General features: G+C 36.3%; 51 protein-coding genes and 4 tRNA genes. 19 read left to right on the top strand and 36 right to left on the bottom strand.

The window, feature by feature from the left end; translation table 11 throughout:
• Positions 1-43: 43 nt before the first annotated feature.
• The 19 genes from DBR39_RS01425 to DBR39_RS01515 all read right to left on the bottom strand — a co-directional run bounded on the left by DBR39_RS01425 (position 44) and on the right by DBR39_RS01515 (position 17,348).
• Positions 44-117: transfer RNA gene (locus tag DBR39_RS01425), tRNA-Asp, on the bottom strand.
• Positions 118-243: 126 nt separating this feature from the next.
• Positions 244-561: a thioredoxin gene (gene trxA, locus DBR39_RS01430; RefSeq protein WP_103231720.1), complete on the bottom strand. Its 318-nt coding sequence runs from the start codon at positions 559-561 to the stop codon at positions 244-246.
• Positions 562-645: 84 nt separating this feature from the next.
• Entirely contained in the window at positions 646-1,821 is a 1,176-nt protein-coding gene (locus DBR39_RS01435; protein ID WP_124530533.1) for a cysteine desulfurase family protein, read from the bottom strand.
• Between the two features lie 2 nt (positions 1,822-1,823).
• On the bottom strand, positions 1,824-2,294 hold the full coding sequence (locus DBR39_RS01440) for a hypothetical protein (RefSeq protein WP_124530534.1): 471 nt from the start codon (positions 2,292-2,294) through the stop codon (positions 1,824-1,826).
• A gap of 24 nt (positions 2,295-2,318) precedes the next feature.
• Entirely contained in the window at positions 2,319-2,906 is a 588-nt protein-coding gene (locus tag DBR39_RS01445; RefSeq protein WP_124530535.1) for an HAD family hydrolase, read from the bottom strand.
• A gap of 5 nt (positions 2,907-2,911) precedes the next feature.
• Positions 2,912-3,637 carry an SDR family NAD(P)-dependent oxidoreductase gene (locus tag DBR39_RS01450; RefSeq protein ID WP_124530536.1) on the bottom strand — a complete coding sequence of 242 codons (726 nt, stop codon included), beginning with the start codon at positions 3,635-3,637 and terminating at the stop codon, positions 2,912-2,914.
• Positions 3,637-4,956 carry an FAD-binding oxidoreductase gene (locus DBR39_RS01455; RefSeq protein ID WP_124530537.1) on the bottom strand — a complete coding sequence of 440 codons (1,320 nt, stop codon included), beginning with the start codon at positions 4,954-4,956 and terminating at the stop codon, positions 3,637-3,639. Before DBR39_RS01455 ends, DBR39_RS01450 begins: the two co-directional genes overlap by 1 nt.
• Positions 4,953-5,840, bottom strand: coding sequence for a decaprenyl-phosphate phosphoribosyltransferase (locus DBR39_RS01460; protein WP_103231725.1), 888 nt, complete (start codon positions 5,838-5,840; stop codon positions 4,953-4,955). Before DBR39_RS01460 ends, DBR39_RS01455 begins: the two co-directional genes overlap by 4 nt.
• 107 nt (positions 5,841-5,947) lie before the next feature.
• Positions 5,948-6,637, bottom strand: a complete 690-nt coding sequence (locus DBR39_RS01465; protein ID WP_124530538.1) for an OmpA family protein — start codon at positions 6,635-6,637, stop codon at positions 5,948-5,950.
• A gap of 26 nt (positions 6,638-6,663) precedes the next feature.
• Positions 6,664-7,155 (bottom strand): lipocalin family protein, encoded by a 492-nt coding sequence (locus DBR39_RS01470; RefSeq protein ID WP_103231727.1) that lies wholly within the window; start codon positions 7,153-7,155, stop codon positions 6,664-6,666.
• A gap of 125 nt (positions 7,156-7,280) precedes the next feature.
• Positions 7,281-8,963, bottom strand: coding sequence for a S8 family serine peptidase (locus DBR39_RS01475; RefSeq protein ID WP_124530539.1), 1,683 nt, complete (start codon positions 8,961-8,963; stop codon positions 7,281-7,283).
• A gap of 87 nt (positions 8,964-9,050) precedes the next feature.
• Complete coding sequence (locus DBR39_RS01480) at positions 9,051-9,674, bottom strand: WbqC family protein (protein WP_410494244.1); 624 nt, start codon at positions 9,672-9,674, stop codon at positions 9,051-9,053.
• A gap of 59 nt (positions 9,675-9,733) precedes the next feature.
• On the bottom strand, positions 9,734-11,377 hold the full coding sequence (lepB, locus tag DBR39_RS01485; RefSeq protein ID WP_124530541.1) for a signal peptidase I: 1,644 nt from the start codon (positions 11,375-11,377) through the stop codon (positions 9,734-9,736).
• Positions 11,378-11,511: 134 nt separating this feature from the next.
• Entirely contained in the window at positions 11,512-12,213 is a 702-nt protein-coding gene (gene dapB / locus DBR39_RS01490; RefSeq protein ID WP_109738788.1) for a 4-hydroxy-tetrahydrodipicolinate reductase, read from the bottom strand.
• A gap of 64 nt (positions 12,214-12,277) precedes the next feature.
• Positions 12,278-12,916 carry a DUF5683 domain-containing protein gene (locus DBR39_RS01495; RefSeq protein ID WP_103231731.1) on the bottom strand — a complete coding sequence of 213 codons (639 nt, stop codon included), beginning with the start codon at positions 12,914-12,916 and terminating at the stop codon, positions 12,278-12,280.
• The gene (locus tag DBR39_RS01500; RefSeq protein WP_105704329.1) at positions 12,917-13,807 is read right to left on the bottom strand and encodes a ParB/RepB/Spo0J family partition protein; all 891 of its coding nucleotides are present in this window, start codon (positions 13,805-13,807) and stop codon (positions 12,917-12,919) included.
• A 69-nt stretch (positions 13,808-13,876) separates the two neighbouring features.
• Positions 13,877-14,650 (bottom strand): ParA family protein, encoded by a 774-nt coding sequence (locus DBR39_RS01505; protein WP_124530542.1) that lies wholly within the window; start codon positions 14,648-14,650, stop codon positions 13,877-13,879.
• A gap of 164 nt (positions 14,651-14,814) precedes the next feature.
• Positions 14,815-15,657, bottom strand: a complete 843-nt coding sequence (locus DBR39_RS01510; RefSeq protein WP_124530543.1) for an energy transducer TonB — start codon at positions 15,655-15,657, stop codon at positions 14,815-14,817.
• Between the two features lie 404 nt (positions 15,658-16,061).
• A complete protein-coding gene (locus DBR39_RS01515; protein WP_124530544.1) occupies positions 16,062-17,348 on the bottom strand; it encodes an adenylosuccinate synthase in 1,287 nt (428 codons plus the stop codon).
• 182 nt (positions 17,349-17,530) lie between these two features.
• Here DBR39_RS01515 and DBR39_RS01520 point away from each other — a divergent pair, with 182 nt between their 5' ends.
• The 4 genes from DBR39_RS01520 to DBR39_RS01535 all read left to right on the top strand — a co-directional run bounded on the left by DBR39_RS01520 (position 17,531) and on the right by DBR39_RS01535 (position 20,287).
• The gene (locus DBR39_RS01520) at positions 17,531-18,115 is read left to right on the top strand and encodes a hypothetical protein (RefSeq protein WP_124530545.1); all 585 of its coding nucleotides are present in this window, start codon (positions 17,531-17,533) and stop codon (positions 18,113-18,115) included.
• An 18-nt stretch (positions 18,116-18,133) separates the two neighbouring features.
• Positions 18,134-19,060 (top strand): alpha/beta fold hydrolase, encoded by a 927-nt coding sequence (locus DBR39_RS01525; protein ID WP_124530546.1) that lies wholly within the window; start codon positions 18,134-18,136, stop codon positions 19,058-19,060.
• A gap of 40 nt (positions 19,061-19,100) precedes the next feature.
• A complete protein-coding gene (locus DBR39_RS01530) occupies positions 19,101-19,658 on the top strand; it encodes an AAA family ATPase (RefSeq protein WP_124530547.1) in 558 nt (185 codons plus the stop codon).
• A 110-nt stretch (positions 19,659-19,768) separates the two neighbouring features.
• Positions 19,769-20,287, top strand: a complete 519-nt coding sequence (locus DBR39_RS01535) for a HEAT repeat domain-containing protein (RefSeq protein WP_124530548.1) — start codon at positions 19,769-19,771, stop codon at positions 20,285-20,287.
• 221 nt (positions 20,288-20,508) lie between these two features.
• Here DBR39_RS01535 and DBR39_RS01540 read toward each other — a convergent pair whose 3' ends face one another.
• Positions 20,509-22,098: an ABC-F family ATP-binding cassette domain-containing protein gene (locus DBR39_RS01540; protein WP_124530549.1), complete on the bottom strand. Its 1,590-nt coding sequence runs from the start codon at positions 22,096-22,098 to the stop codon at positions 20,509-20,511.
• Between the two features lie 195 nt (positions 22,099-22,293).
• On the opposite strand from DBR39_RS01540, the gene DBR39_RS01545 reads away from it, so the two are divergent.
• From DBR39_RS01545 to DBR39_RS01565, 5 genes are all read left to right on the top strand, one after another.
• Positions 22,294-22,848, top strand: coding sequence for a phosphoribosyltransferase (locus DBR39_RS01545; RefSeq protein ID WP_103231740.1), 555 nt, complete (start codon positions 22,294-22,296; stop codon positions 22,846-22,848).
• A gap of 148 nt (positions 22,849-22,996) precedes the next feature.
• Positions 22,997-23,575 (top strand): adenylate kinase, encoded by a 579-nt coding sequence (locus DBR39_RS01550; protein ID WP_124530550.1) that lies wholly within the window; start codon positions 22,997-22,999, stop codon positions 23,573-23,575.
• Between the two features lie 63 nt (positions 23,576-23,638).
• Positions 23,639-24,622, top strand: coding sequence for a GTPase ObgE (gene obgE, locus DBR39_RS01555; protein WP_103231742.1), 984 nt, complete (start codon positions 23,639-23,641; stop codon positions 24,620-24,622).
• 343 nt (positions 24,623-24,965) lie between these two features.
• Positions 24,966-25,457: a DUF6438 domain-containing protein gene (locus tag DBR39_RS01560; protein ID WP_109738879.1), complete on the top strand. Its 492-nt coding sequence runs from the start codon at positions 24,966-24,968 to the stop codon at positions 25,455-25,457.
• A 182-nt stretch (positions 25,458-25,639) separates the two neighbouring features.
• A complete protein-coding gene (locus tag DBR39_RS01565) occupies positions 25,640-26,944 on the top strand; it encodes a DEAD/DEAH box helicase (protein ID WP_109738787.1) in 1,305 nt (434 codons plus the stop codon).
• A gap of 64 nt (positions 26,945-27,008) precedes the next feature.
• Here DBR39_RS01565 and DBR39_RS01570 read toward each other — a convergent pair whose 3' ends face one another.
• The 12 genes from DBR39_RS01570 to DBR39_RS01625 all read right to left on the bottom strand — a co-directional run bounded on the left by DBR39_RS01570 (position 27,009) and on the right by DBR39_RS01625 (position 44,209).
• Positions 27,009-27,770 carry a TatD family hydrolase gene (locus DBR39_RS01570; RefSeq protein WP_124530551.1) on the bottom strand — a complete coding sequence of 254 codons (762 nt, stop codon included), beginning with the start codon at positions 27,768-27,770 and terminating at the stop codon, positions 27,009-27,011.
• A 5-nt stretch (positions 27,771-27,775) separates the two neighbouring features.
• Positions 27,776-28,297: a DUF4269 domain-containing protein gene (locus DBR39_RS01575; protein WP_124530552.1), complete on the bottom strand. Its 522-nt coding sequence runs from the start codon at positions 28,295-28,297 to the stop codon at positions 27,776-27,778.
• Positions 28,298-29,248 carry a GSCFA domain-containing protein gene (locus tag DBR39_RS01580; RefSeq protein ID WP_124530553.1) on the bottom strand — a complete coding sequence of 317 codons (951 nt, stop codon included), beginning with the start codon at positions 29,246-29,248 and terminating at the stop codon, positions 28,298-28,300.
• 76 nt (positions 29,249-29,324) lie between these two features.
• Positions 29,325-30,296 (bottom strand): polyprenyl synthetase family protein, encoded by a 972-nt coding sequence (locus tag DBR39_RS01585; protein ID WP_124530554.1) that lies wholly within the window; start codon positions 30,294-30,296, stop codon positions 29,325-29,327.
• Between the two features lie 174 nt (positions 30,297-30,470).
• A complete protein-coding gene (locus DBR39_RS01590; RefSeq protein ID WP_124530555.1) occupies positions 30,471-31,037 on the bottom strand; it encodes a hypothetical protein in 567 nt (188 codons plus the stop codon).
• Positions 31,037-37,804: an FG-GAP-like repeat-containing protein gene (locus tag DBR39_RS01595; protein ID WP_124530556.1), complete on the bottom strand. Its 6,768-nt coding sequence runs from the start codon at positions 37,802-37,804 to the stop codon at positions 31,037-31,039. Before DBR39_RS01595 ends, DBR39_RS01590 begins: the two co-directional genes overlap by 1 nt.
• A 127-nt stretch (positions 37,805-37,931) precedes the next feature.
• Positions 37,932-38,405, bottom strand: coding sequence for a hypothetical protein (locus tag DBR39_RS01600; RefSeq protein ID WP_124530557.1), 474 nt, complete (start codon positions 38,403-38,405; stop codon positions 37,932-37,934).
• A gap of 6 nt (positions 38,406-38,411) precedes the next feature.
• The gene (locus tag DBR39_RS01605) at positions 38,412-39,506 is read right to left on the bottom strand and encodes a hypothetical protein (RefSeq protein WP_124530558.1); all 1,095 of its coding nucleotides are present in this window, start codon (positions 39,504-39,506) and stop codon (positions 38,412-38,414) included.
• A 6-nt stretch (positions 39,507-39,512) separates the two neighbouring features.
• Complete coding sequence (locus DBR39_RS01610) at positions 39,513-40,340, bottom strand: cell wall anchor protein (protein ID WP_124530559.1); 828 nt, start codon at positions 40,338-40,340, stop codon at positions 39,513-39,515.
• Positions 40,341-40,554: 214 nt separating this feature from the next.
• Positions 40,555-41,697, bottom strand: a complete 1,143-nt coding sequence (locus tag DBR39_RS01615) for an inorganic phosphate transporter (RefSeq protein ID WP_103235181.1) — start codon at positions 41,695-41,697, stop codon at positions 40,555-40,557.
• Between the two features lie 13 nt (positions 41,698-41,710).
• Positions 41,711-42,349 (bottom strand): DUF47 domain-containing protein, encoded by a 639-nt coding sequence (locus tag DBR39_RS01620; protein ID WP_109738784.1) that lies wholly within the window; start codon positions 42,347-42,349, stop codon positions 41,711-41,713.
• 150 nt (positions 42,350-42,499) lie between these two features.
• Positions 42,500-44,209, bottom strand: coding sequence for a DEAD/DEAH box helicase (locus DBR39_RS01625; protein WP_103234411.1), 1,710 nt, complete (start codon positions 44,207-44,209; stop codon positions 42,500-42,502).
• A 227-nt stretch (positions 44,210-44,436) separates the two neighbouring features.
• Here DBR39_RS01625 and DBR39_RS01630 point away from each other — a divergent pair, with 227 nt between their 5' ends.
• The 7 genes from DBR39_RS01630 (at position 44,437) to DBR39_RS01660 (ending at position 52,458) form a co-directional block, all read left to right on the top strand.
• Positions 44,437-45,747: a TolC family protein gene (locus DBR39_RS01630; protein ID WP_124530560.1), complete on the top strand. Its 1,311-nt coding sequence runs from the start codon at positions 44,437-44,439 to the stop codon at positions 45,745-45,747.
• A gap of 3 nt (positions 45,748-45,750) precedes the next feature.
• Positions 45,751-47,019: an efflux RND transporter periplasmic adaptor subunit gene (locus DBR39_RS01635; RefSeq protein WP_124530561.1), complete on the top strand. Its 1,269-nt coding sequence runs from the start codon at positions 45,751-45,753 to the stop codon at positions 47,017-47,019.
• 85 nt (positions 47,020-47,104) lie between these two features.
• Entirely contained in the window at positions 47,105-47,851 is a 747-nt protein-coding gene (locus tag DBR39_RS01640; protein WP_124530562.1) for an ABC transporter ATP-binding protein, read from the top strand.
• Between the two features lie 26 nt (positions 47,852-47,877).
• Positions 47,878-49,107, top strand: coding sequence for an ABC transporter permease (locus tag DBR39_RS01645; protein ID WP_124530563.1), 1,230 nt, complete (start codon positions 47,878-47,880; stop codon positions 49,105-49,107).
• Positions 49,108-49,223: 116 nt separating this feature from the next.
• Positions 49,224-49,889 carry a DUF2461 domain-containing protein gene (locus DBR39_RS01650; protein ID WP_124530564.1) on the top strand — a complete coding sequence of 222 codons (666 nt, stop codon included), beginning with the start codon at positions 49,224-49,226 and terminating at the stop codon, positions 49,887-49,889.
• Between the two features lie 265 nt (positions 49,890-50,154).
• Positions 50,155-50,949, top strand: a complete 795-nt coding sequence (locus DBR39_RS01655; RefSeq protein WP_124530565.1) for an FkbM family methyltransferase — start codon at positions 50,155-50,157, stop codon at positions 50,947-50,949.
• A 9-nt stretch (positions 50,950-50,958) separates the two neighbouring features.
• Entirely contained in the window at positions 50,959-52,458 is a 1,500-nt protein-coding gene (locus tag DBR39_RS01660; protein WP_124530566.1) for a lipopolysaccharide biosynthesis protein, read from the top strand.
• A gap of 55 nt (positions 52,459-52,513) precedes the next feature.
• Here the strand turns inward: DBR39_RS01660 and DBR39_RS01665 are convergent, their stop codons facing one another.
• From DBR39_RS01665 to DBR39_RS01680, 4 genes are all read right to left on the bottom strand, one after another.
• Complete coding sequence (locus DBR39_RS01665) at positions 52,514-53,554, bottom strand: hypothetical protein (protein WP_124530567.1); 1,041 nt, start codon at positions 53,552-53,554, stop codon at positions 52,514-52,516.
• A 133-nt stretch (positions 53,555-53,687) separates the two neighbouring features.
• Positions 53,688-54,542, bottom strand: coding sequence for a glycosyltransferase (locus tag DBR39_RS01670; protein WP_124530568.1), 855 nt, complete (start codon positions 54,540-54,542; stop codon positions 53,688-53,690).
• Between the two features lie 77 nt (positions 54,543-54,619).
• Positions 54,620-56,020 (bottom strand): aspartate ammonia-lyase, encoded by a 1,401-nt coding sequence (gene aspA / locus DBR39_RS01675; RefSeq protein WP_103232476.1) that lies wholly within the window; start codon positions 56,018-56,020, stop codon positions 54,620-54,622.
• 72 nt (positions 56,021-56,092) lie between these two features.
• Positions 56,093-57,118, bottom strand: a complete 1,026-nt coding sequence (locus tag DBR39_RS01680) for an N-acetylmuramoyl-L-alanine amidase (protein ID WP_124530569.1) — start codon at positions 57,116-57,118, stop codon at positions 56,093-56,095.
• A 135-nt stretch (positions 57,119-57,253) separates the two neighbouring features.
• Here DBR39_RS01680 and DBR39_RS01685 point away from each other — a divergent pair.
• The 3 genes from DBR39_RS01685 to DBR39_RS01695 all read left to right on the top strand — a co-directional run bounded on the left by DBR39_RS01685 (position 57,254) and on the right by DBR39_RS01695 (position 57,533).
• Positions 57,254-57,338, top strand: a tRNA-Ser gene (locus tag DBR39_RS01685).
• A 14-nt stretch (positions 57,339-57,352) separates the two neighbouring features.
• A tRNA-Pro gene (locus DBR39_RS01690) sits at positions 57,353-57,427 on the top strand.
• Positions 57,428-57,459: 32 nt separating this feature from the next.
• Positions 57,460-57,533: transfer RNA gene (locus DBR39_RS01695), tRNA-Arg, on the top strand.
• The last annotated feature ends 138 nt before the right edge of the window (positions 57,534-57,671 follow it).

Here is a 57,671-nt window from a genome sequence, read left to right on the forward strand (position 1 = left end):
ACTACCGGATCAATTTTTTTTAAAAGTAAATTGAAAACTTTTGCGATCCGGACGGGACTCGAACCCGCGACCTCCGCCGTGACAGGGCGGCATTCTAACCAACTGAACTACCGGATCTAATTTGTAAAGAACTTCCTTTCTTTTTCGTGGTTGCAAAATTACACCTTTTTTCGGTACCTGCAAATTATTTTCAAAAAAAATGCCTCCCAATCATGGAAGGCATTCATTATCAAACTTTATTTTTTATAAGTGAGCGCTTAATTTTTCAGCGATTACCTCTTTTGGAGCCACACCTACTAATTTGTCTACTACTTCTCCGTTCTTAAAAATAAGAACTGTAGGAATATTTCTGATCCCATACTGCATAGAGATTTCCTGGTTGTTGTCTACATCCACTTTCCCAACTACTGCTTTCCCTTCAAAATCTGAAGCTACTTCTTCGATGATTGGTCCTAAAGTTCTGCATGGTCCACACCATACTGCCCAGAAGTCTACTAATACTGGTTTATCTGATTTTAAAACCATATCCTGAAATGAGCTGTCTGTAATTTCTAAAGCCATTTTGTTTCTTTTATTTTAATTAATATTATTTTTCTTTTTTATCCTCTATTGGATGTTCAAAATTACGATTTTTAGAGCATAAGACTATCTATGCTCAACATTAGTTTTTTCTATAGTGTAATCGCTTGAAATTTCCTTTAGAGCCTTCGCCAATGCGTCAATTTCTGCCTTTGTAGTCATATGGCTGAAAGAAATACGTAATGGAGTACAGTGATCCATTTCATCTTCAGAAAGAACCATCATCATAACCATTGAAGGTTTAGATGCACCGGAAGAACATGCACTTCCTTGAGAAATTGCAATTCCTTTCATATCCAGCTGAAGTCCGATCAAAGGATTTTTGTAGGGAAGCAATGCACTTAAAACACTGTCAACACTATTATCCATTTCTCCACTTCTTCCATTAAATTTAATGTTGGGAACCTCTGCAGATAATTTTTCGATAGCGTATTCTTTAATTTCTCTGATATGACCAGCATAAGCCTCCATATTGTTGATGCAAAGCTCTAAAGCCTTACCTAATCCTACGATACCGGCAACATTTTCGGTTCCGGCTCTCAGGCTTCTTTCCTGAGGTCCACCTGTAATAATTCCTTTCAAGCCAGTAGCTTTTCTAATAAAAGCAAAGCCTACTCCTTTTGGACCATGGAATTTATGAGCACTGCAAGAAGCAAAATCTACAAGAATATCTGAAAAATCAAATTTCATGTGAGCCATTGTCTTAACTGTATCGGAATGGTAAAGAGCATTATTTGCTTTGCATATTGCTGCAATTTTTTTAATATCAACGATATTTCCGATTTCATTATTGGCATGCATTAAGCTTACCAATGTTTTTTTATCTGAAGCTTTTAACAGCTCCTCTAATTTATTCAGGTCAATATCCCCTTTCTCATTAGGGCGGATATAGTTTACTTCTACCCCTTTTCTGCTTTTCATATCCAGAATGCTTTCAGAAACACATTTATGTTCCAGAGGAGAGCTTATGATTCTTTCTACACCAAGGTGTTCTACCGAGGATTTGATAATCATATTGTTGGATTCTGTTCCACAGGAAGTGAAAATGATTTCTGCAGGACTTACATGAAGATAGTCTGCAACCTGTCTTCTCACATTTTCAATAAGGATTTTTGCTTCCTGGCCAAAGCTGTGCGTTGAAGATGGGTTTCCGAAATTCATCTTCATAGTGCCAACCATTGCATCTATAACTTCTTCTGCAAGCGGTGTGGTTGCGGCATTATCTAAATATATTTTATCCATTATTATTTTGAATATTTTAATTCTACGGAGGTAAATTGGTAGTCTGCAGGAACAGTGAAAATAAACCATGGGTTGGAAAGCACCTGAATTTCCATTCCGCCGGAAGGTTCTCCCGCCGGAACTTCTACATAGAGAATGTTATTTTTCACGGAGATCCCTTTGATTTCTGAGATGCTGTGGCTTCCTGATCTGAAACTACCTAAATTGTAGAGAACAACCTTCTTATCTTTAGGAAATTGCGGGTACTTGACATAAGATCCATCATCTCCTGTCCCTATAACGCCAAAACTTCCTTTGATTGTATTGCGAAAATCTTTTTCTTCTTTAATGATTCTAAAGCCTGCCTTTTCTGTGCCTCCCTGTGACTGGGAAACAATAAGTTCTGTATTTTTCTGCATATCAGGGGATTTCTGAGATGATGTGCTTGCACAACTCATAAAAGTGAGTGCAGATGCAATTAACAAGCTTTTCATTTTCTACAATTTTATCTCCCAAAATTAATGAAAAAATTGGTAATGTCCCTCATTTGCCCACTTCAACATTGGACGATCTCCTGAAGTATCCCCAAAAGCAATAATTTTATCGTACTTAGAATCGTTGATTTCTTCTTTAATTCGTACCAGTTTTTCTTTTCCGTTGCAGTTTTTTCCCACAAAATTTCCTGTGAAAACTCCGTTCTTAAACTCTGCCCGCGTAGAAACAAGCTCCATTTTCAGTTCTTCGGCAAAAGGTTTTACCCAGATATCCAATGAAGCGGTTACCAATAAACTCTGTATATTATTCCTATCGATATTTTTTATAAAGTCTAATGCATTTTCCCTCACAATTTTAGGATAATGCTGCTCAAAAAATTGTTTAGACTTCAATTCGATCTTTTCCTGAGTCTGTCCTTTCAAAATAGAACCGATAAAGCTTTTTTTCACTTTTTCCGTTTCAGCGAGTTTCAGCTTCAACAGAATAAAGAGCGGTACGTGTCTTAAAAATTGTATCCGGTATTTTGTAGAATCGTAGAATTTAAGATACATAAACATGGTATCTTTATACGTCAGGGTTCCGTCAAAATCAAAACAATACAATTTTTTCATTTTTCTTAAAGCTTTAATTTTTTGAATATAAACTCAGGGATATTCCTGATAATCATCATGATAATACTCCAAACCGGCAAAACATATGCCACATTTTTCTCCTTTTTGAAGGCTTTATAAATACAGGCAGCTGCTTGTTTCGGTGTTGCTGCCAGTTTTGGATTTAAAGGCAGACCTTCTGTCATCTTAGTCGCCATAAACCCTGGTTTTATCGTAAGAACATGTACTTTTTTATCAAAAAGATAGTTTCTCAAGCCACTCAAATAAGCTGTAAAAGCAGCTTTTGCACTTCCGTAGATGAAATTACTCTGTCTTCCCCTGTCCCCTGCCACTGAAGAAAGTCCGATAATTGTTCCTGATCTTCTGTTTTCAAATTTATGGGCAAAATAATTCATCACCGGAACCAGTTTTGAGTAATTGATATCTATGATACGTTCTGTATTTCTGTTATCATACAACCCTTCTTCTGTTCCTTCTCCCAAATATCCTACGGCACAAAATAATACATTTGAGTTGATATTATCAAATCTATTATAATCTATTTCTTTTGTCAGGTCAAGTTCGATGACTTCCGCCTGCTGCAGAAACTTCACATCAATATGCCTTGCAAATCGTTCTGTAGTTTCTTTATTTGAGGTAAAAAGATAGATCTTTTCAAATTTTTCTCCTTCCTGAAGTGCTTTTTCCACAAAAGCCTGTGCCACTTCAGATGTGCTTCCCAGAACTATCATTATGAATTGTTGTTTATGATTCTTTTGTGCTGTAAAGACACAAATTTAGGATTTTGAATATTTTTCAGATAATTGGTCAATGATGATCTGCTCATGCTGTCTTTGGTAAGATAAATTCTCCCTCCGAATTCCTGAACAATACTATCAAGCTGATCTACCAGTTTTTTCAGTTTTGAATTGACCTTAAAATCCAGGGCCAGTGTATACCCTTCTACAGGAAATGAATTATACGCCTGGGGGTTGTCCTTTCCAAAGAGTTTTAAAACAGCTAAGAATGATCCGTTTCCACTATTGGCGATCGTTTCCAGGATTCTTTTCATCCCTTCTTTTCCTGCTTCTTTAGGAATTACCATCTGATATTGTATAAAACCGGATTTCCCATAGATCTTATTCCAGTCATTAATGGCATCCAGAGGATAGAAAAACGTTTCGTAATCAATGAAGTTTTTCACTTCTTTTTTAGATTGTTTTTTATAGTACAGCCAGTTGAAAATTTTCACGGTAAGTGCATTCAATACAAATCCCGGAAAATAAAAAGGAACGGTAGGCTGTAATTTTTTCTTTAATCTTAAAGGAGTCTTTGCAAAATTCTGGGGAAGCTCATGTTGAAAAGCATGCTCTCCTCTCATCAGAATACTTCTTCCGATATCTTTTCCTTTCTGAAGACAATCGATCCAGGCAACCGTGTAGGTCCAGCTTTCACTTTCTTCAAACAGTTTAAAGATTTCATCCAGGTTTTCCGCTTTAATGCTTTCCTGACGAATGTATGCGGATTCTATATTTTTAAGCTTAAATTTTGCTGTAAGAATGATTCCTGTAAGTCCCATACCACCGATAGTAGCCCAGAACTTCTCCATATTTTCTTCTCTGGAACAGGTAATAATCTCTCCTTTCTCAGTCATGAGCTTAAATTCAATCACATATTCTGAAAAACAACCTTCTGCGTGATGATTTTTTCCATGAACATCAGAAGCGATAGCACCTCCTACTGATATAAATTTTGTACCGGGGGTAACATACAGAAAGTATCCCTGTGGAACTGCTATTTCCAGAACATCTGAAAGCAGCACCCCGGATTCACATTCTATCACTCCGTTTAAACGGTCAAAATTGATGAATTTATTTAATTTTTTTGTTGAAAATATAGATTCTCCCAACGAAGCATCTCCATAGCATCTTCCGTTCCCTCTTGCAATAATTTCGTTGTGATTGAGTACAAATTCTTTTATTTTTTTGAAACTGTCCTCAGATCTCATTTCTTTCTCCACTACCGGGAAATTTCCCCAGTTTGTAACTTTCTGTGTGAAATTAGGCTTCATTTCTTAAAATAAATTTGAATTAAAAATGCAGCTACCCAAAGTAATAGGGTAACCTGTATGTATCGGTCTCTGTACACAATTTTTGTGGGAGATTCCGTTCTGTTGTAAACCAATGTCTGCTGAAGATACCTCAACAAGGCAAAGACTACGAAAATCACCGTATAGAAGACCCTTTCATGGAATCTTTCCTGAACTTCCGGTGACAGGGTAAACATCAGATAACACACAATAGCCAATGTAATAGAAATAGATAATGCAATATCTGCAAACTGAACGTTATACCCATCCAGTGCCCGTCTTGTTTTTCCTGAAACCTGTGCATTGATAAGTTCTCCTCTTCTTTTCCCGATAGCCAGTACTAATGCCAATACGAAAGTTAACAGGATTGCCCATTGTGAAATACTGATTCCGGTAATATACCCTCCAGCCAGTACACGCAGTACAAATCCTATGGCAATAATGAAAATATCAATGATTGGGACATGCTTGAGTCTGAAAGTATAGGCAAGATTCATCACCACATAAAATCCTATGATGGTTGCAAACTTCCAAAGCAGCTCATGAAAATAGATCTTTGTAAAAAATACAAGAGCAATATCTGCAATGACAAGCCCCAAAAGAATTCCTATAGCTTTTGATTTTGAAATAGCTCCACTCGCCAACGGTCTTCTTCTTTTTTCAGGGTGTTTTCTGTCTGCTTCTATATCATTGTAATCATTCAGAATATACACAACACTTGCCGCAAGCGAAAAGATAACAAATGCGAAAATGCTCTTGAGAAGCAGATCTATGTTGGTAATATTACCAGAAAAGAATAGAGGGACAAATACAAAAAGGTTTTTCACCCATTGCTCCACACGGAGCAGCTTTAAATATTTCTTCATTTATGTTATTTCAAGTACAAAAATAATAAATTCAAAATTTATAGCATAAAAATACAAAAAAAACCGCCGGGGCGGTCTTTTACGAAAATATTTATATATTAAATTAACTATTGCCCTTGTTTGGCATCATTAATCATTTTTTCATTTGCAGTAATGGCAAACTCAACTCTTCTGTTTTTAGCTCTTCCTTCATCAGTATCATTGCTCGCAACCGGCATATTTTTACCTTCTCCTTTTGAGAACATTCTGCTAGATGCAATTCCTTTTCCTACTAAGTAAGCTTTTACAGCATCTGCTCTTCTTTGAGAAAGCGCCATATTGTAAGCATCTTTACCTACGCTGTCTGTATACCCGTAGATATTGATATTGGTATCTGCGTTGTTTACCAATACTGTAGCTAATTTGTCCAGGTTAGTCTGAGCAACGGAAGTAAGGTTTGAAGAATCGAAAGCAAAGTTTACAATACTTTCATTCATAGTCACTTTAATACCGTCACCTACTCTTTCTACCTGTGCTCCTGGTAAAGTTTCTTTAATATCTCTAGCCTGCTTATCCATTTTGTTACCGATAACGTTACCTGCAACACCACCGATAATACCTCCTAATACAGCACCAATAGCTCCGTTTCCTCCTCTTCCTACATTGTTTCCTAAGATCCCTCCAAGAACAGCTCCTGAAGCAACTCCTACAGCTGTACCTCTTTGTTGGTGATTTGAATTCTGAACCGCCTCACAACTTGTCAATAATAATGCTGATGACAAGAAAAGGGCTCCTACGTATGTTTTTGTAAATTTCATTTTTTTTGATCTTTTATGTTGATATATTATTTCATTCCTGCTCTCTGGAAGTTGTAAACTACTTTTACATTACCTCCTTCAAAAGGAACATCTTGCTGAAGTGAAAACTGATCTGTTGTCTGATTAATCAGAGTAAGGCTATATCCTACAGTATTTTGTTTTGCTTTTGTACCTCCTGCAATTTTTTTAAACATAAATGTGTTACCGTCTTTTATTTCAAACTTGATAGGCTGTGTAATTGCCGGGCAATCTCCGCCTCCGTTCAAAGTATACGCTCCTGTCCAGTTGTTAGGAATCAATCTCCAGTGGCTTCCTACGAAGCACTGTGCATCTGCACCTTCGTCAAAAGGTTTGATTTTATACCCTTTTTCGTAATCTATGCTCACAATCTGCCAATCTCCTTTCATTTTAAGGAAATCAGCTCTTTGATTTTGAGATGTAGCTGCTTTGTTAACAGAGGAACACGACACTGCAAAAAGTGATGTTCCCAACATCCCTGCAAGTAGTAACTTTTTCATTTTGTTGTTTATTATTTTGTTACTATAAAGTTACAAAAAACCGTGCCAAAATTTAAAATAAAAAATAAAAAGTCCGAAAAAAATTCGGACTTTTTATGACTTCTCCTTAAACACAGGGAGATAAATTATTTTTTAACAGCCTTTTTTACGGATTTCGAAGGCTTAGCAGTGCCTGCCGGCTTTCCTTTGTAAAAATTGGTATAAGCATATTCTGCCGCTTTTTTCAGGTCTATAACTCCACCTGCCTGAGACTCATCTGCAAATCCGTTTGCTGTACTCGGATTGCTGCTTTTCACAAGAGCTTCAATGATCTGATAAGGTTTCAGATCTGGCATATACGCTAATAAAACAGCAGCTCCTCCGGCTACTACTGGTGATGCCATAGAAGTTCCCTGAAGATATTTATATTCGTTTTTCGGAACGGTAGAATAGATTTCTTCTCCCGGAGCGAAAACATTGACCATTTTTTTATTGAAGTTAGAAAAATCGGCTCTCAAAGCACTGTTTTTATTGGTGCTTGCTCCTACCACAAGAACGTTGCTTACAAATGGTTTTTCATCCGTAACATTTTTAAAGTTGGTAGGATAGGCCAAATGTTCTGCTACATCTTCATTTTCGTTACCTGCAGCTTTTACTAAAAGAACGCCTTTATCTTCGGCATATTTAAAAGCATCCCAAACTACATTCTTACCAGGAGAAACAGGTTTCCCGAAGCTCATATTTAAAACTTTCGCACCGTTATCTACCGCGTATCTGATTGCATTGGCAACGTCTTTATCTCTTTCATCTCCATTCGGAACTGTTCTTACAGACATGATTTTAGCCACTTTGGAAGCAACCCCGTACTGAACTTCTTTCCCTTGTGGAAGTCCTGCAATAATTCCTGCTACGTGAGTTCCGTGTTCTGCATCTGCCCCTTCATAATGATTGTTCCCGTAGATTTTTTCAGAATAGTCATCGTAGTTATCTCCTACTATTTCTTTTCTCGGATCATACGAAAGGTCATATTGTTTTGCTGCCGGAGCAAAATGATCTATAGCCTCCTTCATCTCCTCTTTCATCTTTTTCTCAAACTCAGCAGATGATTTTCCTTTGAATTCCGGACTTTGGGAAATCTGACCCAAGAAATCCAATGCGATAGCATCTTTCTGATCTGTAGGCGCTTTAATTGCTGAAATGGTTTCACCAGTTACAGGCTTACCTCCTAATAATTTTACCATATTGGGAATCAGCTCGTTCAGCATAGAATACGTCTGAAAATTTTGTTTTGCCTCGATACTTTTCTTATTGAACATCTCTTTGGCCTTCATATACATATCAAACTCCTCCTTCATCTTAGCCTGGTTGGCTTTATTCTTTGCAGAATCATCTCCTTCGAAAATAGGTTTGTATTTGGCAACGACTCTTGTCACCTCCATATTATCGATATCAATATCACCGTTTTTGCCTCCTATGAAGTTCCATCCGTGTACATCATCGATATATCCGTTTCCATCGTCATCTTTACCGTTGCCAGGAATTTCATTAGGGTTTGACCATAGGTTTTTTACCAATCCGGGGTGATCTACCTGTACTCCACTGTCTAAAACTCCAACGACCACGGTTTTAGGCTTCAGTCCTTTAGATTCTAAATATTTATAAGCATTTGCCGTATTTACACCATATACTTTTGAAGTCGCAAAATCTTTATGATACCATGTCATCAGATCTTTGTCTTCGCTAGGATCAATACTTTTAGCTTTAGATTCCTGTGCAAAAGAGAAACTAAAACCTGCTAAAAAAACTGCAGCTAATAATACCTTTTTCATATGTTGATATTTAATTTTTTAAAGCAATATGTCAATCACCACCTTCATCTGCCGTATGCTGAAAATTTCCTGAATAGTGATTGTATGCTAATATGATTGTTTTATATTTTTTAAATACATAAGTGATTCGGGGCCTTTATTACAAATAAGGTCAAGAATCGACAAGTCTTCCAAAAACCCGAATTTATCCGAAAACGTCTGGTAATATTCTTCCATTTGGAATTCTGAAGGAACCTTTGCCGAAAACTTTTCTCTGAAATTGATTTCTTCAGGGTTTTTGATATACTCTTCATTCAAAGACTGTGCCTTTTCTGTTTTTAGTATCTGTTGGATAACTTCTATCCCTTTAAGGTTAAAATCAAGAAGAAACTTTTCATTAAGGTCAAATATTTTTCTGAGCTTATCTTCATAATATTCGAAATAAGGAGAACTTTGATAGGCTGTTTTGATCGATTTCCAATGAAGAGCTCTCCAGTCTTCACGGTAAGAGATTTCAATGTCTTTAAATTCTCTTTTTCCGTTATGAGCGATGGGAATGATTAATGATAATTTTCCGTTAGCTCCATATATATTGGTTCTGCTTCTATAGGTCTGTTTTGGAAAGCTTTCAAACTGTTCAAATACAATATTATTCTCAGGGTTCACAAACACTGAAAACCATGAAATCGGGGGCATATAAAATGCCGGCAATAATACATTCTTCATATTCATAATGCAAAAATGAAGTATTTTTTCAAATACTTCATTCTATTTTAAGTTTAATTTTTTTATTAGTTGTCTTCAGTTTTTTTCTTTCCGAACAGTTTTACGAAATACTCCCATCCGAAGAACAAGATCAGGATCATCGCTGCAACCCACCAGTAAGAGGTTTTATTAGCTTCCCCTGTATTGGTTGCCTTGAACATTCTGTCCCAACGAATTTTAAATGGCGCCTGGTAAGTAGAACTGCTATCTGAGAAAGCACCCTGAAGGCTCATCCATGTAAACATAGGTTTTCCTACAATATTTTCTTCAGGAACGAAACCAAAGAATCTTGCATCTAAAGACGCATCTCTGTTGTCTCCTATCATCATATAATAATCCTGTTGAATCGTATATTGGCTGGTTTCTTTTCCGTTGATCAAGATCTTTCCGTTCTTTTTCTCTAAGCTGTTGTGCTCGTATTCAGAAATGATCCATTGGTACATAGGAAGTGTTTCCTGATTAACTGTTACCACATCTCCTTTTTTAGGAATTCTTACCGGACCATACCAATCCTGATTCCAAGGCTTGTTGATTGGGAAAATAGATTGTGTCGTATCAATTTTAGTTTTAGCTTCGTCTCTGTAATATACTGCGGCTTCTCCTTTTGGAGATACCTCTTCTTTCATATCCAGAACCTGAGACATTCCTTTAATTTCTTTAGCCGTTTTATCCGTTAGCCCCTGAAAAGCGTAAAGGTATCCTTTTTCAGTCTGTAATTCCTGAACCGGTAAAAATCCGTAAGTATTGTATAATGAAGGAATATCCAACTGACTTCCTGTTGTTACAATATATCTGTGCTGTACTTCCTGATCTCCTAAAACAGTTTCGGGCTTTCCGTTAACGAAAAGTCTTCCGGCTCTCATTTCAAAAGTATCACCTGCTGTAGCTACACATCTTTTTACATAAGGATCTTTTCTGTCAATTGCTGTATGCACAGAATCTCGAGGATAGTTGAAAACTACGACATCATTTTTCTGTGGCTTATCGAATTGTAAGATTCTTGTATAAGGAAGTTTCACTCCATCTACGTAAGATTTCGGATCATCTTTAGGATTCCCTTTTTGTCCTGTATCCATAATCGTTCCCTGAAGGAAAGGTATTGCTACCGGACGCATCGGAAGTCTGTATCCATAGCTCCATTTGTTTACAAAAAGGAAGTCTCCCACCAATAATGTTCTTTCCATAGATCCTGTAGGAATCCCGAAAGGCTGTGTTACAAAAACGTGGATGATCGTTGCAAATACTACTGCAAAGGTAATAGAACCCACGAATGTATCTTTCTTTTTGTCATTTTTCTCTTCGTCTGTAAGAAACAGGTCGTTTGCGTTTTCATCTTCTAACTCTACATCTTTAGAATAGTTGATTACCGCCATATAAATAAACGGCAGAATCACGGTAAGAATCTGATCTTTGAAAAGCGTCTTTCCAAACTTTTTCACTAAGTAAAGGTGGAAAACAGACATCATGATTGGCCCTACAATCGGAAGATAAGATAGGATTGCCCACCATTTCGGATGTTTTGTTTCTTTCAGAATGATGAAATAGTTATAGAAAGGGATAAAAGCAAATAAAGGGCTATAACCCATTTTCTTGAACAGTTTCCAAGATGAAATCCCCATTAATACGGATAATATGAGGACATATACTGTATAAGTTAAAAAATAATTCATAAATTTTTGTGCCTATTCTTATGATATAAATGATAAAATGATGAGTAATAAATGATAACAGCCATCCGCTATTTACAATTCACTATTCATCATTTTCTGTTTATTTGTCTGCAATTTACAGAATTTGTTACAAATTAAAGCCCCAAAACGTCTTTCATTGCGAAGTTTCCTTTTTTATCTTTAATCCATTCTGCGGCTACTACAGCACCCAGTGCAAATCCGTTTCTGTTGAAAGCGGTATGCTTGATTTCGATTTCGTCTACTTCGCTTCTATAATACACGCTGTGTGTTCCCGGTACTTCATCTTCACGTACCGCAAATATTCCCAGTTGCTTGCCTTCTGTTTCTTCCAGCTTCCAGGCATCGAATTTCGGGTTGTTTTGGATAATTCCTTCCGCGATGGAGATAGCCGTTCCACTTGGAGCATCTTTTTTATGGATGTGGTGAATTTCTTCCAACTGGCAAGAGTATTCATCTACATTTTTCATCAGACCAGCCAATTTTTCGTTTAAAGCAAAAAATAAATTGACTCCTAAACTAAAGTTGGAACCATATAGGAAAGCTGTACCATTTTCTACAGCCAGTTTTTCTATTTCAGCTTTTTGATCCAGCCAGCCTGTCGTTCCGCAGATCACCGGAATTTTATTTTCAAGACAAGCTTTTATGTTTTCAAATGCCACTTCCGGTAATGAGAATTCAATCACAACATCCGGATTATTAAGATTTTCAGCAGTTGGGGTTTCCTTCAGACGGGCAACTACTTCATGACCTCTCTTCTGAGCGATCTCATCAATGATCTTACCCATTTTACCGTAACCAACTAATGCTATTTTCATATGATCTTTTTATTTTTGTACTACTGCATTCAATCCCAAGATCTTTCTGCAGGTATATTGTATTTTAAAATCTGTAACTTAAACTGAAGCCTGTTTTTGGAGCGCTGTACCCATATTGATCCTGAATAACTGATGGTTTAAAAACCAGATCCGGGTCATGACGGCTTTCATAAAGATGTGCATCTACTACTGCATCTACAATATTCAGGATATAGATCAGCCCTGTAATAGCAATCGCATAATCCCTTTGTCTTTTGGCCCTGTCCTGAGCATTCCCCAAAGCTTTTTTATCTAAAAACGGGTGACTGTCTACAAACTCATTAGGTGTCCCGTTCAGTTTTGCTATATAATATTCGCGGTATTTTCGATATTGATTGTCATTCCAGACTGCAATACCAACTCCCGCCCCTACTGCTCCCCAAACAATGGGAATCTTCCAGTATTTTTTATTATAAAACTGTCCCAATCCTGGAAAAACGGCAGAATACAATCCTGCTCTGGTAGGATTCAGTTTTATGGTTTTTACTGTCGGACCATTTGCTTTTTCAAGATCTTCAATGATCTTTGCTTCTGTTTTGCCTGGCTTTACCACACGAGGTTCTTCTTTCGGAAGAGTCTGCATCCGAACGGTATCAATAGGCTTTACTTGTGAGTAAGCCAGTACAGCAATACACAAGAAAAATGTGAAAAATATTTTCTTCATTTATTTAATATGGGATAGAATATATTCCAACTCTTCTTCGTTTTTGAAGTCCAGAACAATTTTACCTTTTTTACCATTTCCAGAAGTTTTGATCTCCACTTTAATATCCAGGATATCTGCGATGGTCTTCTGGGCTTTTTTATAGTTATTGGAAAGCTCCACGTTGGCTTTTTTTGCAGCGGGAGACTTTGGGTTCTTCAATGCGGCAGCTGCCTGCTCTGACTGACGAACATTTAATTTCTCTTTGATGATAAGACCAAATAAAACCTGCTGATCTTCTTCACTTTCAAGACTGATAATAGCTCTACCGTGTCCTGCAGAAATCTCACCACTTCTGATGGCATTCTGAATATCCGGGTTCAGTCTTAACAATCTGATGGAGTTGGTGATGGTACTTCTGTCCTTTCCTACTCTCTGGCTCAGGTTTTCCTGAGTAAGACCGATCTCTTCCAAAAGTCTATGATAAGTCAAAGCAATTTCGATGGCATCAAGATCTTCTCTCTGGATGTTTTCAACAAGAGCCATCTCAAGAAGCTCCTGATCATTTACTAAACGGATATAGGCAGGAATAGTCGTAAACCCGGCAATTTTCGTTGCTCTGTAACGTCTTTCCCCGGAAATGATTTCAAATCTTTCTCCGTCTTTTCTCAGGGTAATCGGCTGGATTACTCCCAGGTTTTTGATCGACTGCGCGAGTTCGTTTAATGCTTTTTCATCAAAATAAGTTCTCGGCTGCGTCGGGTTCGGATAGATATCTTCAAGCGCAACTTCTACAATGTTTCCTACAAACTTATCTGCTCCTTCATCAGTAGCTGAATTGACAGTTGCTTTAGATTCTGCACTTAAAATGGCGCCCAAGCCGCGTCCCATAGCTCTTTTTTTGTCCTTCATAGATATAATTGATAAATGATGTTTGATAAGTGATGGCTAGCATTCACTTATTGGCCATTTATTATTAATTTAGTTCTTTATTAAGTTTTCATTTCTCAAAAGAACTTCTTCAGCTAACTGAATATACTGAACAGCTCCTTTACTTTCGGCATCATAATTCAGGATACTTTCTCCAAAACTTGGTGCTTCACTCAACCTTACGTTTCTGCTGATAATGGTTTCAAAAACCATTTCCGGGAAATGCAGGTTTACTTCTTCCACTACCTGGTTTGACAGTCTTAAACGGCTGTCGTACATCGTTAAAAGAAGACCTTCTATTCCCAGGTCTTTATTGTGGATCTTCTGAACATTTTTCACGGTGTTCAAAAGTTTCCCAAGTCCTTCTAATGCAAAGTACTCACACTGGATCGGAATGATTACAGAATCTGCTGCAGTAAGAGCATTTACGGTAATAAGACCTAAACTCGGCGCACAGTCGATAATGATATAGTCATAATCGTCTCTTACGCTGGCCAGTGCTTTTTTCAGCATATATTCACGGTCCTCTTTATCTACCAACTCAATTTCCGCAGCGACCAAATCGATGTGTGACGGAATAATATCAAGGTTCGGAGTGGCAGTTCTTTTGATACAAATTCTTGTATCTGCACTGTGCTCCAGTAGATTATATGTAGAATACTGAACATCTTCCACCCCCAGACCGGATGTAGCATTCGCCTGAGGATCAGCATCAATGATCAATATTTTTTTCTCCAATACTCCTAATGCTGCTGCCAAATTTACGGCGGTAGTTGTTTTACCAACACCTCCTTTTTGATTAGCAATACCTATGATTTTTGCCATTATTAGAACTTTAAGTTTCAAAAATACACTTTTTTCTTTGCTCTCGGTGAGTGGAGAAAATCAAAATTGAGTTAAAATATTGTTAATAAGCAATTTAACGATAAAAAAAATTATCCACAAAAAAAAATCTTTGTGGATAACTATTTTAAATTTGTTTTTCCGTATTAATTATCAAACTTCATTGAGATTGGAAATTTGAAATAACTTCTTACGAATTCTCCTTTTTTGTTTTTGGCAGGAATCCATTTTCCTTTGCTTGAGATGTTTTTGATTGTTCTCATGGCCTCACTATTAAAGTCGACGTTGGTTCCATTAGCTTTTACCCCTGAAATTGTTCCGTCCATTTCTACAATAAAGGTAACTGTCGTTTTTACTACATCTTCTGATTCAAATCCTGAACCATCAAAGTTGTTCATTACTTTATTTCTGAAGGAGTCTATTCCTCCTGCAAAACTAGCTTCTACACTAGGATCTCTATCAATGATTGTAGGATCTGTTTTTTCAACGACCGGATCAACCTTTACAGTAGGTGGACCATCACCTCCAATAACACGTGGAACAATCGGAATATAGGTCGTATTTGTTATTTCTTTACCTTCCGATGTTTGTGTGCTTGCTACTGCATTCGTTTTATCCTCAACTTGCTTTTCATTGGTGACAATTGCCTTAGGCTCTGGTAATCTGTCATCATATGCTTTTACAGCAGGCGCCGGCGGCGTTGGTTTTACAATTTGTACTGGCTGGTCTTTCGGCTTTTCTACATCCTGAATCTCAATTACATGCGGAAGATCATATATGGTTCCTGTAGGGGCTTCTACAGGTTTCAATGCAGAAATTACAAACGGTGTAATGGATACTGCAGCCATTAAACTTGCGCCTATAAAAAGGGCTTTGGTTAATATTCTATCTGATTCGTTTCTTAACGCATAGGCACCATATTCTTTATTGCGGTGCTCAAAGAGAACCTCGTTAAAACGAAATTCCTGGTTTTGATTATGTTGTTTCATCACTACTACTATTTAAACTGTTAAAAATTTTGATTATTAGTTTGATTAGTTCTTATCGATAAGCATTGTTTCAATAACAAAACATCTGCCAAAATTTTATCAAAACAACATAATATTAGAAAATTTTATGATAATGTTTAAATTTTAACATTTCCAAACAGAAAATATATATAAGAAAACGGTAATATTTTTCATGAAAATAAATAAGAATAAAATAGACAAATAGCAGAACAGGAGCTTAGTAGATATACTTAAATGATCCTTGTCAAGGTTTAAAACCTTGACAAGGATTGATAAACCAGGTAAACGAAACTAAAAATTATTTTATTAAGTCTCATTAATTTTTAAACAAAAAAAAGAGACCATCAAATGATGATCTCTCTATTATTTATAATCTAAGAATACTAGAATAATTCTTTTCTGATGATGTTCTGACTTCTTTCAGGACCTACAGAAACTAAGTATACATTGATTCCTAAGTATTTCTCAATAAACTCGATGTATTTCTGAGCATTGTCAGGAAGTTCATCATAGCTTCTTGCTTTTGTAATATCTTCGTTCCAACCTGGTAACTCCTGGTAGATAGACTCGTAGTTGTATAGTTTTTCTGTAGATGAAGTGAAATAATCAATAATTTTTCCATCTTCAGTTTTGTAATGAGTAACGATTTTAAGGTTTTCAATTCCTGTAAGAACGTCAAGCTTAGTGATCACAAGGTTGTTGATCCCGTTGATCATACAAGCATGCTTTAAAGAAACAAGGTCTAACCAACCTGTTCTTCTTGGTCTTCCTGTAGTCGCTCCGAATTCACCACCGATCTGTCTGATTTTCTCACCCAGCTCGTTATCTAATTCAGATGGGAAAGGTCCGTTTCCTACTCTTGTACAATATGCTTTTGCTACTCCGATTAAGTTCTGAAGTGAAGTTGGTGGAACACCAGCTCCTGAACAAACTCCTCCTGTAGATGGAGAAGATGAAGTTACGTATGGATAAGTTCCAAAGTCAATATCAAGCATTAAAGCCTGTGCTCCTTCGAATAAAACGTTTTTACCGTCTCTGATCGCTTCGTTCAGCTCTAATTCAGTATCAACGATTCTGTCCTGAAGCTGTTTTCCGATTGCTAAATATTCGTTGTAGATTTCTTCAACGTCTAACGTTGGCTTTCCGTAATATTTTTCAAAAAGAGAATTCTTAACTTTTAAGTTTTTCTCGATTTTGTCTCTTAAAATCTCAGGATTTAAAAGGTCTACCATTCTGATTCCAACTCTTGCAATTTTATCTTCATAACAAGGTCCGATTCCTTTTTTGGTAGTTCCGATCTGAGTGCCTCCGTGTTCCTCTTCACGGTAAGTATCCAAAAGGATGTGGTAAGGCATGATAACATGCGCTCTTCTGCTGATAAAGATATGATCTGTTCTCAAGCCTTTGCTCTCGATCTGACCAACTTCTCTAATAAAAGACTTAGGGTTTACCACTACTCCGTTCGCAATGATACATTTCCCTTTGCATTGAAGAACTCCTGAAGGAAGAAGGTGCAAAACGAATTTTTCTTCACCCACATAAACCGTGTGACCAGCGTTGTCTCCACCCTGGAAACGTACTACATAGTCCGATTTAGCCGATAAAACATCCGTGATTTTTCCTTTGCCTTCATCTCCGTACTGAAGACCTACAACTACATAAGTTGACATATTTTACTTTTGTTTTTAGATTCGTGCAAAATTACTTTTAAAAAATTGGGTGGGCAAATTTGAGGGGGATTTTATTTTGGGGTTGGGGTGAAAATCATGAGGTTGAATATGACTTTATTCCTGGTATTTTTACTTTCACACCTATATAAAATGGATTATATTTACTCTAAAAATTATTCGAAATGAAATTTAAAATTCTGATTCTACTTTTAATGGTTCCTCTATTTTATATAAAAGCACAAAATAAAGTAAATGATTATCTAAATGTACCCGGACCTATTAATTTGAATCAAAAGGAATATAATTTAGCCTGGAGCTCTCATCCCAATGAAAACTATTTCAAGCAGGAATATTTAAATCCAAAAGAAAACATCAACCAATACAACAGTATGGTTTTAATTGAGTTTGTAAAAGGTAATTTCACTCTTAAAGATATTATTGATCAAAAAATAGGAGAACTTCAGGAAGCAAAAAAAACTAACCCTGTTGTCAATTATCAGGTTCTTGAAAATAATGGAGAATATATTTTGGATTTTCTTATTAGTGAAAACTCAAAGGATGGCAAGGAAATACTGATTGCAGAAAGAAATATTTACCGTTATAAACTTATTAATAATAGCAAAAATAAAGGAGTTCTTCTTTTTGCAGTAAGTGAAAGAGGATACGAGAAAAATATGGCTGATTTCTTTAATAATTTAAAAGCAAACTCTTCTCAATTAATTGAAATTGTTGGAAATTTCAAACTTCCTGACATTGAGATAAAATAATACAAAACCCAATTTATCATGCCAATACCCAAAACATCATCATACCTCCCATCAAAAGTAAACAGAGAATCCCAACTTTACTACACTCTGTTTTCGCCGGAAACGGCAAAAGCTACCTTGTTAATGGTTCACGGCATGCAGGAGCACAGCGGAAGATATGCAGAAATTGCAGAATATTTTGCAGCTCATGGGATTGCTGTATTGACGTATGATCATTTGGGACATGGAAAATCTGTAAAAGAGAAAAAGGATATCGGTTTCTTCCAGCTTGAAAAACCGGACGAAAGACTTGTGGCAGATGCAGAAATGATGGCTGATCATCTTGCAGAGCAGTATCCGGAAGTTCCTCATTTTATTTTAGGACATTCTATGGGATCTTTTATTACGCGCTGTCTTCTTCAAAAGGCAAGCAGTAAGTTTGCAGGAGCTATCATTACAGGAACTGGCGGCCCTTTACCGGGAATAGATTTGTTAAGAGCGTATTTATCATTAACCAATGCCATTGCTCCTCGTCACCGTACTTTCCTGAATTCTGTTTTTACAAATGTCAATAACAAACATTTTAAAAAAGATAAAGATTTCAGTGATACCAGCTGGCTCAGTATAAATCCTAAAAACAGAAAAGCTTTTGAGCAGGATGAATGGTGTGGAATTCCGTTTACCCACAATGCTTTTTATACTTTATTTACCATTTATAAAAGAGCTACGGCAAGAAAGTGGGCTTCTTCTATTTCCCAATCTTTCCCTCTCCTTTTTGTAAGCGGGCAGAATGATCCGATCGGTGATTTTGGAAAAGGGGTAATGCATACAGTTGATAATTTAAAAGCTGACGGCTTTCAAAATGTAGAGGTAAAGATCTATCCGGAGATGCGTCATGAGATTCTGAATGAGGAAATACGGGAAGAAGTACTGAATGAAATCTATAATTGGATGTTGAAACATTAGAACTCTCGCAGATCATACAGAGTCATAAATTAATAAAACCATGAGAATACATATTTTCGGAGCTTCCGGTTCCGGGGTGACTACTTTAGGAAAAGCATTGTCTGAGAAACTCAATCTTGAATATTTTGACAGTGATGATTTTTTCTGGCTTAAAACCCAAATTCCTTTTACAGAAAGACAACATCCAGAAATAAGGAATGCTATGGTTTCTGATAAGCTTCATACTGCTGAAAACTGGATTTTTGGCGGTTCAATCATTCATTGGGGTAACAATGTATTTCCTGCATTCGATCTGATTATATTCCTCTACCTTCCTCCTAAAATAAGAATGGAAAGATTGAGAAACAGAGAATTGGAAAGATATGGAGATGAAATCATCAATGATCCGGAAAGATCCAAAAAATTCCAGGAGTTTATGGATTGGGCTAATGATTATGACCACAATACCGGCATTGCCAACAGAACTTTAAAGGCTCATCTTGAATGGCTGTCTTCTATAAACACCCCTTTGATTGAAATCTCAGGCGATTATGAACTCCATCAAAAAATAGATATTATTCTTGATACAATAAAACAGGGAAACTTACAGGTGAAATAGAGATTGCTTCATGAACCATGTTGAAAACTTTCTGCTTTTGCCCGCAATGGCTGGTGTTTTCAAAAGGAATTATTATTTTAGAACACTGAAAAGAACAAAAATCAATCACCATGACCTTAGAAGAACTTATTAAAGACAAGACTGTAAAATCAAAAGAGAAGGTTGACATCATCAGCAAATGGATTATTGATACTTCTCTACCGACAGATGAGCTTATCGCTTTTTCCGAAAAATCAAAAGATCCTGTAAAAGCAACCTGTATAGAAGCATTGGAATATTCTACCAAACAAAATCCCAATCTTGCGGATGAAACCGTATTTTATTTTGTCACTAAAACCCTTACTGAAAAAGCACCCAGAATAAAATGGGAAAGTGCCAAAGTGATAGGCAACACGGCTCATTTATTCCCTGAAAATCTGGATCAGGCTATTACTAACCTATTGGACAATACAAATCATGAAGGAACTGTAGTGCGCTGGAGTGCCGCATTTGCACTGGGTGAAATTTTGAAATTGAAGACTAAGCATAACGTAACTCTACTTCCTGTTCTTGAAGATATCAGCGAGAAAGAAGAGAAAAACAGTATCAAGAAGATATACCTGGATGCGATTAAGAAAACGAAGAAATAATATTTTAATTCATAGAAAATAGAAACCTGGAAATCAATTTCCAGGTTTTTTTTAGATAAGTTTTGGCTAAAGCCAATGGAATTATTTTGATATTGAAGACGGGCTGAAGCCCGCCCCTATTGAATATATTACCCATTAAATACAATCAATCCTCGAAGAGAACAAGACAAAGAGAACCTATTTAAATATATTAACACAGTCATCTGCGGGAAATATAATAATCAATCAAGTATCAATTCCCGATCAACTCCAATCTCTTCCAGAAAAATTTCATCGTGGGAAATCACCAGTAAAGTTCCGTGATAATCTTTGATGGAATTGGTGAGAATTTCTACGTTTTGAAGATCTAAATTATTTGTTGGTTCATCGAGAATAATCATGTCGGGGGCTTTATTGCTGATTGAAAGCCCACAGAGAAGTAACCGCAAACGCTCTCCACCACTCAGTGCACCACATTTCTTGTCCCAGGTATCTTTCCCAAACAAAAATCTGGACAATAATGTTTTCACTTCAGACTCCTGCCATCCATTATCATTAAAAGTCTGGGCAAAATCATAGAGGGTTGAGTCATTATCAATCAGAGAATATTCCTGATCGATATACATACTGTTGAATGCTGCCCTGGTTATTTTCCCTCCGGAAGGCTCAATATTTCCCAGCAGCAACTTTATCAGAGTGGTCTTTCCTGAACCGTTTGAACCTTTGATTAAGATTCTGTCTCCGCTTCGGATCTCAAGATCGAGGTTTTCTTTCCAAAGCTCTTCTTTTCCATAACTGAAATTAATATGCTCAGCCGCAATCAGAATCTTTCCTGAATGCAGACTGGAATCATTAAAATTCACTTTCATCTGGTCAGAATTCTTTACTGTAGAGCGGAGATCTCTCAAATCTCCGGAGATTCCACTGATTCTTTCTGCATGAACGCTTTTCAGCTTTGATGTATTTTTTTCAGCATTATTCCGCAGAGTATTCATCATAATTCTCGCTACTCCGGATTTTTCTTGCTTCTGCTTTCCTTTTGCATCCAGTTTCTGCTTGCGTTCCAGAGTCTCTCTTTCTTTCTCTTTTGCTTTTTTCAGTGCCCGTTCTTTCGCGTGGATATCATTGTTTAAGGCTTCCACCTCCACTTCCTTTTGTTCTGCATAGAAATCATAGTTTCCACCATAGGTTGCAATTCCCTGATTGCTTAACTCAAATATGGTATCAACAAGATTGAGCAAAGTTCTGTCATGGCTTACAATAACAACAGTGGAATCTGTTTTATCAATAAGATCGTATAATAACTTTCTTCCCTCAAGATCCAGATGATTGGTCGGTTCATCCAATATGATGATATCTGGCTGGCAGATCTGAGTTCCGGCTAGAAAAACCTTGGTCTTCTGACCGCCACTCAAACCATCCAGTTTCTGGGTTAATTCAACATTGTCAAGCCCCCAATGCTCCAATGCGTGCTGACATCGTTCTTCAATGTCCCAGTCGTCATTGAGAATTTCAAAATAAATTTCATCTACCTCTCCGTTGGTGATTTTTTGGAGCGCGTACAACTTTTGATCTATTTTCAGGCATTCGGCGATGGTAAGATGATTACAGTTTCCAAACATTTGAGGAACATAAAAAATATCACCACTAACGTTCATATCTCCGATTAGAGGCTGTATTTCGTTCGCAATAACTTTCAGCAAGGTAGATTTTCCCATGCCATTGCTTCCCACCAAAGCCGATTTGGTGTGAGATTGTATTGTTAAATTGATATGATTAAATAGAAGATTTCCTCCCGGAAACCCAAAGGACATATTTTGCAGTAAAATCATGATTTCTTTCTTAATAATGGTTAAACACCAATAACACTATGGTTATCGTTTGATCAAATCTGAAAGAAATTATATCCTACATGTCTGTATTTTTGGGTTTTGAAAGAACAAAGATAGCACAAATCAAGGATTAAACACAAAAAGATTTTATTCAAAATTCAAAAATCCGTAACTTTGCCTCCTACTAAAAATTTTATGGATAGCATTAGAGTTCACGACAAAAATTTCGTTCCTTATTTAACGGATACCGAAATTCAGGAAATTGTAAAAGAGACAGCGTTAAGAATTTATGAAGATTACAAGGATGAAGTTCCTGTTTTCATTGGTGTTTTAAATGGGGTTGTTATGTTCTTCTCGGATCTTTTAAAATATTACCCAGGGGAATGCGAAATTGCCTTTATTCAAATGAGTTCTTATGTAGGAACTGAATCTACAGGGATCGTTTACCAGAAAATGGAATTGACTAAGGATGTAAGAGACCGTCACATCATTCTTGTAGAAGATATTGTAGATACAGGAAACACCGTTGAGAGTCTTTTCAAATATTTTAAAGAAACACAACGTCCTAAATCTGTAAAACTGGCAAGTTTCCTATTGAAACCTGAGATTTACAAGAAAGATTTCAAACTGGATTATATCGGGAAAGAAATACCTAATAAATTTGTACTTGGATACGGACTTGATTATGATGAATTAGGAAGGAACCTTCCCAATTTATATCAGTTGGAAGACGGACAAATCAACCATTAAGTGCTGTTGGCTATTAGCTGATAGCTTTTAGCTTAAATTATATAAAGAAATAAATTTAATAATAACTTAAAAAAGCTGAAAGCAAAAAGCAACCGCCAAAAGCCATGAGCCGGAAGCAAAATGCCAATTGTCCAAGCGTATCAAAATTATGATAAACATTGTTCTGTTCGGCCCTCCAGGAAGTGGAAAAGGAACACAAGCTCAAAATCTAATCGAGAAATTCAATTTAAAACAGGTTTCAACAGGTGATCTTTTCAGATACAATATGAAAAATGACACTGAACTTGGAAAACTGGCTAAGTCATACATCGATAAGGGAGAATTGGTTCCGGATCAGGTAACAACAGATATGCTGATCGATGAGATCAAAAAGCCTACCAATACCAACGGTTTTATTTTTGATGGATATCCAAGAACTACTGCTCAGACGGAAGCTTTGGAAAATATCGTTAAAGAAGTACTGAATGATAAGATCGACATCTGTCTTTCATTGGTAGTAGAGGATACAATTTTGGTTGAAAGACTTCTGAAAAGAGGTGAAACCAGCGGAAGATCAGACGACAGCAATGTAGAGATCATCGAAAACAGAATAAAAGAATATTATACTAAAACAGCGGAAGTAGCCGAGCTTTATAAGCAGCAGGGGAAATATGTAGAAGTAAATGGCGTAGGTGAAATCAATGAGATTTCCCAAAAGCTTTTCGCTGAAGTAGAGAAAATTAAATAATCGAGATTCGGGTTACGGGATTCAAATTTTATCCCCCAGCTTGCAGCTCGCAACACAAACTATATGTCTAACTTTGTAGATTACGTAAAAATCCATTGTAAAAGCGGACACGGAGGTGCTGGTTCTGCCCACCTTCGCCGTGAAAAGTATATTCCTAAAGGAGGTCCTGACGGAGGTGACGGTGGTCGTGGCGGACACGTCATCATGAGAGGAAATGCTCAGGAATGGACTTTACTTCCACTTCGATATACCCGTCACATAAAAGCTGAACGTGGTGAAAACGGAGCAAAAAACCAGCTGACCGGAGCTGACGGTTCTGATATTTATATCGATGTTCCTATTGGGAGTATCGCTAAAAATGAAGAAGGTGAAATTATCGGAGAAATCCTTGAGGACAAGCAGGAAATTATTTTGATGCAAGGAGGAAAAGGAGGAAAAGGAAACGAACATTTCAAATCCTCTACCAATCAGACTCCAAGATATGCTCAACCCGGAATGGATGGCGAAGAAGGCTATGTTGTTTTCGAGCTTAAAATTTTGGCGGATGTAGGACTTGTTGGGTTTCCCAATGCAGGAAAATCTACACTTTTAGCTTCTGTCTCTGCAGCAAAACCAAAAATTGCTAATTATGCCTTTACAACCCTGACTCCTAACCTTGGAATCGTGGATTACAGAAATTATAAATCTTTTGTAATGGCTGATATTCCCGGGATCATTGAAGGGGCAGCGGAAGGAAAAGGTTTAGGGCACAGATTCCTTAGACATATTGAAAGAAACTCTATCCTGTTATTTTTGATTCCTTCTGATTCTGAAGATCATTTCAATGAATTTAAAATTCTGGAAAATGAGCTGAAAGAGTACAATCCTGAACTTTTGGATAAGGACTTCATTGTTTCCGTTTCAAAATCCGATCTTTTGGATGATGAGCTTAAAAAGGAAATCGCAGCAGAATTCCCGGAAAATAAGCAACCATTATTTTTCTCTGGTGTTACCGGAGAAGGGCTTATGGAACTTAAGGATGCTATCTGGAAACAATTGCACGGATAGAAAAACACATTGATTCATCAGTTATATTTCGCAAAAAATGTAACTGCATCATAAAAAACAGCCTTGGAAGAACCTGAGGCTGTTTTTCTTTATAAAACTAACCGTATTTTTCTACCATCCAATATTTTAAACCATTAAGAAATAAAGTATAGTTAAGATGAATCATTCTGATTTTTAAGCTTAAAGCGGAGCTTATTCTTAATGCCCTTAACATCTTCATCTAATCTTAATGGTTCAAATAAAAATTTAAATAGATTTGTCATTTTATATTTAACATAAAAACAAAAGAAGATCTTATCTTTTGGAACAATTATTGGGACATCCTTTCAAATTGAAAAAAACTATGAAATATTTGCTAGCCATTTGTGCATTTGTATTTTTAACATCTTGTACAACTTCTCAAAAAGTAAATTCAAAATATACTAAAATTGAGTATCAGGCGAGTCCATGCTTTGGATTCTGTCCTGTTTTTAAAATGACCATCAATCCGGACAGAACTGCGGTTTTTGAAGCAGAACACTTTAATTTTAATGATAAACCTTCAAAAGATGAGTTTTCCAAACCTCGTGAAGGAACTTTTAAAGGTACTATCAAAGAAAAAGATTATAATAAACTGATCAGCCTGCTGGATGGCTTGAATGTGAAAAGTCTAAATGACAAATACGGAACAAAAAATATTACAGATCTTCCCACTTCTTACTTAAGAATCAATTTTGCAGACGGCACTTCAAAAAATGTGGAAGATTATGGAAAACGCGGAAGTGAAAAGCTTTCGGAAGTGTATCATTTTTTTGAGGATCTGAGAAAGAATCAGGAATGGACTAAGATACAATAGGCCATTTAAAAATATTTAGATTATTTTTGTGCAATAATTCCTTCTTCTGGGGGAATTATTTTTTTATGATAAACAAGGCTTAAAAAGAGGAATAAAATTTTTAATTTTTTTTAAACTACCTTTGCAAAATGTAATTCTTTCAGACTGAAGGAATTTTTATTTAAAATTTTAAAATAATTCATTTGAATTTTACAGACTTAAACTTAATAGAACCTATTGCAAAAGCAATCCAGGAGCAGGGATACACGACTCCTACTCCTATCCAGGAAAGATCTATTCCCGATATCTTAGAAGGCAGAGACTTTTTAGGATGTGCACAAACGGGAACAGGAAAGACTGCTGCTTTTTCTATTCCTATTCTACAGAATTTATCCAAAAATAAAATTCCCAATAAACATATAAAAGCATTAATCCTTACGCCTACCAGAGAATTGGCGATTCAGATTGAGGAAAACATTAATGCTTACGGTAAATATCTTCCATTAAAACAACTCGTTATCTTTGGAGGAGTAAAGCAGGGAAATCAGGAAGCTGCTCTAAGAAAAGGAATTGATATTCTGGTAGCAACACCAGGAAGACTTCTTGACTTTATTGCTCAGGGAATCATCAGTTTGAAAAATCTTGAAATCTTTGTTCTAGATGAAGCAGACAGAATGCTTGATATGGGATTTGTACATGATGTAAAAAGAATCATCAAACTTTTACCACAAAGAAGACAGACTTTATTTTTCTCAGCAACGATGCCGGTAGAAATTCAGAAACTGGCAAATTCTATCCTTAATAATCCAGTAAAAGTAGAGGTTACTCCTGTTTCTTCTACGGCAGATACGATCAAACAGTCAGTTTATTTTGTTGAAAAAGAAAATAAACTGGATTTATTGACCCACATTCTTGAAAATGATATTTCAGATTCGGTACTTGTATTTTCAAGAACGAAACATGGTGCTGATAAAATTGCCAGAAAACTTCAGAAAGACAATATTTCTGCTGAAGCCATTCACGGTAATAAATCTCAGAATGCGAGACAAAATGCTTTGAACAACTTTAAATCCGGAAAAACAAGAATTCTTGTTGCCACAGATATTGCAGCACGAGGAATTGATATTGATGAATTGAAGTTCGTGATCAATTTTGAGCTTTCTGATGTTTCAGAAACGTATGTACACAGAATCGGAAGAACAGGAAGAGCCGGAGCTGAAGGTAATTCTATATCTTTTGTAGACGGGCTTGATCTTTTGAATTTAAAGAATACGGAAAAACTGATCGGAAAGAAAATTTCTGTCATCAAAGAACATCCTTTCCATACGGACAATCTGGTTGCCCAGAAAAGGGATTCTAACAACAAACCTGCTCAGGGCGGAGATAGACCAAGAACCTCCAACAGCAGCAATTCCAGGCCCAATAACAACCGTAAGAAGCCATCCGCTTCAACATCTTCAACGGGGTTAAAAAAGCCTAAGAATAAGAATTTCACAAGAAAAAAATAAATAAAAATCCCTTTTCAAAAACTGAAAAGGGATTTTTATTTGTCTTAAAGTTTAAAACTTTTTATTATTTAAAAAGATTCTTTGCATTGTCCGTTGTGATACGGTCTATCTCAGAAAAGTCTTTTCCATAAATATCTACCAGCTTTCCGGCTACGAGATCAAGATAAGAGCTTTCGTTTCTTTTTCCTCTGTGGGGAACCGGAGCCAAATAAGGTGAGTCTGTTTCCAGAACAATTTTATCCAACGGAATTTCATTCAGGAACTGATCTATTTTCCCATTTTTAAAGGTTACTACTCCACCAATTCCTAAAATGAAATTAAGGTCGATGGCGTGTTGTGCCTGTTCCAGATTTCCTGAAAAACAATGGAAGATTCCTCTCAGCTTTGGATGTTTTTTTCTTTCTAAGACCTCGAATGTCTCATCAAAGCTTTCTCTTGTATGAATCACGATCGGAAGGTCTTTTTCTATCGCCCAGTCAATCTGCTGTTCAAAAGCTTTCACCTGAATATCCAATGTTGTTTTATCCCAATACAGGTCGATTCCGATCTCCCCTATCGCAGGAAAATGTCTCTGATCAAGGTAATTTTTTACGATCTCAAGCTCTTTTTCCCATGATTCGGGTTTTACATAACATGGGTGTAATCCCATCATTGAAAAAATCTGTCCCGGGTATTCTGTTTCCAATTGCAGCATTTTCTCATGAGATTCTGAGTCGATGGCAGGAAGATAAAATTCTGTAATTCCTTTATCTAGAGCTCTCTGAATAGCTTCTTTTCTATCTTCATCAAATTCTTCCGCGTATAGATGTGTATGTGTATCAATCATTTTATTTAAAATTTCAATAGATCTTCGTAAGGATTTTCAAGTCCCAGCAACATTCCGAAAGCGGGTTCTGTTTTTATTCCTTGTTTTTTAAGTTCTATTATTTTTTGTTTAAATTCTTCTCCTTTTTCCTGTAATATTTTGTATTCAGCAACCATATGAAGATATGCGTTTTGCTGTGTTGTAGGTTTATTTTGTGCGAAAATTTCAATGGGAAAACCTTCCAGTATAAAATTTAGTGTAAGACATTTTTCACCATTTACGATAGGATATTCAACGCCCACATCGTAAGGAATAAACCGGCTAAACATTAAATCATCCAGAAAGTCTTCTTCAAATCTTAAATCCACCTCAAAAATAATATCCAGATCACTTCCTTCAATATCAATTTCAATAGGAACAGTTCCTGCTAAAATTGGAGAATAATACTTCAATTTCTCAAAAACACGATGCTTTGTAAGAATTTCGTAGGCCTTTTTCTGTCTTTCATTTCCGTCTTTCAGATAGTCAATTCTGGTAAAATCAAGCATTTAGAATATTTTATGTTTTACCTTTTTACGCTGGTTTTCAATTCTTTGATCCAGTTTCTCTCTGAATTCGATAAACTTTGGATCTTTTTTGTCACTGGTTTTATGTTCCAGAGCCTTCATGATCTTGAAGTTTTCTTTGATAAAATTCTGAGTATCTACTGAAAAGTAGGCATTTCCAAATTTTTCAAAAATATAATTAACCGCCTGGGTACTGGGATGAATCATGTCTTCTTTATAAAAACGGTAATCGCGGAGATCATCCATTAATATCTCATAGACAGGCAGATAATGACAGTCTTCAAACATGGAAATAGACTCATGAATAGCAGTGATCAGTTTGGATTTACTTAACTGATTTTCAACCATTCCATCTTTGGTATGCCTTACAGGTGAAACGGTAAAAAGGATCTGTACTCCTTCTTTGCAAATATCTTTAAGATCCAGAATCGTCTGATATATTGAGCTTGTCAGTTCCTGATGGGAAAGCAGTCTTTTTTCAAAGAATTTCTGCGGAATTTTGTGGCAGTTGGCAACCAGTTTATTCTTAGGTAGAAACTCATAGATAAATGAAGAACCGTACGTAATGATAATCCAGTCTGCTTCCTGAAGAAAAGCATTTCCAGCTTCAATATCTCCATTAATTTTATCTAAGGTCTGATGGATATACCGGGTATCAAAACTGGTGTGATGATCCAGAGAAATATATTCTTCGTTGTAGATGATCAGTTCCTCTTCTGCATAAAACGCAGAATCATGCAATCTATTTACCGCGTTATTGATGGAAAAAGGATTAAAAATCGTCCCAAAAGGATTATTGAGGGTCTGAAGCTGCCCGTCTTGCAATAGATCAGTCATTTCAGAGGCAAAACATGAACCTATTGAAAATATTTTATCTTCAATCTCAATCTTGTTTTCTGATGCCGGAATATCAACTTCTGTTCTGAATTTCATTGTATGGGTATTAGGCTGCGGGAAATAGGTTGCAGGTAAATTGCTGCTACCTGCCACCTACCATCCGCTCCCTATATTAACTTTCTCTTCTCAACAAATAATTTGCCAGTTCGATAAAAGGTTTTTTCTTTTCTTCCGGAACATCTATTTTCTGAAGATAGCTTTGCCCGATTTCATTATGTTTTTCAATCAGACGTAAAGCTTTATCATCTACTTTCGTTCTTCTGAAAATCTTTTCTACTCCATAAACCTTATCAACGTTTTCAGTCTTTTTAGAATACCAGTAATCCAGTTCTTTTCTTTCTTCATCAGTAGCATGTTCTCTTGCCAGCAGATACAGAACTGTTTTTTTGTTTTCGTAGATATCCCCGGCATGTTTTTTTCCAAACTGTGCCTGATCACCAAATACATCAAGATAATCATCCATGATCTGGAATGCAATTCCGATGTGCTTTCCAAAGTTGAAAATGGCTTTGGCATCTTTAAAATCAGCTTTTGCAATCAAAGCTCCGATCTCAAATGAAGAAGCACTCAGAACTCCTGTTTTATAAGTAATCATTCTGATATAATCGTCGAAAGTAACATCTTTCTGAGTCTCAAAATTGATATCATACTGCTGTCCTTCACATAATAGAAGTCCTGTGTGAGTAAAAATTCTGATACATGCTTTGAAGATTTCAGGTTCAAGATCTTCAAAAAATTTATAAGCTTTAAGCATCAGTCCGTCTCCGGAAAGAATTCCCACATTCAGACCATGTAAAGTATGAATGGTAGGCTTATTTCTTCTTAAAGGAGCTTCATCCATAATATCATCGTGGATCAGCGTAAAATTATGGAAAAACTCAATAGCCAATGCTGGCTTGATTGCCTGCTTAAGATCTCCACCGAACATCTCACAAGCCATAAGCACCATAATAGGACGAAGACGCTTCCCACCATGGGAAATAATATAGTTCATCGGGTCATATAACTCCGAAGGCTTATCTTTAAAAGTATATTTAGTGATGGCATCTGCAACAATCTGCTGGTATCTGTCTAAAAATTCCATAAAATCTTATAATTTGAACAAAAATACGACTTTTCAAGGCTTTATAAAATAAAAAACTCATCGTTTCGCCAGAATTTTTAATGTTACAAATTTTGCGGAGTATTCATTATAAAAGCCCCCTTATGATGATCATAAGGGGGCTTGATTTTGAGAATAAATCCCAATATTGACTATTTATGGTTTAAAAAAATAAGTTGTCAGGTCAAAAGTATTAGAAAAAATATTTTTATTGAAATATTTTTCTTTTACCTCTGAAGAGTTTCTATATTTTTCTATTTGCTCTCCAAAATATATAATCTTGGGTCTTACTGTAAATTTTTTCTTTTTCTTAAAGACTAAACTATTATTAAAATCAGAAACGTTATAAATGATTTCTTTTTTCTCAAGAGGTTTAATCTCAACTATATTCTGGGTCATATATTCTGAAGCAGTGAGATTCTGATCTATTCCGTACATCTTTTCTCTTTGCCTCATGGGTACAATATTAGAGTAATAATTATAGTTTTTCGGATACTCAAAACAAATCGCTAATCTTGCAAAATTACCAGGTGATGGCCATCTGTTTTTATAATCACAAGAGTATACTAAAGCTCTATCATCTGCTATTAGTTTAATCGTTTCAGTTTGGCTTGTATTTTTAATACTCACTAAAATTTTTGACAGATTTAATTGTTTTGCATTAATACTTAAAGATTGAGCAAATAGCAAATTACTTATTAAAATTAAACATAATGTTCTCATTATTTCTTTTTATGATATAAATGTTTATAATCTTTGTATACACTTGTTGTATCACCAAGACTAAAAATAAATTTAAATGCTCTGCCTTCAGACCAATCAGTTAAACTACCTGTTATTGTTTCAACATCTTTATAAGTATTCACTGTCTTAATATATTGTGTTTTATATGCCTGTGATCTCATATCAGCTACATGGTAATATTCATGCAATATACTTTTTCCTAAATTTACCCAACTAGAAAAAGAACCTTTAAACAAAGTTATTACTATTTTTCCTGATATTTCAACACTTAATACTTTACCTTTTACTCCTTTAGTGGTAAAAACGGTTTTTTCTCCCCATCGTGTATCGGCCGCAAAGTCATCATTCGGATTACCCGTATTTTCTAAGTCTAACTTAATATCACTGATAGGAACGGCTTTTACTGCGGCTAACATGGATTTTGTAAACAATTTTTTAACTTTACCATATGCCTCTTGCACACATTCCATATTCTCGGCCGGTTTTCCATCAGGATCATCAAAAGCTTTTCGGATTAAATTATTTTCTTCAATCTTATGAGCAAGGAAATTAAATCCTGTTACAATTAGTCCTTGTCCGGCTCCCATCCAGAAGTTTCCGCCTCCCAGTACAGCACCTACACCGCCACTTACAGCTCCATTAAATAAAGCAAAACCGTCACTTCTCAGGATATTATTTGATCCTACATGATTTGTTGCCATTTCTAATAAATCACTAGACGCACTAGAGAAAGCACCACTTAATGCACCACTCCAAAAGTTCCCTCCTTGTACATAAGATAAGAGTCCCTGCGTTAAAGCATGAGCTCCCGCTCTGGCCAGAATAGTTCCGGTAGGTCCCAAAGTATTAATTACTGATGCAATTTTAAATACATCTCCTATCTGTCCGGCAAATCCGGCACTTGCATATGACATGGCCAAACTACCAGCAAAACGCATTGGATCAAAAGGAGTCTGGGTATAATACATAGTAAAAAACTCTGAAACTATAGCCACTACTGCCGGTACCCACCAAATAAATTCTCCACTTGGATCATTGTATAAAAGTGGATTATTCATTACATACCCATACTTATTATAATTCTGGGTATTATAAGGATCCTGAATATTTTCATCAGCATTTAAAAACCTTCTTAATAATGGATCGTATAATCTTCCATTCATATGAATGATTCCTACTTCTGCAAAATATTCATGACTGGTATACCCACGATCTATCAGTAGAGAAGAATTGTCGATCGTATTCTTATCTGTAACAACCGGGCCATTACCTATTTGCAAATGAGTGAAGTTGCCCCATGCATCAAAATGCCTTTGCTCTAATTTATTTCCTGCTTCATCGCTTATTGCCAAAATACTTCCTAAATGATCTTTATGCAAAAACTTATAAGATCCAACACTCTCTGTAAAATCTTTTAGAAATACAATATTGCTTTCATAGGGTGTTCCTCCGATATACAAAATATGTTTTTCTTTACCTGTAGCATTATTTTTCAATATTTCATAGCTCCCGTCTTCACTGTAATATTTTGTAAACTTACCTTCTCCATCAGGATTGAAATTACCTCCATAAGTAACTCTTTGTCTCATGTCTGTCAGACCGTACTGAAAAGCAACATCTCCCTTCATTCCGTCAATAAACACAGGATCATTGTTTTCATTATAAACAATATTTTGAATCAAATCATTGTTGTAATTTTGTGTCCCTGCAGCATTAAGAGTCATGCCGGTAGACTGATAAACCTTAGAAGAGTTTTCAAATTTAATTTTACCTACCTGATCATTTTCTACAATTCTACCTTTAACATCATATACATTTCTATTTGTTGTAGGTTTTATTCCTGTAACAGGATTTGTCCAATTGATCAATCGGTTATTTCCATCATAATCAAAAGACTCAACAATATTAAAATCCCCACCAGTAGTTCTACTTTTTAGTTCATTTTTAATAGCATCAAAAGAATAAGAAATTTGTAAGATACTTGGCTTAGCTGCTGAAGAGTGATTAGTCGTACTTAAAAAACCGTTGGCATCATAAGTATTTGTCATCTCTGCAGCTCCTAATTTAGCTTTCAGAATCTGGCCTTTGGCATTCGTTTCATTAAGCTGAGATAATATTTTCCCAGAATTTTTGTCTTTTATCTGATACAACTCACCATTCCATGTGCTGTAGACATTTTCTATTTGTACTTTCGTCAAAACACCAGAAGAATACAGCTGCTTTTCATAGGAAATCACTCTTGCTTTATCATCGTATGTAATTCCTTTCTGAATAAAGTATTTCCCATTGCTGCTTTCTGAAGATGATACTATTCTTCCTTGAGGATCATAAGCAATGGCAGAACTATATGGCATTCCGTTCGAAGTTCCGGATTTTGAAGTCAACCTTCCTTTGTCATCATAGATAAAAGATATTGTCTTATTTGTTGCTTTGCCGGCATCAACTACTGAAAGTTCTTTATTTAAAATAAGTTGTCCTAAATTGTTATATGTATATTCTTTAATTCCTTTAGGGCTTATGATCTTTTTGGGCTGTCCAAATCCATCATATTCATATTTATAGATCCCATTAGATGGGTCATTAAATTCAGACTTTCTTCCCCATCCATCATATTGGGTTGTTACAATATTTTCTCCATACTGAGCTTTTATCTGTTCACCTGCGGCATTATAAACAAACTGTATTGTTCCTCCTTTATCCGTGCTTGAAATTACATTTCCTAACGCATCAGAAATCTTAGAAGTAGTTCTCTGATACCCATTGAGTTCTTTTATTGTGGTTGTAGATCCTGAAACAAGCGTTTCAGTCTGCTTTCCGTTCGATCCAGTAGCAGTAGCCTTAGCAGGAAATACTGAATCATCATAAACAATAACATTCCATAAACCAGCTCCCTGTGCCTCAAAATAAGGATCAGATTCCATTGTTTTTCGTCCTAATACATCATATTGGGTTCCCTGAGATACATATTGTCCCTGGCCAAAAGCTTTCGTGGATATCTTATACTCCTGCCCCAGTTTATTGGTGTATTTTTTTGAAATACCTCCATCAGGGTTGTATTCAGTACTAATAATATTAGAATTATCATCCCTTTCATATTGATAAGTTGTCATTCCTCCTAAATTATTCTTAGAAGTCAATAGTTTCCCCCACTTATCATATGTATTTTCTAAAGTGTTTCCAAAAGGATCCGTTTGAGTTAAAACCTGTCCCCAATTATTATATTCAATTTGGGTAATCAACCCAAGGTTATCGGTTTTTTTATTTACAAACCTACCCTGTGGTTCATAACCTGTTTTAGTAGTTTGTGTTTGCGAATCAGTACTGTTTGTGATTGTCTTTTCAGTAAGATTCCCAAAGCTGTCATAATTATAGGTTTCAAGTAAGTAAGCGGTGTTATCTCTATTCCAGGTTTTTAAAGTTTTTAATAAATTACTGTCATAGTTATATTCCTCTTTACTGGCTTTGCTATCACCATATGCATGAGTTACATTATCTTTTAATTTTGGGCGGCCTATATAGTAATTTGCACCAATTCCAGACGGATTATGATAATAGTCAAATGTAGAGGTGGTTATTGCTAATCCATTATTAACATTAGAAATACTTTGTTTTGGAAGATAATAATCTCCATAAATCACATTTCCGGTTATCACTGTTCCGGTTAAGAAATCCTTAGATTTTGTATTACCAGGAACAATAGCTGTGATTACTTTATCCTTATTGGCATCAGCTACAGCTGTTGTTACAACCTGCCCATTGAGAAGTTTGTCAATTTTATAATCATATTGTTTAAATGACAATAACTGGGTATTATTCTCAGAAACATCTGCCGGGAAAATTTTATTTTCATCAACTGTTCTGATAGACCAATCTTTATAAGGCAGACCTTCATTTAAAGGAGTAATTTCTGAACCAGTCCAGATTTTTGTATTTTCAAAACCATTGGCAAAAAATGTTGATTGGGCCGTTTGTCTAAAGCCAATCATTCCTTTACCATTTAAATGACCAATTAAATCCCTGTATCTGAATTCCTGCTTTCTTTGATCCTGAACCAATTTAGAAACCACATAGTAATTCAGGTTTTCTCTAACATTGATATAAGGATAACTTACAGGATTGGTATCCAGATAAGATTTGTAAATATTTCCTTCGTTGATCAGAGGAGAATATTCTATATCTGTTTTGATGCTTCCTTGTGTAATGGACTTTATTCTTGCCATTTTATCCAGCTTACCTCCTAAATCCCATGTGATAAGTTTAGTTTTATGGATAATAGCAAAATCAGTATTGAGCTGTGAAAGCCGGAAGCTTCCTATGAGTGGAAAGTAATGCTCTCCATAATTAGAATAGTTAATATCTTCATCGTTCTTATCTCCCCATGATGTTTCTTCCTTAGAAGCAAGGTTGTATGCAGTGGTAAAGATCGGTTTTCCGGAACTGTCAACTCCATCATTTCTGAAATAAACGAATCCGTAGCTGGAATCTGGGTTATTAATTGCCCATTCTCTGAACCAAACTTCAGACTGAAAGTGAAGGAAATCACTTTTCCCGTCTTTATTCAGGTCAGGTGTAAAGTAATTTCTTAATGTTTTTCTTCGTTTAGTAGGTGCACCGGTATGTTCAGGTTTATAGAGTGTAAGATTTGAATAATAATATTCTAAAACGCCTTTACCAGTAGAAACAAACATTTTCCAATCTGACGAATCTTCCGCTACCGGAGACATCACATCGGTCTTTCCATCACCATTAAAATCCCCCAGTAAAGCAACTCCTCTTACTGAAATCTGTGCCGGTGATTGTACTTTCAGTTCAAACTCCTTTGTAGCATTATTTAAAGAATATACCTTGGTTCCATTAAGAAGGCTGATCAGATCTGTTTTCCCATCTCCATCAAAATCCCCAATCGGAACTGGCTTATAATACCATTGATCGGTAAATAAATATGGTCCTATATATTTACTGTAATCACTTAAAGGCAGATTTACTCTTTTTAGAGTTCCTGACAACGGATCAAAATAAAAATCAAAAATTTCATTCCCAATAATTTCGGCTCCCTGAAGCTCAGGATATCCGTTCCAGTCCTGTCCCCATATTTCCTCCTGTACCATTTTTAAGGTAGAAATAATAAACTCCGATATTCCATCGCCGTTGAAATCTCCTTCCAGAAATTTTAAAGTAGAAGTACTTGCCACTAATGGATTAGATACACCATATATAGGAGTATATCCTGTAGTACTACCGAAATTATATGGTGAGAAGTCTAACTCTTTAGAGCTGATCTCTTCAAAGTTAGTCCCATTAAAATCATACATTTTCAGTCTGGTTTTTCCATCCGGTTCATTATCAGATAAGGTATACAAAACATCTTTTGGGCTAAACTTTCCGTTCTTCAAAAAAGATCCTTTTGATACAGGTGTTCCTGCATACTGTACGGTGAAAAATGTTGAATTTCCATCAAGCCTGCTAAGCATTAATGTATTCTTTTTTACAAAATCTAATTTTCCATCACCATTAAAATCTCCTGAAATAACACCTTCTCCATAAATTTCATCAAATCTGGAATTCTGATTAAACATATTTGATGACTGGGGTGATGATTCATTTTCAAAAGTTATAGGATTTGCAGGCTCATTATTAGCGTTATATTCTGTTATTTTATTAACAAATTTATACTTAGTATCATTATTAACATAGTCAATAACATATCTTTTAAACTGACTTCCGTTTGAATTGACTTTAACTTCTGATAAAATTTTACTTTGCGTATGTCTCAATCCTTGTACATAAGATTCTTCTACTAAACCTCTGTCATTATAAGTGAACTCAATTAAGTTAAAATGAGGTTTGTTTAGCGTTTCATTTCCTCCCCATGCTATTGTGGATATCCGCACAACATTTTTAGAGCTTCTGAATCCTCCGGTGTCAGAGTCTGATTCATAACTATAGCTAATGTAGTTTCCTTGTGCATCTTTCCACTTTACAATATTATATTCTAAAGGGGTTGTTACTACAACACTTCCTCTAAATCCTCCTTCGTTTTTACCATACCAGGCTTGTGAGCCATCTTCGAAAGTAACTTCAAAATGTGCAGGACCAGCATCCTGTCCGTTGATACCGTAGGTACCTACAGATTTTATTTTAATATTAGAGTATTTCTCGGTAACATATTCTGCTCCATCCTTTCCATATTCCCCAGATTTAAGAATCAATCTTTGTCCATTGAAACTAAAATAATCAGAATAATCTAACTGGATTCCTTTTGGCTCACCATCTTTATCAATATTTTTTCCAATTCTTGAAATAGAAGTTATTCCTGATAAATTCCAGCTGTATCCTGCAATACCGTTTCCTGATCCACTGGTGTAAACAAGATTAATTTGAGGAGCTACACTCTTTATACCTGGAGGAAGAGCTATAGGTAAAGTAAATTGGAGCTGGCCTCCACCTGCCACTTCAACATTTCCTTTTGTGTCATGGAAACTTTTACCTGTTGGTGATGAAGTTCCATTTGGATTATTAACCCCTGCATTTGAATTTGTTGGTCCTCCACCGGGGTTATCTGTGGCAGGGCCTATTTTGGCCAGAAAAGGATTTGAAACATCTGATTTGGCAAAAAATCCCTGTGTCATGACCACCGCTTGTGGATCCTGAACCGTCCGCGAAGTGGATTCTGGCTGGTAAAGTATGGTCTGAGCAAGCCCCCATACTGAATACAAGGATAACATCAATGATGAAAATAATTTCATTGTTGTAATAGTTTTTTTTATAAATAATAATTGATGAATAAGAACTGAAGGTTAGAAATCTTGTGGAATAAAGAGAAAGAATTATTTTTAAATCTTTCAATACTTTAATCATCAAATTTCTTGTCTTTTATCTCTTTGTTACATTCCTACCAAATACTCTCCCGTCTTTTAATGTGAAACGAAGAATATAAACTCCCCAATCGTATCCGGTCATATTAATCTTCACCTGGCGATTTAATCCCGGAATGTTCTGCTGTTGGAATTTCCAATGAACAGTACTGTGCTGATAGAGTGAAACAGATTCGATAAGTCCATCCACATCTTCTGTCCAGTCAATAGTAAGATAATCATTTACCGGAACCGGGTATAGTCTGATTTGTTTCCAGAAAGCTTTTTCATCCATAGCAGGGATCTGCTGGGTTTTGGCCTGTTCCTGTAATTTTATCTCTTTAGGTACAAGCTCATCGGCTTTCTTGCCTGCCGTATTGGTTCCTCTGTATCGTTGGTTTCCTGCTTCATCATATTTGAAATAAACTTCAGTTTGTGAATAGCCAAGAAAGCCGATGAACAGAGAAAATACTGAGAGTAATTTTCTTTTCATAGTCATTTATCTTTTTGTAGTTAAAAGTTGCTGTACTTGCTTTTGTAATTCTTTAATTTCTTTGGACTGCAACTTTAGAATCTTATTTTCCTCCTGGAGTTGCTGAACTTTTTCTGTTTGAGCCTTAAGTTCCTGTGAATGAGATTTCAGTTGTTTATTCTGTTCAATTGAATAAAGAGTAAGTTCTTCTATCTTTTGTAAAAGTTTAATTTGAAACTCACCCACATTTACCCCTTCTTTTTCCATTACTTTTGCGGATGCAATTTCCGGAAGGTGCTTTTTCTCTTTGATATGCATTTCAATGTCTTCTAAGGAGGAAAGATTATAGTGCTCATCAAATACAAAATCTGCCGTAGGTGTTGAGGTTACTTTGATTTCTTTAGCTTCAAATTTGCCTTGTAATGATGCATTACCATTGGCGTGTAAAGTAAGAGGTTGTTGTTTGGTTCCTGTGTCGGATACTAAATTAAAATTGATTTCATTATCAAGTAATCGAATATATGAGCCTCCTTTTGAACTATTGATCCTTTCCATATTTGCTCCTCCACTTCCATAATTCCTTATATTATTCCCAATACCAACTCCGGAGTAAGTTAATCCTGGTTCAGAAGCCCAAAGCATTAAATCTGCGGGAGCATTGCTATCATTATCAGCATGTAATAAAATAGTAGATCCTACATGCTTTCCGTGAATAGAAAGTTTTTCCTGGGGAGAACTGGTATTAATTCCTACATTTCCATTATCTGCTAAAAATAAAGGAATATCACAAATACCTCCTGCGCATCTGTTGACGGCATCATATCTCATAAATGACAGCCCTTTATTAAAGGTATTTCCTTTCCAGATACTCCATTCTTTTACCTGACCAGGTTGTGTATATGAGTCATCAATAAATCTTAATCCAGTCGGAATATAACCTCCATTACCTCTGATAATAGGAATGTTGCTGTTAGCATTAATATCAAGGATTCCTTCCGGAGCATTGGTTCCGATACCAATATAATTATTTGATGAAGCTTGTACCGTACCAGATGGAGTGTACAACTGTGCAGAAGTCAAAGATGAAGCTAATAAGATAATCGATAATAATTTTATTTTCATAAGTATTTATTTTTTTGTGGAAAGAAGCTTTCGTACTTGTGTTTTTAATTCTTTAATCTCTTCAGATTGAGACTTTAACTGCTTGTTTTGTTCAATAGAATAAAGCGTTAATTCTTCAATTTTTTCTAAAAGTTTAGCATCCATTTCCCCCAGATTGATCCCGTCTTTCTCGACTTCAAGAGCAGATGGAATGTTGGGTAAATGCCCTTTTTCTGAAATATGTTTTTCTACTTCTTCCAAGGAGCGAAGCTTATAGTCTTTTTTGAATACATAGTCGGCCCAACCATTGGCTGCCGGATTTTCAACTTTTACTTGTTCTGCTTTTATTCCTTTGCTTACATAAAAAATAAAGTTAGAATCATTGTCATATTGATCTGTTCCCACTGTTACTTTTCCTGTATTGAAAAGTACCATTAAGCTTTTATGTACTGCATCGGAAAAACGGACTCTCGAAATTCCTGGTGAATTCGGAGTACTGGTATCCGAATTGGGATCAATAACATTATCATTGTCCATATGGATATTCAGATTATGCCCACCTAATAATCTCATCACACCATCGTTAGGTTTGGCCCATCCCGAATAACAATGGTTACAAGGTGATAATGCCAACTGCAAGTTTCCAGTTCCCGGAACTCCACTTCCGATATTGATACTCTGACCATCGAGTTTAAAAGTCTGCTGATTGTTCTGCTTAAAAACGATTGGATTATTATCTGTCGTTCCGATAAAATTGTTTGACGGATTGGTTCCGGCATTTCCGGTAGTGTTCCAGCTTTGTGCGAAAATACTGGAAGTTGCAATAGTAAAAACGAAAAATAATGTACGTTTCATTGAATAGTGTTTTAATTTATTTATTCCGGTGGCAAATTTAACACTTTTTCTTTGAAAACACCTTTTGGTGTCTTATAATTAAAGATTATATAACAAATACATCTACATTGAGAGAAAAATTATCATATTTAATGTCCAAAGGACTTATTGGGGCTTTTATAAAAAAAAACTTTGCCCAAATGGACAAAGTTTATATAATTATATGATTTGTTTTTTAAAAAAGGAATGTTACCACAAGATAGGTAATTGCTGCTACTATTGCAGAGATTGGAATTGTTAATACCCAAGCCCAAAGAAGACTTACTGTAATTCCCCATCTTACTGCTGAAATTCTCTTCGTTAATCCTACCCCGATGATAGAACCCGTGATTGTATGGGTAGTAGATACAGGAATACCAAAGTGGTCTGTAATGAATAGGGTAATAGCCCCTGCAGTTTCTGCACTTACACCTTCTAATGAAGTTACTTTCGTAATCTTGGTACCCATTGTTTTGATGATCTTCCAACCACCGCTCATTGTCCCTAAAGCAATGGCAATAAATGAAACTAAAGGAACCCAAATATAGTGTTGAGCAAAATAGTCAAAACGTCCTGCAGAAGGAATATTCAAATACTGTGCATCCTGAAGCATATTAACGTGATAATAAATTACCGCTGCTCCAATGATTCCCATTACTTTCTGAGCATCATTCAAACCATGTCCTAAACTAAACAGTGCTGATGAAACCAACTGCAATCTTTTGAAAGATTTGTCTGCTTTGTGTGGATTTGATTTTTTATAAAGGTGTACAATAATCAATGTAATAATGATTGAGATAATCATCCCTATGATCGGTGCCATGAAAATGAACAGGAAGATAGGAATAACTTTATCAAACTTTACAACCCCCTGATGAGTTACCTGGCTGAAAGCTTCTTTAATGGTCTCCCACATCCCAAGCTCCGGTTGTGCTGCAGCTACTGCATTATAATCCATCATGAAAGCATGCATAAGAGCAGCCCCTAAGAAACCTCCAATCAGCGTATGTGATGATGATGAAGGGATCCCGAACCACCATGTCAAAAGATTCCATGCAATGGCGGCTATAAGACCTGAAAATATAACTTCAAGAGTGATAAAATTCTCATTAACTGTTTTGGCAATTGTATTACCAATTTTGAATTCTCCAATAATATAAGCAGCAATAAAGAATGCTGCAAAATTCCATAGCGCCGCCCAAAGTACAGCCTGGAATGGAGTTAAAACTTTTGTAGAAACTATAGTTGCAATTGAGTTGGCTGCATCATGGAAACCATTGATATAATCGAAGATCAGAGCCAGCGCAATAATAACTATAAGTAAAATCGGAAATTCCATTTTTTGCTATGTATTAGGCGTATTTAATCATGATGTTCTCAATTGTATTGGCAACATCTTCTGCTTTGTCAGTTACAATTTCAAGATAGTTCAATACAGATGAAACTTTAATGATGTTGATAGCATCATTGGTTTCAAATAATTCTACCATTGAATTGGAAAGCAAATCGTCAGCAATATTCTCAATAGAGTTCACCTTAATACAAGCTTCTTTCACCTGCTCCATGTTTTTGAACCCTTTAAGGTTTTTCATTGCATTCTGAATTTCAAGACATGCTTTGTGGATCAATAAAGAGAAGTCTGAATAAGCCTTCAGCTCAGGTGATTTGTACAGGAAAATATATTTTGTGGAAGCGTAGATATAATCAGCGATATCATCCAATCCTGTTGCCAATGTGTGGATATCCTCACGGTCAAAAGGTGTAATGAAGTTTTTCCCTAATTCTACGAAAATTTCGTGAGTAAGTTCATCATTCTTGTGTTCGAAGTCGCTCATTTTCTTCAACATTGAGTCGTCATTAAGATCGAAATCCTTGATTCCTGCGTTGAAGTCCTCTGACATTGCAACTAGATTTTCAGTTACTTTTTCGAAAAGTACAAAGAAGATTTTATCTTTGGGTTGAAAAGCGTGGAAAATATTACCAATTCCCATTTTTTAGTATTTATAATTCGAGTGCAAATTTCCTAAAAAAGGATTGCACGTGAAACTATATAACATTAAGTTTTGTTAACATTCGCTTACCTACTGATTATCAAATGAAAAAACCGGCATTAATGCCGGTTTTGTATGGTATAAAAAAGATTAGTTTGCTACTTCAGCTCTCATATCTTTTCCTTTGAACTTCATAGATTGAATATTGCTCAAAACATTATCTTTAAAAGACTTTTCAACTTCGAAGAAAGAGAATTTCTCTAAGATTTCGATATCACCGATTTCTGCTCTTCTTTTGCTTTTTCCATCATCAGTTGCTTTATTGATAATATCTAAAACGTCAAGCTTCTTCAAATGATCTTTCTTTCCAAGATTGAAAAAGAATCTTACCATGTTTTCATCTTTTCTTCTTGGCTTGCTGCTACGATCTCTGTCTCTTCCGCGATCTCCTCTGTCTCTATCACGACCTCTGTCTCGGTCTCTGCTATCTCTATCACGTCCACGGTCTCTTCTTGAGTAATCGTCGTCTCTGCTGCTCAATTTCTGCTCAGTAAGATCGTGCTTGTCTTTGTAATATAAAGCAAGATCTTTCAATTGGAATTGTAACAACTGGTGCACCAATTCTTCTTTTGTAAAATTGCTCAAATCCGGGATCAAGCTATCATCAAATTCGAAAAGATCTTCGTGCTCCGTCAATAATTTTTCGAATACACCTCCTACCTGAGCTTTGATAATATCTTCACCTGTAGGAATGAATTTTTCGTGAATTTCAATTTTTGTTGCAGATTTTATCTGCTTCAATTTTCTGCTTTCTTCAGGCTTGATTAAAGACATCGAAATACCATCTTTTCCTGCTCTACCTGTTCTACCACTTCTGTGAACAAATACTTCAGGATCATCAGGTAAAGAGAAGTGAATAACGTGAGTCAGAGAGTTTACATCCAATCCTCTTGCTGCAACGTCTGTCGCTACAAGAATATCAATGTTTTTCAATCTGAACTTCTTCATTACTGTATCTCTCTGCGCCTGAGAAAGGTCACCATGAAGAGCATCAGCGGCATAACCGTTCTGCATCAAGAAATCTGCTACCTCCTGAGTTTCCATTCTCGTTCTACAGAAGATAATAGAATACTGATTAGGATTTGCATCGATCAATCTCTTCAACGCCTCTTTTTTCTGGCGGTACCCTACAACATAGTATTCGTGAGTAATGTTCTTCTTCACTTCGTTAATAGAACCTACTGAAATACGGTGTGGTTTTGTAAGGTAATTTTTGGAAATTCTTTCCACTTCTTTATTCATCGTTGCAGAGAATAAGAAAGTTTGTTTAGTTTCCGGTGTTTCTCTTAGAATGGTTTCCAATTCGTCCTTGAATCCCATTGAAAGCATTTCATCAGCTTCGTCTAATACTAACCAATGAATCGCAGAAAAGTCTAATGCTTTTCTGTTGATAAGATCTATTACTCTTCCAGGAGTCCCCACAATAATCTGTGGTTTATCCTTCAAAGATCTCATCTGATCTACAATACTACTTCCACCATAAACCGCAGTAGTTTTGATGTCTTTCATGTACTTAGAGTAATTCTTTATGTCCTTCGAAATCTGAAGACATAATTCCCGTGTCGGACAAAGCACCAATAATTGGATTTTGCGACTCGTATCGTCAATCATATCCAAAATCGGAAGCGAAAACGCTGCTGTTTTGCCTGTCCCTGTCTGCGCAAGTGCGATCAAGTCGCGAATATCTGAAAGAATAAAAGGGATAGTCTGTTTTTGGATTTCTGTTGGGCTTTCGTAGCCCAGTTCGCCAATTGCCTTAAGGATATCAGGACTTAAATTGGTTTCCGTAAATAAATTCATTAACTATTTTAAAATTTTTGCAAAGATACAATAAATATTTGACTTGTTTTTGAATAAAGTTTGAAATATGTAAACTTAAATTCAGAATCTTTTAATATATTTTTAATTTTTGGAAAATTAAATCCAAAAAAAGAAGCTTAAAGTTAAAAACTTGTTAAACATTGTTTTTTTTTATTAAATTGGATTGATTTTTTCTTTGTTATTTATGAATTTTCAAAAATAAAGCCATGAAAAGCAAATTTTTCTTTTTGATATTCTCATGCATAGCCCTTGAAATATTTGCCCAAAAACCCAATTATCCATCCTCCTGGACACTGGAAAATTGTATTGAATATGCAAAGGAGAATAATATTCCTATCAATTCTCTAAGGCTTTCAAAAAATTCTGCCCAGCAGGATCTCCTTCAGGCAAAAGAAGCAAAATATCCCAACCTCAGCGGAACCGTTTCACAAGGATTGTTTGCCCTCAATGGAAGTGATGGTCTTCATATGACCGGTGCTCAATCTCAAAATATAGGGGCCAATTCTTCCATGACCCTTTATCATGCAAGTTACATTAAAAATAATGAGGTATCAAAAAATCTTCTGGTACAGATGGCTGATCTGTCCGTACAGGAATCAGAGAACAATATTACTCTGAATATCACTCAGGCTTACCTGAATATTCTGATGAATCAGGAAAATATTATTTCTCTTGAAAATGTTCTCAAAACGACACAAACTCAATTAAAACAAGGAGATCAGCTCTATAAAGCCGGAAGTCTTTCAAAATTAAATTATCTTCAAATTCAGTCACAGGTCGCCCAGGATCAGTACAATCTGACCTCTGCTCAAAACAATTTAAGAACCAATACAGTTAATTTAAAACAAATCCTGCAGCTGCCTTCCAATTATGATTTTCAGATTGTAAAACCCGACAGCATCATTGTAGATGATCAGTTAAAATCATTACAAGACGTTCAAAACTTAGCACAAAGTCAACGTCCCGAAGTAAAATACAGTGAACTGAATGTAGAAAATTCCAATACGAATCTGAAAATGGCCAAAGCTTCCATCCAGCCCACACTGAATCTGGTAGGAAACATTTCAACGAACTATTCTAATGGAAACGGAAATTATTTTAACCAACTGGGAAATAACTTTTATATGCCCATCGGTTTAAGCCTTGGAATCCCGATTTACAACAACAGAATTTATAAAACACAGATTGAGAAATCAAAAATTGCCATTGAGCAGGCCAATCTTGATTTACAGAATACCAAGACAGTTCTCAATCAACAGATAGAACAATCTTACATCAACCTTCAGAATGCGCTGTCACAATATGATTCTGCCTCCAAACAGATGGATATCAGCAAACAAAGTTATGACATCGTCAATGCCCAGATGAAGCTCGGAAGTATTGATTACGTACAGCTTCAGCAGCAGAGATTGCTTTATATACAATCCATCCAGAATTATCTGCAGGCCAAATACACTGCAGTCCTCAATAAACAGATCTACGAATTTTACGCAGGTAACCCTATAAATCTAAAGTAAGCTATGAAAACAAAGAATAAAAAATGGTTGTACTGGGTTGTGGGCGGCATCATTGCAATGGGTGCAGTCTGGTTTTTCTTCATCAAAGAAAAAGAAATAAAAATCCAGCTGGAAACAGTAAAACCTGAAATGGGAGAAATTTCAAATTCCATCACCGCTACCGGAACGATACAGCCTGTGGATACGGTTGCTGTAGGTACTCAGGTGTCGGGAATCATCAAAAATATTTATGTGGATTTTAATTCTACGGTGAAAAAAGGAGAATTACTTGCAACTTTAGACCCAGATCTTCTAAAATTTCAGTCAGAACAGTATCAGGCCAACTTACAGAATGCAAAGAGTAATCTTGCTTACAATGAAATCAATATCAACAGACAATCTCAGCTTTACAAAGTGGGGGCTATCAGCAAAGCAGATTTTGACAATGCCACCAATCAATACAATATTGCAAAAGCACAGGTGGGCACTGTCACGGCGCAGCTTTCTACGGCCAATAAAAACCTTTCTCTTACCTATATCTATTCTCCGATAGACGGAACCGTACTCAACAGGAATGTAAGTGAAGGCCAAACGGTTGCATCCAGCTTCAGTACGCCTACCCTGTTCAGTATTGCTAAGGATCTCACCAAGATGCGGGTACGTGCCTCAGTAGATGAAGCCGACATCGGAAACGTAAAAGTAGGTCAGAAAGCGACATTTACGGTGGATGCTTTTCCGGATGAAACATTTGACGGCCAGGTTTCTGAAGTACGCCTCCATCCTACTGTTTCATCGAATGTAGTCAATTACACCACCATCATCAATGCTGATAATTCCAGTTTAAAGCTGAAACCGGGAATGACGGCAAATATCACAATCTACACCCAGGTTTTAGACAATATTATGAAAATTCCTGTGTCTGCAACCAGCTTTAGACCAGACAGCCTGATCATCAAAAAATACAAAGTAAATTCTCCATTTGCCGATGGTAAAAAACACGAAAAAGGACAATGGAAAAAACAAGACAAGGGAGCTGAAAAGAAAAATGAAGCAGCGGTTTGGATTATTGCGAAGGACAGCACTATTTCCCGTAAAAAAATAAAAACCGGAATGGATAATGATACCGAAATACAGGTTGTTTCGGGATTGGATAAAAATGACAATATCATTACCGGCTATAAGGTTTTATCAAAAAAATCTTCCGGAGGACAGACTAAAAGTCCTTTTATGCCTCAAAGAAGAGGTGGCGGAAACAACAAAAACAGCGGTGGCGGCGGTGGCGGACCGAGATAAAAAAATTATAAATTTCAGATTTTGAATTTTAAATTCTTTTTATAAAACCCGTCAATCAACAACTAGCAAACCTAAAACAAAAGTCATGGCAGAAAAAATTCTGGAGATCATGGATCTGAAAAGAGAATTCAGAATGGGTGAAGAAATTGTTCACGCACTGAAAGGGGTGACATTTACGGTAGAAAGAGGTGAATTCGTGACCATTATGGGAAGCAGCGGTTCCGGAAAATCTACCCTGCTCAACATTATTGGCTGTTTAGATAAACCATCTGGCGGAGACTATATTCTGGATGGTATTAATATCAAAAACTTAGATCGTGATGAGCTGGCTGTTCTCAGAAATCAAAAAATAGGGTTTGTCTTTCAGGCTTACAATCTTCTTCCCAGAACGACTGCAAAGGAAAATGTAGAGCTTCCGCTTCTCTACAACTCAAAAATATCTACAGAAGAACGTCACAAAAGAGCCATACAGGCTTTAACAGCCGTAAAACTGGAGAGCAGGATTGATCATCTTCCGAATCAGATGTCTGGAGGACAACAGCAAAGAGTTGCTATTGCCAGAGCTTTGGTAAATGAACCTGTCATGATTCTTGCAGATGAAGCCACGGGAAATCTGGATACCAGAACCTCTTATGAAATCATGACCCTCATGCAGGATCTTCACCATCAGGGACGAACCATCGTTTTTGTAACCCATGAACCTGACATTGCTACTTTCAGCAGCAGAACAGTTACCCTGCAGGATGGAAAAGTCATTAAGGATATAAAAAATGATCATATAAAATCTGCCAAAGAAGCCCTGGAAAACCTTCCGGTAAATGATGATTACTAATCATGTAAACCCAAAAAACTACTGCAATGAACATTTCAAACCTCTTCAGAATTGCCTGGAAAGCTCTTTTAAGAAACAAGCTTCGTGCATTTTTAACCATGCTCGGCATCATTATCGGTGTGGCTTCAGTGATTGCGATGACTGCGATTGGAGAGGGCTCAAAAAAAAGCATCAGCGATCAGCTTTCATCCATGGGATCGAATATGATTACCATCCGGCCGTCCAGCAATGTGAATGTTTCCGGAGGTGCCAGAATCGGTGCTTCGGGACTACAGACCTTGAAACCTCAGGATGCAGATGCCATTTCAAAAGGAGCACCTGATGTTTCTTATGTATCTCCCGCTGTACAGACCAACGGACAGTCTATCAACGGACCCAACAACTGGCCTACTCAATTGCAGGGCGTGAATGAAGAATATTTCAGCATCAGAGACTGGAGTATTGCCGAGGGCAATCTTTTTACCAAAAAGGATGTTACTTCTTCCAACAAAGTCTGTCTCTTGGGGCAAACGGTTTACAATAATTTATTTCCTAACGGTGAAGATGCGGTAGGGAGTATCATCAGGTTCAATAAAGTTCCTATGAAAATCATTGGAATTCTGGCTTCAAAAGGGTCTAATGCATTCGGGCAGGATCAGGATGATGTGATCATTGCTCCATTCAATACCGTTCAGAGAAGATTTTTAGGAATTACTTATGTTCAGACCATGTATGCAGCTTCTACGAATGAAAATACTTCGCAACAGGCTACAGATCAGGTTTCGGAGATTTTAAGAAAACAGCATAAACTGCCTGTTGACGGAAGCAATGACGACTTTAGCGTAAGAACTCAGGCGGAGCTTATCTCTACCATGAGCTCAACAAGCCAGCTTCTGACTGTACTTTTATCAGCTATTGCCGGAATTTCCCTGATTGTAGGAGGAATTGGAATTATGAATATCATGTACGTATCCGTTACGGAACGAACGAAAGAAATCGGGCTGAGAATGTCTATTGGCGCAAGAGGAAAGGATATTCTGTACCAGTTTCTTATTGAAGCGGTGCTTATCAGTATCACCGGCGGAATTCTTGGGGTACTGTTAGGAATCCTGTCTTCAGAATTGGTTACTTTCTTCCTCTCCTGGCCTACTTTTATTACGGAATCTTCGATTATTGTTTCATTCATTGTATGTGCTGTTACTGGAGTGTTTTTCGGATATTATCCTGCGTTGAAAGCATCAAAACTTGATCCTATTGAAGCATTGAGATATGAATAGTTTTTGTAAATTTGGATAGTGAGTGCGAGATTGGGGAGTCGTGGTTTCGGGATTAAGAAATCGTTCCAGTCTAGCTTAGCAACCCATAATACAACAATAAAAAACACCTACATCATATGTCTGCAAGCGTTTCTTCGAAAACATTTGATTTTTTAAAAAAATTAAATAAAAATAATAACCGCGAATGGTTTAATGAAAATAAAAACCTGTACACAGAGTCCCTGCAAAATGTTGTTTCATTTCTGGATGAGCTGATTAAAGAGATGTCCGGTTTTGATGAAGAGCTTGCCAAGATTGACAGCAAAAAGGCATTATTCAGAATTTACAGAGATACCCGGTTTTCAAAAGACAAGTCTCCTTATAAAACTAACTTCGGAGCTTCTCTTGGAATGGGAAAAGGAAATCAGAAAGGAGGTTATTATCTCCACATGGAGCCCGGAAAATCCTTTTTAGCAGGAGGAATCTATATGCCTGAATCTTCTGTTTTGAAAGAAGTACGTAAGGAAGTTTCATTGTACGGAGACGATTTTCTTAAAATTATCAACAACAAAGATTTCAAAAAACATTTTCCGGAACTGGATCAGGACGACAAGCTGAAAAAAGTTCCTCAGGGCTTTGAAAAGGAAGACCCAATGGGTGAATATCTGAAGCTTAAGAATTTTATTGTAGTCTATTCTTTGAAAGATGAAGAAGTACTCGATAAAAATGCAGTGAAAAATATGAACCAAATTTTCAAACTGATGAAACCCTTCAATGATTTTCTGAATACCCCCTTTCTTTGATCTGTTTTCTCATCAGAGAACCACTGAAAACAGGCATGCTAAGTCTTTCAGATCCAAGGCACAGATATTTTTACGATTATTGTGAGTATTTGCTGGGTCTAAAGTACCGAGATGTCTCTGTGACAAATTTAAATCCATTAGATTTTATTTGATTACAAAAACAGACACAAAGCATAACTCCTGAAAATCAGATTATTATAATTAACATTTTTTAAGAAAAGTTTTACATTTTTCCCTATCTTTGCTGTTCGCCAAAAAGCTTACGATGTCTTTATACCAAAAACTCGCTGAAAAACTACAATACATAAGTCCGAATTTCTACAAAAAAAGATATTTTAAAAGTTTAAATAATCTTAGTAAAAATAATTTTTCGGAACGTAATGTAGAACCGGAACTGGTATGGATCAAAGAATACCTTCCTAAAAATGCTGTGATATTGGACATCGGTGCGAATGTAGGAACTTTCCTTTACCAGCTGGAAAATACGCTGGATCATGAGCATATTTATGGTTTTGAGCCCAATAAAAAGCTTTACCGACGATTGAAAAGGCTTTTCCCGGCAATGCGTATCTTTCCTCTGGCTCTTTCTGACGAAAACAGAATTGCAGAGTTCAAAGTACCCATTATTAACGGAAAAACGATTGCTTCCCGTGGAACTTTAAACACTTCTTACAAGGAAAAAGGAGAAGAAAAAAGTTATACAGAGAAAGTGAAAGTGATCAAACTGGATGAATGGGCTGCACTGGAACATTTCAACAGGCTTGATTTCATTAAAATAGACGTTGAAGGCAACGAAATAAAAACACTTCTCGGAGCAAAAGAAACCATCAGACAGTTCAAGCCTACTTTAATGGTCGAGATGGAACAAAGACACCACCAAACACCCATATGGAACGAAATATCTGAAGTGATGAACTGGGGATATGACGCCAGATATCTGAACAGAAACAGCTTTACGCTGGAGAATCTTACCGAAGATATTATAACACAAAATACAAACGACGAAAAAAATAAAACTCAGTACATCAACAATATTATTTTTATACCTACAAACATTTAAAACGACTTTATGAGTATAGTAGCGAGACAAGGCTTCAAATATTCCATTATCGGTTATATTGGGTTTTTGCTGGGCACCGTTTCCGCAATATTCATATTTCCGAATGATTTTGAATTTTATGGAAAGCTGCGCTACATTCTTCCGACTGCAGAGATGCTGGTTCCTTTTGTAGTACTGGGAATTTCCTATTCCAATGTGAAATTTTTTCACACCGTAGAAAAAGACGGTAAAAAACAGAATATGCTGTCATTATCGCTGCTGACTGTTTTTATCAACTTTCTTATTTTCACGGTTGTATTTTTTATACTCCCCTATTTTTATCCGAAATTCAGGCATTCGGAAGCATGGAAGATTAAGGAAATGATTCTTCCGTTGATTTTAATTCTTTCATTTTGTGCCATTTTCAATAAATACACTTCCAATTATAAAAGAATTGTGGTTTCCAATATTTTCGACAATCTATTTCCGAAAATAGCCAATCTGGGAGCTTTTTGCCTCTTTTTCTTTGCTTTATCACAGAATATGACTGCTGTGACATCCCAGAACATTGCATTCGCTTTCTTTTTTGGAATATTCTTGTTGATGCTTTTGGGCTATATTTATTACACGAACAAACTTGAAAAGATTCAGCTGGATTTCAGTACGGATTATTTTAAGAAAAATAATTTCTGGAAAGAGTTTTTCAATTACAGCTTCTTCGGATTTCTGGGAACTTTTGGAAATTATCTGGCGATCAACAGCTTTATGATCGGAGAATTTATGGGTATGGAAGAAGTAGGAATCTACTCAGTTTTATACGCATTGATTTCGTTGATCTCTATTCCACAGCTTGGATTGTTTAATATTTCTGCACCTATCATCAACAAAACTCTTGCAGATGGGGATATGATAGAATTGGACAGATTTCATAAAAAAACGTCTTTAACACTGTATTTTCTTGGAGCCGTTTTATTCTCCTGCATCATGGTCGGATTCCCTTACCTGACGCAGTTTATGCCAAAGAACGGAACTATGCTCAGAGAATATGAACCCGTAGTCTGGATCTGGGGTTCTGCCGTATTAATAGACCTGGCAACCGGATTTAACGGAAACATTATCTCTCTTTCAAAATATTACAGATTCAATATCCTGGTCATGCTTTTGCTGGCCGGACTGACTATCGGACTGAATTATTATTTCATTAAAAATACAGATTTGAAACTGATTGGAATTGCGTTATCTACAGCTATTTCTCTTACCATTTACAACGTAGTGAAAATTGTTTTCAATTATATTGTATTTAAGGTTTCACCTTTAAGCATTGAAATGATTTTTGTTTCTATCATCTGTACTTTAGCGATTACAGTAGCCATCGTTCTTCCTAATTTCAGCAGCAATCTGCTCAATCTTATTTATAAGCCTGCTGTAGTTCTGTTACTGATCTATATTGGAAATTATTTCACCAAGATTTTCCCGGTTGAGGAATACCTAAATATGAAATTTATTAAAAGCGTCTTTAAGATTAAATAGATTGAAGTAAGAAGCAGCGAATGCTATTCTTCTGTAGAAATCAGGACTCCAATAGCTAAATTAAGCCGTTTAAAAACTGTTCCAGTTTATTCTGAACTTCTTTCTTGCTATACGTTTTATAAAAGTCAAATGGAGCCTCTGAAAGTGCTGTTAATTGATCAAGAATATTTCCTTTTTCAGGAATGATAAAATCAAGTTTTGACGGGTAATTCTTAGGAAAAACCGCCAATTTCCCATATGCTACGGCATCACCAAGATTTCCGGTCATTTTCGTGAGTCCATACGTTTCTTTCATGCTGAAAAACTCTGTTTCCTGCTGAATAGGACACCATAGAACATCCCCTTTTTTCATCCATTTTTCAAAGTCTTCAGAAGAAACTCTTTCAGAAAAATACGTAATCTCGATATTTTCAGGCAGCTTTTCAGATAACTGTTCAAGTCGTTTTAACTCATGCCCATTAGCTTTTCCCAGAAATATAAACTGACAACGTTTATCTGTATTCATATTCTGAATAGTTTCAAAAATATAAGTATAATCTCTTCTATTCTGAGAAACTCCTCCGGGAATGACAATAACCAGATCCTCGTTTTTAGTTTTATCAAAATCTCTTGTATAAAACAGAGGTAAAAACAGATATCTCTCCGAAATCAATGCTTCATCCAGTACGAAAAGAGATCTGGAGGTCTGATACACTTTAGTTTTGTAGAATAATCCTTCTTTCATCCACAGTTTTAACCTGAAAATAACATCTCCTTTGAAGACACTTTTCAACAGATCCAGCTTTGAAGCTTTTGTAAAATTGAGATTATGCGTAATAATTGCTGTATTGTACTTTTTTGTTACGGCTAAAAAAGTATTAAAATAACGATGTACAGTACCTATAACAACTAAATCATACCCTTTTCCCCTTAACTGATCCAAAATCATAGAGCTGTCCGATAAGAATATAGCTTTATTGCTATGGCTGATCTGATCTTTGATTCTTTTTGAAAAATAATAGTCTATCTCAAAATCCTGAGATCCCTTCATAACATCCATGAAAGCCTGAGCAATTTCTGCATGGGTATCTATTTCTATGTACGCTATTTTTTTCAATGGTTAAACGGTAATTAAATTTTTATTGTATAAGTTTTGGCTAAAGCCAATTGAGTTTTTATTTTTTTTTGTTAAATGGGCTAAAGCCCATTCGTATTGATACATATGGTCAACGAACAAAATAATTTACCTTCTACATCTTCAGCCATTTCTTCTTCAACATTCTCCAACGTTGATCATTAACAGCTTTTTGTTCTTCTTTCGTAATTTTCAGTTCCAATTTCTTTGATCTGCAGTTTTCATAAGACTTAATAATATCAAAGAAAAAACCAGCAGATTTGCTTTTCATCGCTTCCTTTGAAGAAGCTATATAAGCGAGAAACCTGTTGAGTCCTAAGAAATAAAAGTACCTGCCATAGTAATCTGCAGGCCGTATTGTGTAATCAGCTCCTTTTACTTTAATCAGCTTCACCTGGAGTTCGGAAAGAACAACTTCTTTCCATCCTAAGTTTTCCAATAGTATAGAATCTATATTATCCCAACCCAGCGTCTCTCTTAAGCCTCCAATATGAATGAAACATTCTTTCCGATAGGCTTTCATAGGACCTCTTACATGGTGCTTGTTGGAATTCCCTTCATAGACCCATTTTCCGTCTTTTTCTATATACAAAAGCCCTCCTACCAATCCGTATCTGGGATTCCCTGCAAAGGCATTTTCTATTGCTGTCAGGTAGTTTTCCGGAAGAATGATATCGGCATCAAATTTACAGATGATATCAAATTCATCCATAGACTGAGTCTTGAGTCCACTTTTAAAAGCATGAACGACTTTAGATCCGGGCTGATGTTCAGATTTTTGAAGGGTAACGGTTTCAAAACGGGAATCAGTTTCTGTATATTTCCTGATAATTTCAGACGTTTTGTCTGTAGAGCCGTCATTCACTACCACTACTCTAAAATCTTTGCTGCTTTGCTGTTGTAAAGAATCGAGAGTAAAGGAGAGGTTGTCTTCTTCGTTATGGGCAGGAATTATGATTAAAAACCTCACGAATTATGGTATAAATGATGAATAATAAGTGATAAATGACCATTTATTGAATCATTTACCACTTATTGTTTTTTTTACTATTTATTATGCGGTTTCAGCATATTTTTCGGATCAAGGATTTCGTCCAGTTTTTCCTGGGAAAGAATTCCTTTTTCAAGAACAAGGTTGTATACACTTTTTCCTGTTTCCAATGCTTCTTTAGCAATTTGTGTAGACTGTTTGTATCCGATATAAGGATTCAATGCTGTCACAATACCAATGCTGTGTTTTACCATATTAAGGCAAATTTCTTTATTGGCTGTAATACCTACCACACATTTCTCACGAAGAGTATCCAAAGCATTGCAAAGGAAGTTGATATTTTCCATGATGGCATGAGAAAGTACCGGTTCCATTACGTTAAGCTGTAATTGTCCTGCTTCTGCTGCAAAAGTCACCGTAAGATCATTCCCGAATACTTTGAAACAAACCTGGTTTACCACTTCAGGGATCACCGGATTTACTTTACCCGGCATAATAGAAGATCCCGGCTGCATTGGCGGAAGGTTGATTTCAAAAAGACCCGCTCTTGGACCTGATGAAAGCAATCTTAAATCATTACAGATTTTTGATAATTTCACGGCAAGACGTTTCGTTGCTGAAGAGTAAATTACATACGACCCCGTATCTGGCGTTGCTTCCACTAAGTTCGGAGCTGAAACAATCGGGAATCCTGTAATCTGAGCTAAATTTTTAGCACAAAGAACAGCATATCCTACCGGAGCATTTAATCCTGTTCCGATCGCTGTTGCTCCCATATTCACTTCTACGAAAAGGTCTGCATTGTTATTCAGCTTAGAAATATCTTCTTCTAAAGTAGCTGCATAGGCTTCAAATTCCTGTCCCAATGTCATGGGTACTGCATCCTGAAGCTGCGTACGTCCCATTTTGATAACATCATGAAACTCCTCTCCTTTTGCACGGAAAGCTGCGATAATTTTCTCAAGCTTTTCTACCAAGCCGATGTTCATCTGAAGCAATCCCATTTTGATAGCCGTAGGATAAGCATCGTTGGTTGACTGGGAAAGGTTGATATGGTCATTCGGTGAACAGAATTCGTATTCTCCTTTATTTTTACCTAATTTTTCCAACACGATGTTTGCAATCACTTCATTCGCATTCATGTTGATGGAAGTTCCTGCCCCACCTTGGATCATATCTACCGGAAACTGGTCGTGATATTTCCCTTCTACAATTTCATCACACGCTTCTGCTATTTTGAAATATAGGTTTTCGTCTAAAAGCCCTAGTTCATAATTGGTTTTTGCTGCTGCTTTCTTTACAAAAGCCAGCCCTTTTATGAAGTCCGGATACGAAGACAAAAGTTGTCCTGAAATTTTAAAATTGTCGATAGCTCTTTGTGTCTGAACCCCATAATAAGCATCTAAAGGCACATTCAGTTCGCCTAATAGATCACTTTCTTTTCTGAAATTTTCCATTACAGATATTTTACTGTTTTTGATCGTTTAAAGATAGCAAAAACGCATCTAACCGATGCGCTTTAATTTGAATTATTTTACTGGATATTTTTGATTTAAAGCTTGCAGTATTGCCCATGTTTCGGCATCCATGATTCCGTCATAATTCTGTGGACGGAAGTGGTACTGGAATGCTTCAATGGTTTTCTTAGTAGCATCATCCCATTTCCCGCTAAGATCCAATCCATATCCGAATTTCTGCAATCCAGTCTGAATAAGGAAGATAAAGCTTGAATCATTATATCTGGCCGTAATATCTGCCTGTGCCGGCTCAAGATAAGTCTGTTTGGCTGCCTCATCATACCACATTCCAACCTGATACTCGTCATACAGCTTTTTCCATGGGAACATTGGCCCAGGATCCTGTTTTCTTGTAGGAGCAATATCTGAATGAGCCAATACGTTGGTTGCCTGAATCTGATATCTTGTCACAATATCTTTAACCAATGCTGCTACTTTTTTCACCTGCTCATCACTGAAAGGTGCAAAGGTTCTTTTTCCCGTAGCATCTGTGGTATAACCCATATTTACAATTTCAATCCCGATAGAGGTATCGTTAAGATTCTTGTCATTTCTCCAGGCGCTTACTCCTGCATGGTATGCGCGTTTGTTTTCGTCTACCAGTTGATAAATCTCGTTATCTCCGGTATTATTTACCAGATAATGAGCACTCACTGCCTGCTGGGTAAGAACGGTAATCGACTTATCATCCGGAAGTGCTGTATAATGTAATATCAAATAACGCTGTCTGAAGTTCTGGGCAACCGCAGGAAAATAAGTCTTCACGACTTTATATCCGGCTGGTTTTGCAGATACAATAGAACCATAACTTGCCGTATTATCATTTTTTGTTGGGTCTGCTATATTAGTAGTAAAAAAATCTACTCCATGATCAGAGACAACTTTTGGTTTTGGAGCAACCGGAGCTGTTGTCTGAACAGTCGGTTTCGCCTGTGTTACCGGGGTTTTCGGTTTGTAAGTATTTTTTTTTACATTTTGTTGAGAAGTACATGAAAAAACAAAAGTGCTTAATCCGATGATATATAATGTTTTACGCATCAGTTTGGTTTTTGGATGATTTATTACTTCAAAAATACACAAATTTTTCTTGAATTTTATTTGGTAAATAAAGAAATCTGTTCTATATTTGCACTCGCAATAACGGAACAACGATCATTAAAAAATAAACAAAAAGGAGGGTTGCCAGAGTGGTTAATGGAGCAGTTTGCTAAACTGTCGACGCGAAAGTGTCGCAAGGGTTCGAATCCCTTACCCTCCGCTCACTTATATATTCGGGGCGTAGCGTAGTCCGGTCATCGCGCCTGGTTTGGGACCAGGAGGTCGCAGGTTCGAATCCTGCCGCCCCGACTGTTTTAGTAGTTTTCTCAAAACTACTCAATGGGTGCGTAGCTCAGCTGGATAGAGCATCTGCCTTCTAAGCAGACGGTCAAAGGTTCGAATCCTTTCGCGCTCACTTAAAGACTCACAATTTTTGTGAGTCTTTTTTGTTTTTATATAGCTGAATTTTATGATCTATGGATTAATATCAAAACTTGTGGACTACGCAAAAAGTTTTGATATTATGAATAAAAAAAACGTTCGATCTCTTACT

The sequence above is a fragment of the Chryseobacterium sp. KBW03 genome (assembly GCF_003852415.1).
GTDB lineage: Bacteria > Bacteroidota > Bacteroidia > Flavobacteriales > Weeksellaceae > Chryseobacterium > Chryseobacterium viscerum.

What these genes read in the sequence shown, in the direction of transcription:
- trxA (WP_103231720.1), bottom strand. Translation starts at nt 561, where the DNA reads ATGGCTTTAGAAATTACAGACAGCTCATTTCAGGATATGGTTTTAAAA.
- DBR39_RS01435 (WP_124530533.1), bottom strand. Translation starts at nt 1,821, where the DNA reads ATGGATAAAATATATTTAGATAATGCCGCAACCACACCGCTTGCAGAA.
- DBR39_RS01440 (WP_124530534.1), bottom strand. Translation starts at nt 2,294, where the DNA reads ATGAAAAGCTTGTTAATTGCATCTGCACTCACTTTTATGAGTTGTGCA.
- DBR39_RS01445 (WP_124530535.1), bottom strand. Translation starts at nt 2,906, where the DNA reads ATGAAAAAATTGTATTGTTTTGATTTTGACGGAACCCTGACGTATAAA.
- DBR39_RS01450 (WP_124530536.1), bottom strand. Translation starts at nt 3,637, where the DNA reads ATGATAGTTCTGGGAAGCACATCTGAAGTGGCACAGGCTTTTGTGGAA.
- DBR39_RS01455 (WP_124530537.1), bottom strand. Translation starts at nt 4,956, where the DNA reads ATGAAGCCTAATTTCACACAGAAAGTTACAAACTGGGGAAATTTCCCG.
- DBR39_RS01460 (WP_103231725.1), bottom strand. Translation starts at nt 5,840, where the DNA reads ATGAAGAAATATTTAAAGCTGCTCCGTGTGGAGCAATGGGTGAAAAAC.
- DBR39_RS01465 (WP_124530538.1), bottom strand. Translation starts at nt 6,637, where the DNA reads ATGAAATTTACAAAAACATACGTAGGAGCCCTTTTCTTGTCATCAGCA.
- DBR39_RS01470 (WP_103231727.1), bottom strand. Translation starts at nt 7,155, where the DNA reads ATGAAAAAGTTACTACTTGCAGGGATGTTGGGAACATCACTTTTTGCA.
- DBR39_RS01475 (WP_124530539.1), bottom strand. Translation starts at nt 8,963, where the DNA reads ATGAAAAAGGTATTATTAGCTGCAGTTTTTTTAGCAGGTTTTAGTTTC.
- DBR39_RS01480 (WP_410494244.1), bottom strand. Translation starts at nt 9,674, where the DNA reads ATGAATATGAAGAATGTATTATTGCCGGCATTTTATATGCCCCCGATT.
- lepB (WP_124530541.1), bottom strand. Translation starts at nt 11,377, where the DNA reads ATGAATTATTTTTTAACTTATACAGTATATGTCCTCATATTATCCGTA.
- dapB (WP_109738788.1), bottom strand. Translation starts at nt 12,213, where the DNA reads ATGAAAATAGCATTAGTTGGTTACGGTAAAATGGGTAAGATCATTGAT.
- DBR39_RS01495 (WP_103231731.1), bottom strand. Translation starts at nt 12,916, where the DNA reads ATGAAGAAAATATTTTTCACATTTTTCTTGTGTATTGCTGTACTGGCT.
- DBR39_RS01500 (WP_105704329.1), bottom strand. Translation starts at nt 13,807, where the DNA reads ATGAAGGACAAAAAAAGAGCTATGGGACGCGGCTTGGGCGCCATTTTA.
- DBR39_RS01505 (WP_124530542.1), bottom strand. Translation starts at nt 14,650, where the DNA reads ATGGCAAAAATCATAGGTATTGCTAATCAAAAAGGAGGTGTTGGTAAA.
- DBR39_RS01510 (WP_124530543.1), bottom strand. Translation starts at nt 15,657, where the DNA reads ATGAAACAACATAATCAAAACCAGGAATTTCGTTTTAACGAGGTTCTC.
- DBR39_RS01515 (WP_124530544.1), bottom strand. Translation starts at nt 17,348, where the DNA reads ATGTCAACTTATGTAGTTGTAGGTCTTCAGTACGGAGATGAAGGCAAA.
- DBR39_RS01520 (WP_124530545.1), top strand. Translation starts at nt 17,531, where the DNA reads ATGAAATTTAAAATTCTGATTCTACTTTTAATGGTTCCTCTATTTTAT.
- DBR39_RS01525 (WP_124530546.1), top strand. Translation starts at nt 18,134, where the DNA reads ATGCCAATACCCAAAACATCATCATACCTCCCATCAAAAGTAAACAGA.
- DBR39_RS01530 (WP_124530547.1), top strand. Translation starts at nt 19,101, where the DNA reads ATGAGAATACATATTTTCGGAGCTTCCGGTTCCGGGGTGACTACTTTA.
- DBR39_RS01535 (WP_124530548.1), top strand. Translation starts at nt 19,769, where the DNA reads ATGACCTTAGAAGAACTTATTAAAGACAAGACTGTAAAATCAAAAGAG.
- DBR39_RS01540 (WP_124530549.1), bottom strand. Translation starts at nt 22,098, where the DNA reads ATGATTTTACTGCAAAATATGTCCTTTGGGTTTCCGGGAGGAAATCTT.
- DBR39_RS01545 (WP_103231740.1), top strand. Translation starts at nt 22,294, where the DNA reads ATGGATAGCATTAGAGTTCACGACAAAAATTTCGTTCCTTATTTAACG.
- DBR39_RS01550 (WP_124530550.1), top strand. Translation starts at nt 22,997, where the DNA reads ATGATAAACATTGTTCTGTTCGGCCCTCCAGGAAGTGGAAAAGGAACA.
- obgE (WP_103231742.1), top strand. Translation starts at nt 23,639, where the DNA reads ATGTCTAACTTTGTAGATTACGTAAAAATCCATTGTAAAAGCGGACAC.
- DBR39_RS01560 (WP_109738879.1), top strand. Translation starts at nt 24,966, where the DNA reads ATGAAATATTTGCTAGCCATTTGTGCATTTGTATTTTTAACATCTTGT.
- DBR39_RS01570 (WP_124530551.1), bottom strand. Translation starts at nt 27,770, where the DNA reads ATGATTGATACACATACACATCTATACGCGGAAGAATTTGATGAAGAT.
- DBR39_RS01575 (WP_124530552.1), bottom strand. Translation starts at nt 28,297, where the DNA reads ATGCTTGATTTTACCAGAATTGACTATCTGAAAGACGGAAATGAAAGA.
- DBR39_RS01580 (WP_124530553.1), bottom strand. Translation starts at nt 29,248, where the DNA reads ATGAAATTCAGAACAGAAGTTGATATTCCGGCATCAGAAAACAAGATT.
- DBR39_RS01585 (WP_124530554.1), bottom strand. Translation starts at nt 30,296, where the DNA reads ATGGAATTTTTAGACAGATACCAGCAGATTGTTGCAGATGCCATCACT.
- DBR39_RS01590 (WP_124530555.1), bottom strand. Translation starts at nt 31,037, where the DNA reads ATGAGAACATTATGTTTAATTTTAATAAGTAATTTGCTATTTGCTCAA.
- DBR39_RS01595 (WP_124530556.1), bottom strand. Translation starts at nt 37,804, where the DNA reads ATGAAATTATTTTCATCATTGATGTTATCCTTGTATTCAGTATGGGGG.
- DBR39_RS01600 (WP_124530557.1), bottom strand. Translation starts at nt 38,405, where the DNA reads ATGAAAAGAAAATTACTCTCAGTATTTTCTCTGTTCATCGGCTTTCTT.
- DBR39_RS01605 (WP_124530558.1), bottom strand. Translation starts at nt 39,506, where the DNA reads ATGAAAATAAAATTATTATCGATTATCTTATTAGCTTCATCTTTGACT.
- DBR39_RS01610 (WP_124530559.1), bottom strand. Translation starts at nt 40,340, where the DNA reads ATGAAACGTACATTATTTTTCGTTTTTACTATTGCAACTTCCAGTATT.
- DBR39_RS01615 (WP_103235181.1), bottom strand. Translation starts at nt 41,697, where the DNA reads ATGGAATTTCCGATTTTACTTATAGTTATTATTGCGCTGGCTCTGATC.
- DBR39_RS01620 (WP_109738784.1), bottom strand. Translation starts at nt 42,349, where the DNA reads ATGGGAATTGGTAATATTTTCCACGCTTTTCAACCCAAAGATAAAATC.
- DBR39_RS01625 (WP_103234411.1), bottom strand. Translation starts at nt 44,209, where the DNA reads ATGAATTTATTTACGGAAACCAATTTAAGTCCTGATATCCTTAAGGCA.
- DBR39_RS01630 (WP_124530560.1), top strand. Translation starts at nt 44,437, where the DNA reads ATGAAAAGCAAATTTTTCTTTTTGATATTCTCATGCATAGCCCTTGAA.
- DBR39_RS01635 (WP_124530561.1), top strand. Translation starts at nt 45,751, where the DNA reads ATGAAAACAAAGAATAAAAAATGGTTGTACTGGGTTGTGGGCGGCATC.
- DBR39_RS01640 (WP_124530562.1), top strand. Translation starts at nt 47,105, where the DNA reads ATGGCAGAAAAAATTCTGGAGATCATGGATCTGAAAAGAGAATTCAGA.
- DBR39_RS01645 (WP_124530563.1), top strand. Translation starts at nt 47,878, where the DNA reads ATGAACATTTCAAACCTCTTCAGAATTGCCTGGAAAGCTCTTTTAAGA.
- DBR39_RS01650 (WP_124530564.1), top strand. Translation starts at nt 49,224, where the DNA reads ATGTCTGCAAGCGTTTCTTCGAAAACATTTGATTTTTTAAAAAAATTA.
- DBR39_RS01655 (WP_124530565.1), top strand. Translation starts at nt 50,155, where the DNA reads ATGTCTTTATACCAAAAACTCGCTGAAAAACTACAATACATAAGTCCG.
- DBR39_RS01660 (WP_124530566.1), top strand. Translation starts at nt 50,959, where the DNA reads ATGAGTATAGTAGCGAGACAAGGCTTCAAATATTCCATTATCGGTTAT.
- aspA (WP_103232476.1), bottom strand. Translation starts at nt 56,020, where the DNA reads ATGGAAAATTTCAGAAAAGAAAGTGATCTATTAGGCGAACTGAATGTG.
- DBR39_RS01680 (WP_124530569.1), bottom strand. Translation starts at nt 57,118, where the DNA reads ATGCGTAAAACATTATATATCATCGGATTAAGCACTTTTGTTTTTTCA.